Below are 57,671 nucleotides of genomic sequence, written 5' to 3'. Positions count from 1 at the left end.
GCGGCTGTATTGCCTTCTTCGATCCAGACCCGATTCGTGTCCGGGTCTTGCCGAAAGGGTATGCCGCTCAGTTCAATGTTCGCCAAATCGTCGTTGAGCGCCAGGTGCGTCGTATCGATCACATCACGTTCAACTGGCACACTGTCGACATCCACCCTGAATTGCGACTTGGATAGCTGCTGATCAACCTGGGCCGGAATGCGCGGAATTGTGATGCCAAGATCCGCCGACACCAGCGTTGAAACGCGCGCGATGCACCGTTCCAACTCGTCTTTGTCGATCGCAAGCGTCAGGTTTGGCGAAAGAAATAACGCGATCGGAAGTGCTTCCGCATGCACGGCTTGCTTCTGAGCCTGTGCTGGAATCGAAGCCGAGGCGGTGACACTTGCGCCTGTCTTAGCGGCAGCCTTGCCTGCTTTCGTACCAACATTGACGTAGCTTGTTGCAGCGAAGAGCACAGCCAGGATTACAAACGGCGGCAAAGGGAAGCCAGGAACGAGTCCCATCAGCAGCAAGACGCATGCAGCCAACCGTAGTGCTTGTGTGCTCGCCGTAAGTTGGTTGACGATATCGGTACCGAGTTTGAGCTTGGAAGGGCCGTTGACACGCGTGACGATGGTCGCGGCCGTAATCGACAGCAGCAGCGCCGGAATCTGTGAAATGAGCGCATCACCTATCGTCAGCAGCGTATATTTATGCAGCGCCTCATCGAGCGACATACCCTTGGAGAGTAGGCCGATGCTTATCCCGCCCAGCATATTAATGCAGATGACGATGAGACCGGCGATCGCGTCCCCCTTCACGAACTTCATGGCGCCGTCCATCGCAGCATGAAATTGGCTCTCTTGTTCCAGTTCGGCGCGCCGCCGACGCGCTTCGTGTTGATCGATATGGCTGTTGCGCAGCTCCGCGTCGATCGCCATCTGCTTGCCCGGCAACGCGTCGAGTGTGAAGCGCGCCGACACCTCTGCGACACGTTCGGCGCCTTTGGCAAGAACCATGAACTGCACCATGGTAACGATCAGGAATATGACGATTCCGACAGCGATATTCCCTGAAATGACGAAGTCGCCAAAGGCGTGGATGATGCTGCCGGCGTCGCCCTCCGCAAGAATCAGCCGCGTTGTTGCGATGGTCAGCGCGAGACGAAATACCGTCGAGATCAGGATGACGCCCGGCAAGGACGAAAAATCAAGCGGCGTGCTGAGATTGAGGGCAACCATCAGCAGCAATATGGCAAAGCCAACGTTGAAGCCGATCAGCATGTCAATCACAATGATCGGGATCGGCATGATCATCATAGCGATCGCCAGAAGTAGCATCAACGCGACCATATAATCCGGGTGGGCCGGCGTTCGCACGATGAAGTTACGCAAGACGTTGGCCATCAAGATCCCTATTGCTGATTGATGAGAGCTGCGCTCCCGCGCAATGACACATAGCGTTGAAATACGTCGCGGGCCTCGGTCATGCGGCCTGCCTGTCGGAGGGCGTGACTGCGCAAGAGCGTCAAAGGCACGCGGGAAGACGGTTGAGCATCAAGTACGTCCAGCCGATCCAGTACATCAAGTGCTTCATCACCAAGGCCCTCGGAGATGAGAGTGTAGGCTAGAATGCGGAGCAGATCGACGTCTTGGGAGTGTTCGCGAGCGGCGATGCGCAGCAGAGCCAGACTCTGTGCGCTCTGCCCGCACGCGAGATGGACATAGGAGAGGGCGCAGAGCAGGTCACGCTCCGGCCCGGAGATCAGCTCGCCGGATTTGGAAACGTCTGGGGCAGACGTAGGGGGGGCATGCTCCACTCGATCCGGTTCGATCATAGCTAGCCCTTGATCAAGCTGTTCTGATTATGCCGGAGCAGAAGTAGCCGCCGCAGTTCCTGCTGTAGGATTGCCAAACATTCACAGGCCGTGTTGTCGTCTGGCGTTGCCTCCAATGTTTGGGTTAAGCGCTCCAGAAGAGCGCAATGCCTGTCTGCGCGCAGCACGTCTGGATGACGTAGGCGTGGAATGACGAAGGAGAGCAGTCCGTGTGAGAGATTGTGGCCATAAAGCGCGGCCAATACCGCGCGTGGGTCGAACTCGTTTGCCCCGTCACCCCTCTCGAAGCGAGTGACGCGCGAGACTGCATCGATGGAGTTGACCTCGAGCGCGGCCTCCCGCGCAGGATCAATTGGCAGATTCTGCGCGGGCTCATCCCGCCACGACGCCTGTTTCGTGGCGCCGTCTGCATGAACACCCCTGGGTCCCATGTTTTTGGCTTTCGGGGTGTTCGGGCCGATGACTGGCGAATGCTCGCCCACATCGAGTCCCTGCGATGAGGTGCCGAGCCCTACAGGGTGCTGGGGCAGTCTAGTCATCCATTCTCCTTCTTTGCAGGGTGGAAAATCTAGTAGGGGAGAGCAGCAAATCGGCCGTAGCGAGTAAGCAGCACCCGCTCGTCCTCAATCCGATCGACGGTCCATCCATTACTCAACAGCGCTCCCACGAAATACTTCTGGCCGCCGATAAGCAGATAAGGTTCGCTTCCGCGCCAAACTGCTTGGACAGCAATCGAGGACGGCGTTTTCTCCTCCTTGACTGTCACCGCATTCACAAGGGCAGGAGTGCCGTTGGTTTGATGATCGAACCATTGCTGGATTTCTTGCCATTTTGCGACCAGGGGAGGCGTAACATCGCCCTCCGCGGTCACAACACCGGGCCCCGCACTGACCTTGATATTCAGAAGGCCCCGTCGTTCAACCTGCTGCCGCAGCAACTCGGCGGTTGCATCAGCAGCCCTCGCATCAACTCGGTGAATGGTTGGTTTGGGAGCAACGTCGAACGCAGGCGGCGAATCAGTGCTCAGCATCATCCCACTATCGGCAGGGACGAAGATGGTTGAGAGGGGGCCGATCGCGACAGAGCTGAGCAAGACCAGACTTAGTGCCACGATCAAGCCACGAAACCGGTGGCTCGAACGAGCTTGCGGAAAATCTTGCGTCGACCAGCGAATGGACATGGCGCCGATATGAACGACTGCAGGAAGAGGCACACTGCGGCGCTCCCCTGGGGCAATATTCCCGTGGCCGTCTACGCTGATATCGGAAGCAAGGGGTTCAATCTCGATCGAATTGCAATGTGGGATGATGCGAAGGTGGTGGGGTTCGAGCCCTTGTTCAACGAAGATCATGTCGGCATCAAGGCCGCTGCCGATCAGGCCAGCCCCGACAGCTGCTTTACCCGTCAGCCCAGCATAGAGCCCTGACAGAACTTCGAACTCGAGAGAAATCGATTCGTTCACGGATAATCTCCTGGAAACGAGAGAAGCCGTACGGCAGTTGCCGTACGGCTCATCCAGAGTTCGTCATTCACAGCTGGCCACGGTAGCAACGCGGTGAATCAGCTGTCTTCGAGAGTTATTGGACGCGCTCGTCCGCGATCTTCTTCTCGGACGAGAGCTCGGTCGTAATTCTGCGCATTGCCACGGCCTGGGCCTGGACCTTCTGGCTAACACGCTCGAATTCAGCCATCTGGTTCTGGAAACCTGCATCCCCGGTCTGCTGGGCGCCAGCAAAGGCGCCGGTACCGCCAACAGTATCAACCGCCATGTCTATTCACCTTTCTTTGTCGTATGTCGTTACTTGGGACTGTCACGTCGGACGGACCGGCGAAACGATGGCGGGAATCGAAAGAAAGACGTGCCCGCCTCCGAGGCTGCTCAGGTAAAGCTCTGCCTCCTTGCCGAGATCATCGGGCTTGCACTGTACGTCGCGTGTTTCGCCGCCATTCTTGCTGTCGGCGGTTTTATTCACGTCACTCTTCTCAGCCTCCAATTTGTGGAGCACACTTACAAAGCTATGGTCGACGGCCCCGCCCACTGCGGAACCAATCGCAGCTCCGAAAGGTCCGCCAAGCCATCCGCCGGCGGCGCTTCCGATCATTTCTCCGATCATGGTTTCTCCTATGCTCGTCTTCTTACGCTCAATCGACGACTTCTCGCCTATAGATACGTGACCTCATGATAGGGGCGCTACCTTTCGAGAAGCTGACGAGTCTCGCGTTCGAGGTGACTGGGTTGATGCTTTGCAGCAGCCCATCAGTTGCTGGCGGCTGCAAGCTCAAATAGGCTTCTTTAGTCGCGCGTTATGATCCGCTCGGTGCCGGACCGACACGGAACGCCCTCTACACCGGGCGATCGCAGCCTCGAGGCCAGCTCGCCATCGACGATGAGGAACTTGGGGCGCCGCAGCCCACGCTGGATGAGATTATCGTCGAGCACGGCCTGCCAGGCTTCGGTGCCTTGCCGCCGATGCTCCTGATCGCGACCAACACTTTTCTAACCGTCCGCACGCACGCCGATGATGACCAGCAGGGAGATCAAGGTCGCCTTGCGATCGTATCCACACCACAGTGCCCTCGAGAGTCACCCGCACGATCGTCTCCTCGGCCAGTGAGCGGGCATCGAGGCGAACCAGTCACTCTTCACGTCGGGGCCATCCGGCTCGAGGTGCCCTTGTCGATCGCGCCGGCGAGCGAAGCGCGGGGCGCGCATGGCGCGTGTTGCTGCTGGCGAGGTAGACGCCGGCGATCAGTGCATCGGCGGCCAACGTGCGGCGCTAGTAGTCCCGCAGCGCCCGGCTCTTCCACTCGGTGGTCTCGCCGCCGGGTGTGTACAACCGGGCGCGCGGCACCGCGGTCTCAATTGGTCCGAAGCTGCTGGTCAGCGACAGTGTCCGCTGCCGTGTCGATGGCCCGTGGTGCGGGCACTCCCTCACCGCCAGCCTTCTTGCTGCGTCTCGTAACCGGGTGCGCGAGGCCGCATCGAGTTCGCCGCGGATCAATTCTCCGATGAACTCCCGCGCGCGTTCGGGCACCGCGCTTTCGATCGGATCGAACCAATCGTCCGAAAAGCTAGGGGAGCCGTCCTCTCTGTCAAGTCGTAGGAAAGGCGTCTTCGTGATATTGCTTGTCGCGCCGTGAATTCCTATCCGGCGCTCCTGCGCCCGATGAGTCGAGGTTGACATCTCGGAGAATCCGCCACCTTCAATTCCAACCAATCCCGCGACGGGAACCTCAAATGCTGACAAGGGCTGAGATGCTCAGTCGCGTGGTTGTTGTCGTCAGCTTTTCGACAGGTACTGTGGGGTAGAGTTCCTGCGAATAGCATACGCGCGATATGCTCGTGCCCGAGCCGCTGTGACGTTGAGATGAGAGAGGGAAGGGCATCATTGATGCTGCCGTCGCTGCCAGCGAGAAGCATCCATTCGCTCGGCTAATGGTGAGTTCTGAAACTGTTCCTGGTTGATTGTGTGCGTAACGCTCGCAGTTTTACCGCTTTCTTCGATGCAACAGGAGTGAAGTAAATGCCGTATCTCCCAGTGGCCGGTCTTCCCGTAGTCGGCGCGCTCGATTCGACGATGAACGGAGTGGTGCCGGAAAGCGCGGTTGCCGCTCCCGCTTTCAACGCCCTATTGGGGCAGTATGCCTCGGCGGGTACCTACCAGTACCTGCCGGTAGATCCACCCGAGTTTGCTTCGGCGGTCGTTCCTGCGGGCGTTGTCCCTGTTGTGGTCACTCCGGCATCCGTCACTCCAGCCGTTGTCGCTCCCGCGTACATGACGGCGCCGCCTCCTCCTCCCATGCTGCCGAACCAGCTAAACCAGAGCTCGGAGCCTTCGGTCGATCCGGTGTGGACCCATGAGGTCAAGGATGGCCAGGCCACGATCAAGCTAGGCGACAAATATACGATTACAGCCGACGAGAAGGATGGCACCTGGACCGTTCGCAACAACCAGACCGGCCATGTCACGAAGATCCATGGCGATCCTCACGTCGATGCTAACGGGGACGGCAAGGACGACTTCGATTTCAAGAAGGATATGACGTTTCAGCTCGAGGACGGCACAAAGATTACCGTCAACAATGTCGATTATGGTAATGGCAAGAGCATATCCTCGAAGCTTACCATTACGAACGGCCACAACGCGATGGTCGTGGAGGGGCTCGGCGACGACAAGGATGGCAAAAGCAATCTGAGGGTGATGCAGTCGAATGCTGGCATGTCCCTTGATGAGCTGACAGCCGATGGTTCCCAGACAATCCATGAGAGCGGCGAAAGCTGGGTCGATGGCGCCGGACGCGCGGTGAATCAGGCGAGTATCGATGCCGGCGAACAGGGACGCGCGCCGGGCAATTACCGTTATGCAAGCGCGGTGCAGGCCTCTGCAACCCCCGTCTTCTTCGTTCCTCCTCCCCCGCCGCCTCTTGCGATGGTGCCGGTCACGGTCGCTCAGATGCCAGCACCGCCATCTCAGCCACGGCCTCAGCCGGACCCCGTGTGGTCGCATGAGGTCAAGGACGGCAAGGCGACTATCAACCTTGATGATAAGTATACGATCACAGCCGATGAGAAGGACGGCACCTGGACCGTTCGCAACAACCAGACCGGCCATGTCTCGAAGATCCACGGTGATCCTCATGTTGACGCGAATGGCGATGGCAAGGACGATTTCGACTTCAAGAAAGGCATGACTTTCCAGCTCGACGACGGCACGAAGATTACCGTGGACACGGTCGATTATGGTAAGGGCAAAACCATCTCCTCGAAACTTACCATCACCAACGGCGACAATGCCATGGTTGTCGAGGGGCTCGGCGACGACAAGGATGGAAAAAACAATCTAAAGGTGAGGCAGTCCAATGCTGGGAGGACCCTTCGTCAGCTGACGTCAGATGGAGCTCAGACAATCTATGAGCGAGACCAGCAGTGGGTGAACAAATCCGGACGCACAGTGACGCAATCGGCCATCGACCACAATGAGAACCCGAACGCGCCGCCGAATTTCAAGAGGATGATGCGAGAGGCTATGCTCCGGCGCATTTTCGGTCCTGATGCACCGCCGGCGTGAGGCCAGATCGAAGTCGTGTCGGTAGGTCGTGGAAGCGGGCCCTAGCGCCCGCTTTCATCTTCGCCAAGCGGCCACGAGAATGGCGGGTGCGGCGGCGTATCATTCAGGATCGGCGCTGCCAGCTAGATGATTTCGTAGTCACACCTTTGGACGCCAACTCACCAATAGACGGGCGGTGGCCTCAGGCCTTGGGTACCCGACCAGAATTGCTGCGGCGCGCATCTTCGATGCTGGCCGGCCTATCGCCCCCGGCGGAGGCGCTGCATAGGAACGAGTAGCCCTCACGGCTCTCTGCACGCCAACGCTCCTGTCGATGCGGGCGCTCGGGCAAGGGCTGGTTCGCGGGATTGGTGCGGATCGTATGAGGACGGCCTAGGCCGCGCGATCTATCCTCAGCTCAAAAGAGCAAGCGATCACCTGTCTCGCGTTGAGCCCCCTTGTTGAAGCCTGGGGGAGAGAGTTGTGCGCGAATCCTTGCGTCGTAGGACATCCAGCAGGTTTCAGGAAACCGACGGCGGTGCGCTATGACCTCGAAAATCGGGCATCGCTGTCCAAGTTGCTACTGTGGAAGGTCAAAATGCGTGTTTCGGCAATTCTCGGACAGCCATTTCGGTAATTCGCGGACAGCGATTTCAGTAATTCCGGGACAGGGATTCCGCTAAATCGCGGACAGTTATGGGGTTGGTTTTCGGGAGCGCCGTTCAGGCAATGTTCCCTCTCAGACTGAGTTTGAGAGGGGCGATGACGAGACGGAAGCAAGCGAAACGAACGACTGTGAAGGACCTACGATCGATCCTAAGGCTGACGTACGAGCAAGGCCTGTCGGTTCGGGCGATCTCGGAACGGCTGCAGATCAGCAAGACCTCGGTTGCCACCTACCTGCTGCGGGCGCGTGAAGCGGGTTTGAGCTGGCCGCTGCCGGCGATTTACGAGAGCGAGGCGGCGTTGCAGCGGGCTCTGTTCCGGCGGGTTGGGCGGCCTCCGCAGGACTTGAGCGAGCCCGAGTGGCCGCGGGTGGCGCAGGAGCTCAAGCGCAAGGGCGTGACGCTGACGCTGCTTTGGCAGGAATACCGGACGGCCCATCCCGACGGTTACGGTTACACCTGGTTCTGCGAGAAGTTTGACGCCTATCGGCGCCGGGCGAACCCGACGTTCCGCCACCGCCACGCGGCAGGCGCAGTGATGCAGACCGACTATGCCGGCCCGACGGTGGAGGTGATCGATCCGCAAACCGGCGAGATCCGTCAAGCGCAGATATTTGTCGCGGTGCTCGGGGCTTCGTCGCTGACCTTCGCTATGGGGAGCTTCGGTCAGCGACTACCAGATTGGATCGAAGGCCAGACGAGGGCCTTGTCGTACTTCGGCGGAGTTCCCAAAGCGATCGTCTGCGACAATCTGAAGGCCGGGGTCGTCAAGGCGTTGTGGTTCGAGCCGACGCTCAATCAAACCTTTGCCGCCATGGCCGAGCACTACGACACGACGATTTTGCCCACCCGCAGCCGCAAGCCGCGCGACAAGGCGATTGCTTCATACTGCACCTCATTCTGGTAGTTGCGCGGTGATAGGTGTTGTCTGGGGCGGACTGGAGCGGCGGCCGCCGCGGCCCTTGAGGATCGTTGTGTCAGATGCGATCTGCCAGAGACCACGATTTAGGCTGTCTGAGTAGCATTTTCTTATGAGCCCCTGACGGCCCCATTCGTACACGGTGGTTTTGGCGATGCCGAACCTCGTAGCAACCTCGTGAGTCGTAAGCATGCCGCGGCGGCGCAAGCGATCGTATCGGCTCGCCAGCTTGTAGGCACCGCGAATGAAGGCGACCTTCTTCAGGCTGAGGGGCTTGCCTTCCCAGGTGCGCCATCCGTCGCGGTTCAAAATGTCGGCGATCTCGCGGTCGCAATGTTGATCGAGCAACCGGTCGACCGTCGCGACAAGCTCGGGCTTGAACTTGCGCAGCTGGGCGATGGGCAGCGGTCGTTCAAGCTTCAATGTGCGCGTAGCCCCACCGGACAGACGCACGTGGGCGGTGATGTTCTGCGCCTTGATCAACGTCACGTCATCAAGAAGCAAGCGCACGATGCGTTTGCGCTCACGGAAGTCGACGCGCGCGTCGTTCCAGATTTGTGGCAATTGCTCAGCCAGACCGATAATACGTTGCCTGGCGGCGGCGCTGAGCGCCGTAGCCTGCTGCTTGCTGCGGCGTTCGTAGTCCTGGGCAGCTTCGGCATGACGGCGCAGCTTGTCGTTCCATTCGGCCTCGAGCGAATCGGCGACGAGACGGTTGTCAGGGTCGACCTTCATGTAGCGCCGGCGGGCAAGCTCGGCATCGTAGCGCAATCGCTCGACATGCTGCCGACGCGCAGTATCCGTCTCGTGGGCACGCATCTCAAGTTCGCGCTGGACTTCCAGACTGACGGCCAGCGTCATCGGGGTCATCATCTCGATCATCAGCGCTGCGACCGCCGCATCGACGATCTTGCCAGGCACCGTTTGACAGATCTTTCCGGCACGGCGCACGGCACTCTCCTGGCAGACATAGATCGGGACCGTGCTGCTGTGCTCGCGGCTGTAACGCACACCCATGCGTTCGCCGCACAAGCCACATAGGACGCGCCCCTGGAGCAACGCCGGTCCCTCGCGCGCCGGCCCAGAGAGCCGTTCGCCACCGAAGGCGCCGGCATTGTCGGCGAGACGCCGCTGATTGGCCTCAAACCGTTCCCAATCGATGTAGCCCTGGTGCATGCCCGGCATGACAAACTGCCAGTCCACCCTCGCGACCTTGACGACGCTGACGCCGCCGTCGGGGCGATAGCGGGTGCGCGTGCGACCATAGACGAACGCACCAGCATAGCGTGGATTGTGCAGCACCTGGAGGATGCGTGAATGCTGCGGTGGCGCCCAGAGGAGGTCGCCTTTGTTGGCACCTGTCCGCAGCCGGCGTGGGAACTGCAAGCCTTGCTCCCGGAAAAAGCGGACGGTCTGAACGGCGCTTCCGGTCCGCTCGAACGTCTCGAAGACCAGCCGAATGGCGCTCTGCACCTGGGCGTCGGGATCGAGGCCGATTGTACCGTCAGTTCGATATACCAGTCCGACCGGTGGACCCATCTCTAGCTCGCCGCGCCGGGCCTTGTTGAGCTGACCACCACGCATGCGCGCTTTGAGAATATGCAGTTCGGCCTCGCTCATGGTACCTTTGAGGCCGAGCAAGAGGCGATCATTGAAGCCGCCCGGATCATAGATACCGTCTTCGTCGAGAATGAGCGTCGCAGTCAACGCGCACAGTTCGACGAGACGATGCCAGTCCGCGGAGTTGCGCGCCAGTCGCGAGACCTCCAGGCCCATGACGATGCCGGCTTTGCCAAGCGCTACCTCGCTTACGAGTTGCTGGAAGCCATCGCGTGCGGTGCTGCTGGAACCAGACTTGCCGAGATCGCGATCGATCACATGAATGCGCTCGATCGGCCAGCCCGCTACAATTGCGCGCTCGCGCAGCGCATATTGACGCTGCGTGCTCTCGCCATGTTCAGCGACCTGCCGCAACGTGGATTGGCGAACATACAGGTACGCATCACGCTTGAGATGGTCGGCCGTGATCTTGAGCTCAGGCATGCATCGGCTCCGTAGCGAGGGAGACAAGAATGCCGGCGATGAGGCGGGTGACGTCGCTCGCCGGCGGCGACAGATCGGGCTTGACGAAAGGCGCGGGCTCGGGCGCGCGGCAAGCGACCGCGGCAAAAGGTTCGTGCCCCAGCGCCCGCATCCATGCAGCCAAACCTTGGCGGCGCAGAATACCGAGGCCGGAACTCGTGGTGACTTCGTCTGACAGAACCGCGCCGCGCAGCTTCTCGTAGACAATCGCTACGTCCGCCGGCGCGACAATCAGGTTGGTGGATGGATTCGTTTTTTTTTGCGCACCAGCGCCCGCTCCAGGCTGCGTCTGTGCACCTTGACGCCGAACCGTGCCTCGATTGCGTCGAGACACTGCGAGGTTGTCATCTCCGGCTTTGCCGCTCTGAGATCGGTCACGAAGGCAATGACCTCGGCGGAGACCTTGTGGCCGGCTTTGGGACCGCGCCGGCCTGGCAGTAGACCGGCAAGCCCTGCAGCCTGCAATGCGTTTTGGGCTTTGTAGAAGGTCGGTCGGGTGACGCCGAATCCCGCGGCGGCTTCGCTGATGGCAATGCCGTCGATCTGATGGCGCCGCACCATCTCGTAGCGCACCTGGACCAGGTCCTTGGCGTCGAAGAATGGATGGCTTTTGAACAGAACGTCGCGAACGGCTTCGGGATTGGGATTGAGGACACCGTCTCGCGCCAGCGCCTCGCTCTTCGAGTCTCGTTGTTTTGGCTTTGCCATGGATAGCCTCGATGATTCGTAAATATAAATACGCCTCTACATCTTGGATGTAAACCATGAAGTTAGCGCTATATCCAGCATTTGTAGCCGCATCAGCTTGAGCAAATGCGGCGATTCGATTGAGAAGCGGCATTGTTTGCTTTAGAGGCGTAATTTGCTTTACGCATCGCTGGCGCCCAATCGCCCAGCAAGCCCGTCCAGCGCATCGCACAGAGCCAGCAAATCGGCGGTGCGAAAGGCAGCTCTTCCCGCCGCCATCAGGCGGAAATCGTCCGGGAGGTCGATATTGGTGAATGCGCTTGCGATCGTGCAAAGCCGCCCATCTGCACCCGCATAGACCACCCGGTCTTCGCCCCAATGACGGCGCCGGCAGATCAGCTCAAAGGCGTGGCCGTTCAGCGGATGAAACGGATGCGTGATCCGCACCTTGAGGCAGGTCGTGCCAACACGGCCCGCAGTTGACGGCTCTTGACAAGGGCAAGGTTGAAGGCGCGGTGCTGATTGTCGAGCGCTGGATTCTGGCACGGCTACGCCATCGGCGGTTCTTCACCCTGACCGATCTCAATACCGCGATCGGCGGATTGCTGGAGGAGCTGAACAATCGGCCGATGCGCCATATCGGCAAATCCCGCCGGCAGCTGTTCGAGGAGATCGAGCGCGACGCGCTGTCGCCGCTGCCGAGCGAGCCATTCGAATACGCCGAGTGGAAAACGGCCAAGGTACATCCCGATTATCACGTCGAAGTCGACAAGACTTTTTACTCGGTGCCGCACCGGCTGATCGGTCGTCGGGTGGAAGTCCGGCTCACCTATCGGGCTGTTGAGATCTTCCAGGATCACACGCGTGTCGCCAGCCATGTGCGCCGCTCTCAGCGCAGTGGCCACGTCACCGTGAACGAGCACATGCCCAAGGCCCATCAGCGTTGCGCCAATATGACGCCAGCGAGCTTGATCAAGATGGCGGGGCGGATCGGCGTCAACGCCGCCATCCTGGTCGAGCGGATGATGCGTGAGCGCCCGCATCCCGAGCAGGGTTATCGCTCCGCCATGGGGATCATCGCCCTGGCGCGGCGCTACGAGCGCAGTCGGCTGGAAACAGCCTGCGAGAGGGCGCTCGCCATCAACGCTATCAGCTACTCCTCGGTGAGCGCCATCCTCAAATCCGGGCTCGACCGCGCGAGTCCTGCCGCTGAACCCGTCAAAGCCGCGCCCTCGCACGCCAACATCCGTGGCGGAGCCTATTATCAATGAAGGAAAGGACCATCATGATGCTGACCCATCCGACCCTCGACCAGATGCAGGCCCTCGGCCTTCCCGGAATGGCGGCCGCTTACCGGCAATTGGCCGAACAGGACAATGCCGCCGATCTCAGCCGCGACGAGTGGCTCGGCCTGATGCTGGATCGCGAAGCCGCCATACGTGCCGACCGGCGCCTGACCAATCGCCTCGCCGCAGCCAAGCTCCGCTTCGTTGATGCCTGTATCGAAGATATTGACTTCTCGCGTCCCGCCGCGGCCTTGACCGGCGCAACACCCTGCAGCTGGCGCAAGGTGCCTGGCTGAAAACCTACGAGAACCTCATCCTCACCGGTCAAACCGGTACCGGCAAAACCTGGTTGGCCTGTGCCTTCGGGCGCCAAGCGGCCAGGCTCGATCATTCCGTCCTCTATTTGCGTGTGCCGCGCCTGTTCGAGGACCTCGCCATGGCCCGTCTCGACGGTCGTTTCCCGCGCCTCATCGACAAGCTGGCACGTGTTCAGTTGCTCATTCTCGACGACTGGGGAACCCACACCCTCAACGATCAGCAACGCCTCGATCTCCTGGAAATCTTCGAAGAACGCTACAGGCGAAAATCCACCCTGATCACCGCCCAGCTGCCCGTTGCCCAATGGCATGACATGATCGGCGAACCCACCATCGCCGATGCCATCCTCGACCGAATCATCCACAACGCCCACCGTGTCGCCCTTGAAGGCGACAGCATGCGAAGGAAAAAAGCAGCGCGCCCCTTGACCGACGTCGAAAACAGCGAAACGAATACCAATTGACTTCAACAACCAGGCAACCAAAAGCCAGCGCCGCCATGCTGTCCGCGAATTAGCGAAACTGCTGTCCGTCAGTTAGCGAAACCGCTGTCCCGTTTTTGCAAAATACGCAGTCAAAAGAAAGTCGCAGCAGTTGCTGCCGAAAAGATCGAGCAGGCTGTAAGAACTCAGCCGCCTTCGCAAACGAGCCTGAATAGTCGCCATTGTGTATGTAGAAGTGGTCGGAGAGGTATCTGCAGTGGCGATCATAACCCATTCGCGACCGCAGGCGGGGGCATTCTCGTCGCGGCTTTCCCATGAGAACTCCGCGCGAGGGCGAACCGTCTCGCGCGCCGTAGCGGACGTCGAGAAAGCCCCGAAGGCAATTTTTACCGTCGGACTTGCCGCCAAAAGTGAGATGGGCGGCCTTTTCAACAAGATCGAGGAAGTCAATTCGACGATACGCCAGCGGCCGGCAAACGCTTCGCAAAGGCCGGCACCCCGTCCATCAGCCGACTCCGCTATCAGCTTGGGGAGCCGCACCAGATTTAACCGGCTGTAGCGAAGGTAAAACCCATTCGAGGCGATCACGCGCCAAGGAATCGGGTCGTGCCCGGCACCTTTTTGATCAAGCCGAATGCTTCGTTAAAGCGCTTACGGATGCCCTGGCTGACGGCATTCTGCGCAAATGCGGCGTCACGTTCATCGAGCGCGGCTCATTACGAAGTCTTCTGCAATTATCGGCCGACGGGATTCGCAGTGCCGCCTTAACGGCACGTTCCAAATTCGTTGCGACTGTCCGAAGAAGATTAAGCTGCTCTAATCTTCACACTATCTCATTGCCCTTGTCGTATCAGAGCAATCTCGAATCAAAGTAGCACGCAATTTATTGAGCAGTAAGTTAGCTAGGGGGCATTCGGATTCGCGGACCCGCTTGCAGCACGGACCTGGAAGATCGTTGAAGGCGCGGTCTAGCTGCTGGTATGTGCGAAGTCTCGCTTGCTGCGTCCAATCGCGTTCGATTTGATCACGCCCGAAATCTCCTGATGTGGGGCCGAGCATCCGGGCTCACCCATCATCGAGCTCGCTCATGGCCTCATCCATATCCGACTGGGAATCACTTATGACTTGCGTGGCGACGGAAACGAGGGCCTTTTCGAACGCTCGGCGCAGTAGCTCTGCAGGCGTTCCATCGCTGCCGCTCTCGGCGGTGTCGAGGGTTACGCCAGCCTGTGGCCCTGTTGCTCCGAGATCGGCTGCACCTGCGTTCATGTCGTAACACTCAGATAGCGGCGTCGCCGCGAGATGCCCTACTCTCCTAATGCTAGCAAGGTCAGCTTGCGAAAAGCTGACGAAGATCGAGCCTCCTTGGCGACTTCCCCTATGAGGACCCCGTGCAGCTATCCTTCCTTGACCAGATCTCTGCATTTATCAAGTCGGCTTTAAAAAGCGAGCTTGGCCGGTGTTAGCGGCCGTCACCAAAGTGCTCAGCCCTTGGGAGGGTCAATCAATCAGCCCTCGGACATGGCAGTGCTGCGGCCCGCGCGATGGTCGCTAGTGGCTGGGCGGATCTTCTTCCGAGTTGTCAGGCGAAAGGGTCGAGCCCAGCAACGGCGTGAGACGAATGAAGCCCTCTTGTCTCTGTTCAGCTGTGTGTGAGGCACACCGAGGGTGAAAAATTTTATCGAGTGGTCCTTGCTCGGCTTCGCTCCGCTGCGCTCCAGCATGTCGATCTGAGCGTCTGTGGCTGTTTGGCCCATGAGAACCCAGTAGTCCTTGGCGCGAGGTCCGTCCAGCATACGGAACTCGGAAAATTCGGCGGTGTAGCTTCGGAGGGCCCAGCTTGAGACGGGCCGGCTGCAATGGCTTGGTGTCGGAGGGTCCGCCATGCGATGGCCGGCCGTGGGAAGGCCCAGCCTGCAATGGCCCGGCGTGCAACGGGCCGGCATCGATATTTTGCCATATCAGATCCTGATCGAAACCAGGATGTGCCTCGATCGCCTCAGCAATTGTCTGCTGCGAGAGGTACTGCGGAGAGCTTTCCGCTGCCGGTTCGGCGTGGACCGCACTCGGTGTATACGGATCATCCTGCCAACCCAAGGCCGACGAATAGAGGGGCTCAGTATCAAAGTATGGCGAGTAGGGATGGGCTGCGTCCAAATATGGCGAGTAGGCGTCCCTCTGCAGCACACTGGCGAGGCGACACGATGCGGCGCAGCACCACCTTGCGCGCCATTGAGCTGCCGCTCAAAGCCGGTTGCGTCTGTCGGCGGTCGCGGTGAGTCGGGCTCTGGGCTCGTATTCGATGCGACATTGCATTGAAGTCCATCTTCTCCTTTCAAATGATGGAGCGGCTTGAGCGATGCGGAGGCTGCCGCCCAGCGAACTCCGAAGCAGTTGTTTCTGAGCTCACGTCGATCTATTAGGCTCCGAGCAAGCGTCACAAGATGGCGCTAACCACCTTCCGCTCGAGCATCCGATGCCACGTCCATTGCGGATGCGGCACCGCCGTCCAGACATCCGCACGCTCATACTGCGAGGTTTAGCTTTCGAAAGCTGACGATCAGATGGATTTAAGCCAAGGCAGACCGGATCGACTTCGGCCGGAGCTGTCTCGCATCATCAAGTCACTTCTGGGCTGTACCAGGTTCGCGTACGATGCCTTCTTGATGCGGCGCTTCAGAAGAATATTGGCTTTCAGGTCGTCCGCCACGAATGACCATGCTCGAGGAGCCACGAAACAACATCAAAACAGACTCCCGTGGCGGCTTTTCGCCGGCGGCGGGACTGCGCCGCGCCTGCGCATCCGCCATAAGACCCTTGATCGTCTGGTCCACGAGCGCGATGAAGCGTGGCGGTCCAGAGGCCAGGACAACGCCATCTCCCGGCGCCGGTTTCAGAATATACCGCTCATCGGAGATGTTGAGCGCATCGAGTGCAGTCTTGAATGCATCGAAGCTGATCGGATTCAATACAACGAGCCGGGTCTGCGCCTCGTGGGCAGCGGATATGTACAGCACCAGCCCGTCGTAATACCATTGAAGATTGTAGAGATTGGTCAAACGCTCAAGGAACTCTCGCGGTGGTAGGTCAGGCATTCGCCCACGAATCCGGCCCCTTACCTCGGCGCTGACATTGATCCTGATGTTGAGATTGTTGCCGAACTCCTGCAGCGCGGCGGAAAGGTCCTGATCGAGAACCGTATAGCTATAAGAGGTCGACGGTAGCGAGAGGGATGCGCCAAGCGCCCTCACCATTCCGAGGCAGACGAAAACTCCAACGTAGAGAACTCTCTTCAAAATCGGCAGCATCGTGGATCGGACGAGCATTCCAAAAGACCTTCCGCCGGAGAATTAATCTGGAATTCTCTACCACTTGGAAATCAAACGTGATCTTTCGATGACGCAATCAGCGGCATCTTCGTCAGGTTTTCGTCAGCTTGCCCATCTACGATCTTGATCCGTTCATCGGTCAATAACGCCAGGTCTCGTTACACTAGCACAATGACTCCTTCTATGATGTTAGGCGCAACGCCGATCTCTCCCAATTCAGTCGACTGTCTTTCCAATGCCTGCTCGCCGGCAGCTCCTTGCGAGCAGACCCAGTTTGAGCAGTCGCTTGCGCAAGCGGGCTCCAATCAGGCTGCTTCTGCTGCCTCCTTTCTCGCAGATAGAGCCGCAGTCGTTGCGCCGATATCGGAGATTCAACGCGCGAACACTCTAGCAAGTCCGCCGGGCGATCGCGTCCTTCAAACCCTTTCCGCCATGTACCGGAACCGTGCCGTTCCTCCGGCGGTCGAAAGCGCTCCGGCTGCTCCGAACAGCACTCAACCTGGACCGGTTGCGCAGCCGGTCTTGCAGCCGGACGACATCGGCGCACATGCGGCGGTTAAACCGGAGGGGGCGGATTTTGATTCGATGGTGGTGAATCTGCGGGATGTCTACAGAGATGTCATTCAAGTTTCACTCGTTTCCAAGAGCACTGGCGCCGTCAGCTCCTCGTTGAACAAGCTGCTATCGGCGGGCTGAGTGAGGCTGATGACTGGTGTAATGCAGAGTGGCGTCAGTGGCGGCCGTCAATCATGGCGGCGGCGTGGCATTTGTCTTGCTCTACCGCTTCTTCTTCCGTTGATCGGATGCAAGGCTGATCTCTACACCAAGATTCAGGAGCGCGAGGCCAATGAGATGCTTGCGCTTCTCCTTAGCAAGGGTGTCGATGCCGTTCGTGTTGTGGCCAAGGACGGAACTAGCACAATCCAGGTCGAGGAAAGGCAGCTCGCGTACTCGATTGACCTGCTGAATGTCAAGGGGCTGCCGCGCCAATCTTTCAAGAATCTTGGCGAGGTGTTCAAAGGATCGGGCCTGGTTGCCTCGCCAATCGAGGAGCGCGCCCGTTACATTTATGCGCTTAGCGAAGAGTTGTCGCGCACGATTGGGGACATCGATGGCGTCCTTTCAGCGCGTGTCCACGTTGTTCTGCCGAAGAACGATCTCTTGCGACAAGATGCGACGCCTTCTTCGGCATCGGTTTTCATCCGGCATGCCTCCAACGCGGAGCTCTCAGCGCTGTTGCCCCAAATCAAGATGCTCGTTGCCAACAGCATCGAAGGGCTTTCCTACGACAAAGTGGCGGTCGTCTTTGTGCCGGTTGAGCGGGCTCCACTTGCGCAACCAGGGGCGCAGCCAGCCAGTTCGGCCCTACCAACAAAGTCTACTTCAACGCCGTTGCTTGCATTCGGGGTGGGGGGCGCCGGCGCCGCATTCGGCATCGTATCTTACGTCTTGCTGGGCGCGCTCATTCGTCAGTTCGGACAATTATCGCGCAAACTGACCACGTTCGCCAGCCGTTCGAAGGTGCCCGCTGTCCAGCCTGCTGGCAAAAAGATTATTTCTGATGCGACATAATCAGGACGCTCATGTCGGATTTGATGTCATTCACCGAGCTCAATCGTTCGTTCACGCTAGCTTTTGACCGGCGGCGCGAGCTTGTTGCCTCGATTCATGCGAGCCGTTTTGCTGCGCGTCTTGATCCACTGCTGTCGCCCCCCACATTGCTGCGCCTGCAGCAGAGTTCCAGGCTGCAGCCAAGACTGGCCGAACTGCTGATCGGCAGCGAAGCGGATCTGAGCGAAGCTGGCTGGAATGACGACCTGGTGCTCGCGCATAATCCGCGTCGGGCCGCCCTGCTCGCGGGCAGTATCTGGCATGCGCGCTCGATGCTGAAGCTGGTTTCAAAGCACGACCTTTCGCTTCTGGTCGAAATAATCGGGGCTGAAGCCCATGCTTTTGGTATCCGCCACCTGTCCAGTGCGGTCGCGACGACGTCGATTGTCGATCCGGAGCAACTGTCGCGAGAGATCGAACACGATGGACATGCCTGTCTCGGCGCCTGGCTAAACGAGGCATCAGCGCTTGATCGTATCCGCGTGCTTCTACGCTTGCCCGTCGGGACCGCTGCGGACAATCCCGCGGCCGAACACCGTAGGACCGCAGGCCCACTGCTTTCCTTGGTAATGGCTCATTTGGGAACGGAGGCCGCCAGGGTATGACCGCCGATGTCCCACCATTGCTTGTGGCCCCGCAGAGTCGCCCGCTCGGGCCCCTCATACCAGCAGCCGAGCTCAAGATCTGGCATGATGCCGCACACGCGCTGGCCGCTGCCGAGCGGCATCTGCAGCGCGCTCGCGGCTGGGCGCGCAAAGCCTATGAGCGGGAACGGGTGCGCGGCCATGCCGAGGGTATAAAGGCGGGCGCGGAGGAAATGGCGCGGCTGATTGCGCAGGCTGCTTGTGAACTGGCGCAGCGAAAGGCCGTCCTGGAGCAAGAATTGCCGCAGCTGGTCGTTGAGATCGTGAGCGATCTGCTAGGCGCCTTTGATCCGGGCGAGATGCTGGTCCGGGGCGTTCGTCACGCCATCGAGCAAAAGTATAAGAGCACCGAAGTTTGCCTGCACGTGTCCCCGCTGAAAGCCGATCTGCTGGCCAGCGAGTTCGCGGCCTGCGACGGGCGGGATGGTCGGCCCAATGTCAGGATTGAGCCGGATCCTGCGCTGACGGCGGACCAATGCGTCTTGTGGAGCGAGTTTGGCAACGTCGAGCTCGGACTTGCCGCGCAGCTCCGGGCGCTACGTCTGGGGCTTGGTTTGCCTTCGCAGGAACGTGAGTGGTGACGACGCAACGACCAACCCATGATGCGGCGGCAGGGCAAGGCGGAGCTGTGCATGCTGCACTCTCATCCTTAAGATCTTCGGCAAAACATGTCGACACTCGCGCCGTACGAGGTCGGATCACGCGGGCGATCGGCACGCTGATCCATGCCGTGTTGCCGGAGGCCCGCGTCGGGGAACTGTGCCTCTTGCAGGATCCCCGCAGCGGATGGTCGCGTGAGGCCGAGGTGATCGGTCTATTGCCGGACGGGGTGTTACTTACGCCGATCGGTGACATGGTCGGTTTGTCCAACCGTGCGGAGGTGGTCACGACCGGGCGAATGCAGGAAGTGCCAGTGGGCCCCGATTTGCTCGGCCGCGTGATCGACAGTTTCGGCCGTCCACTCGATAGTAAGGGCCCAATAAAAACGGGCGAAGCTCGCCCGCTGCGCGACAGGGCGCCCAATCCTATGAAACGGCGCGGTATCGAACAGCCTTTTCCGCTCGGCGTTCGTGTCCTGGATGGGCTTCTGACTTGTGGCGAAGGCCAGCGGATCGGAATCTATGGTGACGCCGGTTGCGGCAAGTCGACGCTGATGACACAGATTGTAAAAGGCGCGGCGGCCGATGTTACCATAGTCGCGCTGATCGGCGAACGTGGCCGAGAGGTGCGTGAGTTCATCGAGCGTCATCTTGGCGATGCGCTGCGCCGTTCGGTCGTCGTCGTTGAGACCTCCGACCGTTCGGCCATGGAGCGGGTGCAATGCGCTCATATGGCGACGACACTGGCCGAATATTTTCGTGATCAAGGATTGCGCGTCGTTCTGATGATGGATTCATTGACACGCTTTTGTCGCGCCATGCGTGAAATCGGCCTTGCCGCAGGAGAGCCTCCGACCCGGCGCGGCTTTCCGCCATCCGTCTTTGCGCTGCTGCCGGGCCTATTGGAGCGTGCCGGCATGGGTGAGCATGGCTCCATCACTGCCTTCTATACCGTGCTTGTCGAAGGTAGCGATACCGGCGATCCAATTGCCGAAGAATCTCGCGGCATTCTTGACGGTCATATCGTTCTCTCACGGGCGCTCGCCTCGCGAGAGCATTTTCCGGCTATCGATGTGCTGTCGAGCCGAAGCCGCGTCATGGATGCAATCGCATCTGTGCCACATCGCAAGGCGGCATACTTGTTCCGTGATCTGCTCTCGAGTTACGCTGAGGCCGAGTTCTTGATCAAGGTCGGCGAATATAAGCAAGGCTCCGACCCGCTGACGGACCGGGCGATCGCCTCGATCGAGGAGTTGCGAACGTTCCTGCGCCAGGGTCAGGACGAGGCATGCAGTTTTGAGGAGACGGTCGCATGGATGTCGCGTCTGACTGCCTGAATCCCATTGATGCTTCGAAATTGCGGCTCGTCATGGACATTAGGGAGCGGAGCGCGCTTCGTGAAATGTCCAACATGGAAGGCAAGCGCCGCGTCGCGGTTCAAGCCGTCCAACAAGCTTCCGAGCATCTTGCAAACGCCGAAAGACACCGCACAAGCGTCGAAGCCGAGCTTTATCGGGAAATGTTATCAGTCGATATGATATCCGTCGCCGAACTCGAGCGCCGCTGCCATCTCGTCATTGGGCGGCTCACGGCCGAGATCGGATTGGCGCAGAAAGCGCTTGACGAGGCACGTACCGCTCAACACCAGGCCGAGGCTGCGGTTCTTGCGGCTCGGACGCTCTGGGCCAAACGTTCGGCGGCGAGCCACAAATGGCAAGAGATCGAGCGCGATGTTCAGCGCATCACCAGCGCTCATTTTGAAGCCGCGGCCGAAATTGAAGCCGATGATGAGATCTTGCTTCGGTATCGGAGAGGCTCGCCGACCCAAATGGGAGGCGAGCCGACGTGATGGCCAATTCTCCTACGCTGGCCCAAGGGTGCAGTGATGTGGAAGCGCCGCCTGCGATTCATTCGCCCCATAGACCCGCGCCTTTCAGACCGACGCTGACCCTCTCTCATGCTGTGGCCTCGTGGCTCAATGAGATCGCAGTTTTCCGCGTGCCTCTGCAAAGCCGTCTCGGCGATAAGCCGCTATCGCTCCGTATGAACCGGCTTGTCTGGCACGCGGAGCCGGCTGCGACATCGATGCTCGACTGCGCGTTTGACACCGGCGGTGAAACGGTCGTTGTGTCCTTGCCCGGTCCGCTTGCGGAAGCGCTGATTGCGACCGTGCAGAATGGTTTGACCTTACCGTCCGAGCCGGCTCGTTCGCTGATCCTTGAACTCGCGCTTGAACCGTTACTCGCTCCGCTGGAGAGGCTGACGCAGCGGCATTTGCAGATAATCCGCACCGATGAAGCGGCGAGGTCAGGCCCCTATTTTGAATTCGACGTCGCCTATGGTCCACTCACCGGCAAGGCTCGCCTACTTCTATTCTCCCTTCTCGACGGTCCGGTTCCGCCAGCGTTCAGCGCCCTTGGCGAGCTGCTTGGCCGATTGCCGCGACACTCGCCCAAGCTTCGTTCTGAACTCCCTGTCTTCGTTGCAGGACAGATTGGCTCGCTCCGCCTTACAATCGGCCTAATTCGTCAAGCACAGCGAGGCGACGCGCTGCTGCCTGACGCAATTCCTCTTGCTCGCGGCCAGATCATTCTCACTGCGGACCGATTGTGGGCCCCTGCAGATATTGCCGGCGACAGGCTGGTCCTGCGGGGGCCATTCCGTCTGCGATCCCACCCCCTAAAATGTGGACATATGACGACACAAGCCGAAGCGCAGCAGCTCCCCTCTGAGGCAGACATCGACAGTCTCGAGATCACACTTGTATTCGAATGCGGCCGCTGGCCGATGCCGCTGGGAACTTTGCGAGGCATCAACGAAGGCCATGTGTTCGAACTTGGTCGCCCCCTTGATGGACCGATCGATATCCTTGCCAACGGCCAACGTATCGGTCGCGGCGACATCGTGCGGATTGGCGAGGAACTGGCCGTCAGGTTGCGCGGCAGGTTGGCGGTCAATGACTGAGATTCAACCCAGCATCCTCGCGCTTCTTGCGGTGACGGTCGGCCTTGGTTTGCTTGCATTCGCAGTAGTCACAACGACCGCCTTCATAAAGGTTTCCGTTGTTCTCTTCCTGGTGCGCAACGCGCTCGGGACCCAATCGATACCGCCGAACATCGTCCTGTACGGCGCTGCGCTGATCCTCACCGTCTTCGTCAGCGCGCCGGTCTTTGAGCAGACCTACAACCGCCTTAGCGATCCGCAACTTCGCTACCAAACCTTCGATGATTGGGTGACGGCCGCAAAGGAGGGGCAGGAGCCGCTGCGCGCCCATCTGAAGAAGTTCACCAATGAAGAGCAGCGCCGGTTTTTCCTGTCATCCACCGAACATGTCTGGTCTGAGGAGATGCGCGGCAGCGCCACGGCTGATGATTTTGTGATTCTTGTACCGTCTTTCCTAATCTCCGAGCTCAAGCGTGGCTTCGAAATCGGCTTTCTTCTTTATCTTCCCTTCATCACCATCGACTTGATCGTGACGACGATTTTGATGGCGATGGGCATGTCTATGGTGTCTCCAACGGTAATTTCTGTTCCCTTCAAGCTCTTTCTGTTTGTCACCATCGACGGTTGGTCACGTCTCATGCACGGCCTGGTATTAAGCTACACGACGCCGGGAGGTGGACAATGAACGAGGCCGGCATCCTCACTCACCTAAGTCAATCGCTCGTCCTTTTCATGATTTGGGTTCTGCCACCGCTCCTGGCAGCTCTGTTCTCCGGACTGATCATTGGTCTCATCCAAGCGGCAACGCAGCTCCAGGATCAAACCTTGCCCCTGACGGTGAAGCTTCTGGTCGTAGTCGCCGTGCTCGCTGGGTTTTCTCCGGTGCTCAGTGCCCCGCTCATCGAACAAGCCGAGCGCATCTTTAGTGAGTTTCCCGCACTCACCTCGAGGTACTAACAACCTTAGATGCTGGGCCTTTCACCTACAGATGTGCAATCTCTCGTCCAAGGCGCGATCGAGCTTGTCGCCGCAACCAGCCTGAGCGCAGCCCGGGCTCTAGGCATCATGCTTGTGCTTCCCGTCTTTACCCGCCCGCGTATCGGCGGCCTGATCCGTGGAAGCCTGACGATTGCGATCGGACTGCCGTGTCTGGTGCAGATCAAACTCAGCCTGCAGGCGCTGGATCTGAACACGCGTTTCGTCGTAGTCACCACGCTCGGTATAAAGGAAATATTCGTCGGTCTTCTGCTCGGCATCCTGCTCAGTATCCCATTATGGAGTATCCAGGCAGTCGGCGACATCATCGACACCCAACGAGGAATTTCGAGCCAGGTCGCGGCGGAAGATCCTGCGACTCACAGCCAAGCGTCGGGAACCGGGCTTTTTCTCGGTATCACGGCGGTCACGATCTTCGTTCTTGCGGGTGGCCTCCAGACCATGGTGAAGAGCCTTTATGCCAGCTATCTGATCTGGCCCGTGGATCAGTTCCTGCCCGCAGTGACGGCGCAAGGGGCAATGGAGTGTCTGACGCTTCTCGATCAGTTCATGCTGTCGACGCTGCTCGTCGCCGGGCCGGTGCTGACCCTGCTGCTGCTGGTCGACGTATCAGTCATGATGCTCAGCCGTTTTGCATCGCAGCTCAAGCTGAACGATCTCTCCCCGACGATCAAGAATGTCGCCTTCGCGGTCATCATGGTCAGCTACACCGTCTATCTCCTTGAATACACGGGAACTGAAACTCTCAGATCCGAGAACGTGCTGGAGTATCTGAAGAAGCTATTGAAATGAGCAGCACTAGCGAGGAGAAAAAGCTTCCTCCAACTCCCAAGAAGCTGCGCGAAGCGCGCAAGAAAGGACAAAGCGCGCGCAGCACCGATTTTGTGAGCGGGGTCAGCGCGTGCGCCGGTTTCGGCTGTCTGTGGTGGAGAGAGGGGGCGATCGAAGACAAGTGGCATGAAACGGTACGACTGATCGATAAGCTGCAGGAGCAGCGGTTCACGAACGCGGTTCCGCAAGCGCTCAGCGGATTGCTGGAACTATCGATTTCAGCCGTCGGGCCATTGCTTGCGGCTATCGTGGCAGCAGGCCTTCTGGCCAATGTCATGGTTAATGGCGGCTTCATGTTTGCTTCGGAGCCGCTCAAACCAAAGCTTGAGAAACTGGATCCGATCAAAGGCTTGAAGCGGATCGTATCGAAACGTTCGTTCATCGAGCTCGGCAAAACGCTGGTTAAGGTAGTGCTCCTGGGGGCTAGCTTTTTCCTCACCGTAATCGCAAGCTGGAAGGCGTTGGTGTACTTGCCGGTCTGCGGCCTGGGCTGTCTTGGCTTCGTTTTCACCGAGGTCAAACTGCTGACCGGGATCGCCGCTGGCGCTTTTCTGGTCGGTGGATTGGCTGACCTTTTGATCCAGCGCTGGCTGTTTCTGCAGGACATGCGCATGACGGAAACCGAGGCCAAGCGTGAGAAGAAGGAACAGGAAGGTAATCCGCAGGTGAAACGTGAGCACCGGCGTCTGCGGCAGGAGTCGGCGAACCAGGCTCCGCTCGGCGTCCATCGCGCCACATTGATATTGAGGGGGGCCGCAAGCTTGATTGGGCTGCGCTATGTTCGTGGCGAAACCGGAGTGCCGGTCTTGGTCTGCCGTGGCGAGGGCGAAGTTGCTTCACGGCTCCTTGCCGAGGCGCGCGCACTGCGCCTCCACATTATCGATGACGATGTCCTGGTGCGTCAGCTGCTCGGCAAGGCTAGGCTCGGCGACCCGGTCCCTTCGCAATATTTCGAGTCGGTAGCAAAAGCACTTTATGCCGCCGGACTGGTCTAGTACGCACCTTCTTAGATCGTGAGTCGGATTCAAGGTCGAAGATGATTAACCGAAGCAAGAGAAGACCACCTCTCGAGCAAGGTCGCAAGGTGCTCGAGGCGTGTTGTCGCTCACCGGTGACGTTGCAGCGCGATTTAAAGCGGGCGCAGATAATTCTGTTGGCAGCAGCCGGTCGATCAAAGGAAGTAGGGTCCAGCCGGGGATTGTCAGCCTTTGGCGGCACCGCTATGCCGAACATGACCTTGAAGGGCAGGAGACAAGCCGCGGCCTGGCAAGCAGCCGATCTATTCGGAGGCGGCGGATTGGCGGCTTCTGAGGCTATTGGATAAATCGCCTCCAGAAGGGTTCGCCCGCTGGACGGGGCCGTTGCTAGCCGGGGCGCAGGGCCACGTTGACGCGCAATATGTCTGGCGCTTCCTGCGCAACCACAAGATTGACGTCGGAGCTCGCACCTCATGGAGCGAGAGCAACGATCCGGACTTTAGTCGTCCGTTCTTTAATCGCGGGCACGGTGTCAACCCCGATAGACAAAAATGATCCGCTGCCGGGTTCATGGTTCTTTCCGCGGTCGTCTCTATGCAGGAGCGCCGCATGGTGGCGTTCAAGAGGCGCGGCATCTCGATGTGAAGAGCGCGGTGCGCGTAACGCCCGCGGGGACGACTTCGAGATTGCCAACGCCTTCGTCCCGGCAGGGACGCATGTTCCGCCGAGGGCAGATCTGGAGTTGTTTAAGACTGGTTCATGCGGTGCGCATCTCTGCCTGGAACTCGGTGCCATCGGTCCAGATGGCATGGAGCATGACAGCCATTTTGCGTGCGACGGCAACCTTCGCCTTTTTGGCGCCGATGCGTTTGGCCAGCTTGCTGCCCCAGCGCTTGAGCGCAGAACCTCGTCTGACAACGGTCAGCAGGACGTTCGCGGCTTCGAACAAATAAGTTCGAACCTGATGGTCGCCGCGTTTGGAGATGCGGCCCGTGCGATCGATCTCACCGGATAGATGACGTCTTGGTGTTAGGCCGAGATAGGCGCCAACGTCGGCGGAATGTCTAAAGCGAGTGGGATCATCGATGGTAACGACGAAGGAGAGGGCAGTCAGGGGACCGATACCAGGAACGGTCATCATTCGCCGAACAGTTTGGTCGCCCTTTGCCACTGCCAGGAGTTGTCGATCATATTTTTCGATTTGCTCGGTCAAACAGGACTGGGCAAGGAGCAGCGGCGCGAAAATATCTTGCAAATCCGGTGCTTCAGCGAGCACGGCGTCGACTTTGCGAGCCAGGTTGGTCGAACCGGCCTTGCCGAGCACTATTCCGAGCCCCTTACACAGACCGCGCATCTGGTTGTCGAGGTCTCGCCGCAAATTCACCAACTTGGTTCGAGCCGCCAACATCGAACGGGTTTTCCAGCTCTCCGCCCCCTTCACGGCAGCTTCCCGGTACCATCCCATGCGCGCCATTTCGGCCAATCCCTTGGCATCGTTCTGGTCCGATTTGTTGATGCGCATCGATAACGCTGCGTTGGCATGACGCGCATCAAGGCAGATGACGGGAAAGCCTAGCGCCCTGAGCTGGTGCCAAAGCCAATTGGATAGCGAGCCCGTTTCAAAAACGATCCGCTCAGCATTGCCGGCATGCCGCCGCAAGAGTTTAGCGATGGCCTCCGGATCGGTAGGGGCGCTACCTTCGAATGTCACGCCGCCGTTCTCGTCCAAGACGCAAATGCTGGTCTCTTCCATAGAGATGTCCAAACCAACGTACTGCTTCATAGAGCTGCTCCCTTTCGCTATTCCGCGGAGGCAGATCCTATCCAACATCGTGTCTTCGAGAAGCCGTCAGCCGCGATTACGCCATGTTAAGAAGGCGATTGCAGCGGTGAGCGGTCGCTGATGGCTGCGATGAGGGTGGCCATGAAGAGGTACCAAAGAACCCTCATCCAGGCGAGGATGCGGCGGAAGTTGTGACCGACGGCAGAGAGGATGACGTTGGCCGCATCGCCGGCGCGGCCTTTGAGGTAGCAGCGGCCGAGGTGACCATCGGCCTTCAGGTGTCCGATGACCGGTTCGATGGCGGAGCGGCGGCGCAGCTCGTGCTTGATGACACCGAAGACGCCGCGCTTCTGGCCGGAGATGAAGACACGGCGCGGGTTCTGCGCGTCATGGCCGCGATATCCCTTGTCGACATAGGCCCGCTCGATCGGACAGCCGGTGAGTGTCTCGGTGCGGTCGATGACGTGCCGCAGGGTGTGACCGTCGTACGGGTTATTGGGTAGCGCCCTGGCGTGCAGCACGAACAAGCCGCCGGGAGCACGGCGGTTGTTGGTGACGATGGAGGCTTTGACACCGATCTGTGGACCACGCCCGCGTTGCAAGAGGATTCGACAAAGGGACGAAGCGGTCTGCGCCAATCTATCCGGCTTCGATTTGAGGCTCTCGCCTCGAGCCACCATAGATATCCGCCCACTTCCGTCCTCAATAACTCGCCGGCCTCAAGAAGGGTCATGGCGTCGAACCAGGCCTCAGAAGTGTCGGTGCAACCGTTCCTCCATTCGTCCTTTCCGTCTCGCAAACCTCGGCAGGTTATTATGCCTTCCGATCAGATCGCGGTCTGTTGCTCCCTTTACGGCCGTGTTTTACGCGGACTGACCCAAGAAATTGGCGTCGTAGTCATGGCCCCTTGCGAGTAGGCTCCAGGCTATGCGCGCGAGCTTTGCGGCTAGGGCGACAACCAACACGTTCGAGTGGAGCCGCTTGGACGCTTCTTCCAGCCAGGCTCCGAAGCCGTACTTGGGCCAATTTGGGCGCCTCAGGAGTACGGCTCTAGCCCCCTGGATGAACATTCGGACGCCAAGCGGCCAGGCTCGATCATTCCGTCCTCTATCTGCGTGTGCCGCGCCTGTTCGAAGACCTCGCCATGGCCCGTCTCGACGGTCGCTTCCCGCGCCTCATCGATAAGCTCGCGCGTGTCCAGTTGCTCATTCTCGACGACTGGGGAACCCACACCCTCAACGATCAGCAACGCCTCGATCTCCTCGAAATCTTCGAAGAGCGCTACAGGAGCAAATCCACCGTGATCACCGCCCAGCTGCCCGTTGCCCAATGGCACGACATTGCCATCCTCGACCGGATCATCCACAACGCCCACCGTGTCGCCCTTGAAGGCGACAGCATGCGAAGGAAAAAAGCCGCGCGCCCCTTGACGACGTCGAAAACAGCGAAACCAATACCAACTGACATCATCAACCAGGCAACCAGAGCACGCCGCCACGCTGTAGGCGAATTAGCGAAACTGCTGTCCTTCAATTAGCGAAACCGCTGTCCCGTTTTTGCGAAATACGCAGCTTGAGGTTTTGGCCGCGTAACGCGCCGGCCTCGTGCGGCACCCGCAGGCTCTCGGCCAGCAGCAGCTGCAGCTTGTCGCCGAGCCGCTTGCGCCAGTGGCTCAGGTCCGAGCGCTCGTGTGGGAAGGCGTGCTGGAAGAACTCTTCGCCGGTGAAGTACTGGAAATATGGGTCGTGGACCCAGCGCTCGCAGACCCCCTCATCGGACAGGCCGTAAATGTGCTTGAGCAGCAGCAGCCCGATCATGAAGCGGGTTGCGATGCCGGGCCGGCCGTTCTCGCTGTAGAGCGGCGCGATCTCGCCGATCCAGTCCCAATCGACCTTGCCAGCGAGCTGAACCAGCGCGTGCTTCATGTTGATGATCTGGTCCAGCATGGCCCGGAACAGATCGCCCGATCCCGTCGTCCTGTGCTTCTTCGGTCGCATCGCCACCTCCGATGCGACCACGGAATCATCTGGCGATTCGACGGAATCGTGAAAATGAAATTGCAAGGTTCCGATGCCCGAGGCATCAAAACCCTGCAATCCTAAAACACTCCCCAACGACAAATGCGATTCTAGCTCAATCGCTTAGCCGCTCTTCTCGGACAACACTTTACGGCCAAAGCCGCCGATATTGTTGGGCTCTATGTCGCCCCGCCGAAGGCCATTGTGCTATGCGTGGACGAGAAGCCCTCGATTCAGCGAGCGCGGGGCTATTCTGAAGTTGCCCAATTGCCGCGCCTTGACCGGCCAGAGCCACGACTACAAGCGGCATGGCACGACCACGCTCTTGCGGCGCTTGAAGTCGCCAGGAAAATCATCGCGGCGCATTCAAAACGCCGGTGTCGCGTCGAGTTTCTCGAGTTCATGAACGGCGTTACCGAGACCTTTCCGGGCCAAAAGCTTCACGTCATACTCGACAACCTCAAATCAGAAGAAAAACATGGCTCACGGCCTACCCCGACGCGCAATTTCATTTCACGCCGACACGCGCGTCCTGGCTCAATCAGGTCGAAGTATGGTTCTCGATCTTGCAGGGGCAGTAGGTTAGCGGCGCCTCCTTCACAAGCCTGAAGCAAGCTTCAGGAAGAAATCGATGCCTACGCCAACGCGTTCAACTACAAAGCCGGGCCCTTCGTCTGGACCAAGAAAAGGTCCGTCAACGCCGTTTCAACGCCGCCGTATCACTCAGCTCTGATTCCGGGTATTAGATCATCTTGGCCGCAGCACTGTATTGCAAGCGCTCATCACTGAGGCTGCTGTACGTTCCTCGTTGCCCCCGCTGGAGCTTCGGGCGCCGCTCTGTTATGCGTTTCATCTCCGCCGTTGCTCTTGTTACGCGAGGCAAAGGTCCCATAGCTGGCAACAGGAATTGCCGCCCGATCGCCCTTACTTGTCACGACAGATCGATTGTCTAGCAAGTCGAGCGGATCATTGACCATGACCGCCAGATTGTTTCTGGTCGAGCAGCCAAGCGTCGGGTCGAACGAGTTATCGTTAACTGCAGGACCCACGATGAAAAGCGACGGACAGACAGGAGGATGGGCTTCGTAGGTGATTGCCTCGATCCTCACCCCGAAATGGGCGGGCGGAGAGGCGGACAGGCGGATATTATCTGGGGAAATGCCGATCGCGCGGGCCTCGTGGGCCACCTGTACAATGAGCCGGGGTGAGCCAGTGACACTGACATGGAGTGCATCCCGCCGGCCGCGACTTGCATCCGCAATGAAACTGCGCAGCCGGTGCCTTTCCGAGCCACGAAGGCTCTGAAGGAACAAGACGCTGTTCTTCTGCTCCACTTGAGTCGCTTGTTCAGCCGGCCCAAAATGAATCGAAGCACTGTGTGCGCATCCGCCTAATGTTGCCGCAATAGCAATCAATTGGCACAATTGTCGCAACATCATTTGACGATCCTCATTCGATGATAAAGCCGGCGCTGCCCGTCGATCCTGGTGCGCTGGTGCCGGGAGCATCGCGGTCTCGGGCAGGCCGTGCCAGCGTGTTCGTCAAAATACGCCCGGCGTCTGAGGGCGGTGCAATGCGGTTGGTCGGCGTACTCATCTGGGCCGGGTTTGATACGGGCCGCACGATGTAAGGAGTGACAACAATGACCAGCTCGCTTTCGCGTTTTTGAAAAGATGAGGAGCGGAAAAGCGCACCGAGGATCGGCACGTCACCCAGCCAAGGAAACTCACCGACGTCAGTGTCGAAGTTGCGCCTGATGAGCCCGCCAATTGCAAAGCTCTGACCGCTGGCCAGCTCGACAACCGTGTTGGCACGCCGCGTCGAGAGGGCTGGGACGGCCATTCCGTTGATTTTGACTTCACCTTCGGTCGATAGTTCGCTAACTTCGGGCTTCACACGGATATTGATCTGATTGTTGTTGAGAACCGTCGGGACGAATTCCAGACTCACTCCGAACTGGCGGAATTGGACCGAAACCTGCCGATTGTCTTGCATGACCGGAATGGGAAATTCGCCGCCGGCCAGGAAGCTTGCGGGCTCGCCGGACATTGCCGTCAGATTGGGCTCAGCCAGGATCGAGGCGAGGTGCTCGCTGGCGAGCGCATCGAGAGCAGCGTTCACGTTGATATTGCCGGCGCTGAACGCGATACCGATCGTGCCACCGCCGCCCGCCGCGCCGGAACCGGCAGCTTTGCCAGTAGCAATGAAAGTGCCGCCTTGGCTCGAAGCGGAGAGAGTGATGCCGAGCTTCTTGACGGCACTGCGGGAGACTTCTGCCACGCGCACGCTGAGATTCACCTGCAATGAGCCGGCCACCTGGATCTTGTTGACGACCAGCGCACCCGCCCCGAGAAACTGCTCGGTGATCTTCTTGGCGGTCTCGACAACATCGGCATTGGGCGCGGTACCGCTAAGGATCGCGCCGCGCGGGGTATAACTGACCTGGATCGGATAGTCGCCGACCTCGGCTTTCAGCGTGGCACGCAGATCCTCGATGGGTTGCGTGACGATCACGCGCAGCTCGGCCAAAGCCTTCCCGTTTTCGTTCAAGGCGAACAGGCTGGTCCGTCCGGACTTTTTGCCAAACACGAAAATCGTCGTGTTCGACGGCGCCTGGTAATCGGCAATGGTAGGATCGGCAACAAAGATGCTCGCCGCTGGCGCGCTCAGATGAACCGTCTTGCCCTGTGAGGACGTAAGGTTCAGCGTGCCGGTGATGCTGCCAGGCGCCGCATGCGGCGGCTCTGAGTTGCCATCCCGCTTGGTCTGAGCTGCGGCAGCAAGTGGAAGCAGCAGAGCGAGTGCGCACAGGGCGTAGCAGAGACGAGACAGAGCGGCAGAACGGAGTCCGCTGACGACCATCGACGGCTCATCAGCCCGGGCAGCATTGTTAACGACCTTCAATGGATTGTTGCTTTCAAGTTCGATCGGCTAGGCGGCCGATGCTGCGCCAACGAGTTCAAGCGTGTAACCGACACCCCGCTTGGTCTTGATCCTTAGCGTTGCACCCGCCTGGCTCAAATGCGTGCGTAAGCGATAGATCCCGACTTCCAGCGCATTGGTCGAGACCTCGTCGTCGAACGCATACAGGCTGCCCTCCAGTGATGTGCGCGGCACGGTGCGGCCGGCGCGGTTGAGCAGATGTTCAAGAATGCACACTTCCCGCCGTGCAATTCTCAGTATTCGACCTCCGACTGAGACTTGCCTCGCGATCGGATCGAAATGCAAATTGCCGAATGTCACGACTGGCGCCGTCATTTGCGTTGACCGCCGCAGAATGGCTCGCATGCGAGCAATGAGTTCGTCGGTAGACACTGGCTTGGGCAAAAAATCATCTGCACCGGCATTGAAACTCGCAATCCGTCGGCTGCGATTGTTGAGACTGCTCATCATCATGGCCGGTATTGAACGTCCCTCGCGCCGCAACTGCTTCAGCCAGTCCAAGCCGTCTCCATCCGGCAAAACCGATTCGAGCAGGAGAATGTGGTAGTTCGCACAATTCAGGGCGTCCACCGCCTCATCTAGGGTGCGCGTCACATCAACAGCGAACCCGCAGTACAAGAGCGCTTCCTTCACAATGCGGGCGAAGTCCGCATGATGATCAATCAGGAGAATTCGCATTTCATCAGCTCTCGTCCATCAACGCCAAGACCTGAGCGCGTCACGGTTGACCATGAGGTTCGACGAAACCCTCTTTGACCTGAACGCCAAGGGCTGGGAGCGACGAAGCAGAGCATGCTGGACGGCGATCAATCCCGATGAACCCTTCGTCATGGAATGGACAAGTGGGGCGATCTGCCAGGGTCTGCACCCGTGGTCGGGGACGCTCAACATGCCCTTTGTGCCATGAGGAGCGCCGATATCACTCACCGAGCCGAACGCATTAGCAGCAGGCTGATGCATCTGTACGCCGATCGCGGCCAGGCCTGCACGCGCTGAGCCTGCGCGTTCGATATCGATGGCGCGAGATTGCGCAATTGAAGCCAAAGCGCAGGAGAGAGCGGCTGGATTTGTGGCTGAGTAAACTCGCGAGACAGGCATCTGGAAACTCCCCAACTTACCTCAATCCGCGGTCAATCTTGCTAGGCTATCCATCCTGTGGCGCCGCCAAGGCACGACAATGCAAGTTTTACCACGTTTGAAGACAGTTCACGTCGCGCACCTGGCCGATGACTCTAGAGGCTGCAATGCGCGACGAAGCGATCGACGCCTCCGACTAGAGGGAAATCCTCCCCTAGCCAGAATAGATTCTATGACGGCAACGATCCCGACCTTCGGTCGCGTTAGACGTCCCGGACACTGCAGTCGATAAGGGCTGGGCAGGGCCGCAGACCGGCGCCATGACGCATTTTTTTGAGGTGGGTACGTTTTTAAAGTGGTTACGCCAGTTGCATCCGGTCGCTTTGGATGAAGGGCGGAATGATCGAAGCTTAAACTTGGAGTTGCGCTGTGCGCGGCAAGGGCGAGGTAAAGACAGCTCGCGTTGTTCTCGATCGCTCCATCGTGCTTCGGCTGCAACGGGTCCGACGCGGCTTCCTCTGCTCTGCACAGCTGCGATGTCGGAGGTGCGCCTTCGAGAGAGTGGCCGAGCAGCGTGATGGCGTGGAGCGGCGGGGCCTTGAGCTTTAGAGACGTTCGCAATTCTTGCTACCCGTTAAAGTGTTCGCGCGAGCGAGGTTCTGTGTCGCGAGGTTTGTCGGAAACCCTGTGCGAGGTCTGTCGGAAATTCTACAATCTGACGCGAGGTAAGATTCAAGTGCCTTTGCCGGCTGGTCAGGACTAGCCTCAAACTTGCAGGCGTGCTGAAGCAGCGACGACACAGTCTGGCCCGGCGCTCCACCTGCGGACGGCGATGCCTTCGAGAAGAGTGGCCGAGCAGCGTGATGGCGTGGAGCGGCGGGGCCTTGAGCTTTAGAGACGTTCGCAATTCTTGCTACCCGTTAAAGTGTTCGCGCGAGCGAGGTTCTGTGTCGCGAGGTTTGTCGGAAACGCTGCGCGAGGTCTGTCGGAAATTCTACAATCTGACGCTAGGTAAGATTCAAGTGCCTTTGCCGGCTGGTCAGGGCTAGCCTCAAACTTGCAGGCGTGCTGAAGCAGCGACGACAAAGTCTGGCCCGGCCCTCCACCTGCGACGGCGATCGGTCTAGCTCTTTCCAACGTCGCGAGCATTTCGTCTGTAGGACTTAACATGGATGCAGACACGCGATTGCCCACCTCGAACTGACCGGCAAGGGACTGAAGAGAGAATCGATTGTCACACCACATTCGGGAAGGCCGCCTCCAATGATCGCGATCGACTATGCGACATTTAGGCAAGGTCGGAAAAATCGATTGTTTTGATGGAGCACATCCAGGCGACGGATAGGCCTCGCGGGGTGCGGTCGCTTGGCGCTAGCCGACGCGAGCGTTTATCTGATCTGGCGACGCGATCACGCGCCATCGCGCGTCGAGCATCAGGCACCGAGCTAGAGCTTGAGTGTCATTCGGCCTGCAATATTGGCTCTGACTCACTTTGATGCAGTTTGGGGGATGTCTGGCGCTTTGGTTGGAGGAGAATCAGCGCCATGCAGCAGGCACTTCACCGCTCCAGTTTGGTGCCGCGTGGGTTTGTTGTAGAGAGTGCTTACTACGAGGATGATAAGGCGATTGTTGTGGTTCGGGCTTCCAGGAGCGTCGGCCTGTGCCCGTCGTGCGGAACGGTTTCCCGACGTGTCCATAGCCGCTACCGGCGCCGTGTTACTGATCTGCCGCTCTCGGGTCGGATCGTCCAGCTCCTGGTGATCGCTCGCCGTTTTCGCTGCGATGCGGTTCTGTGCGGGCGTCAGATCTTCACCGAGCGCTTCGGCGAAGGCGTCCTGGCACCATCGGCGCGCCGCACGGCAAGGCTGGATACTATCGTTCATCATCTCGGCTTGGCGCTTGGTGGTCGAGCGGCAGCAAGCTTCGCTAAACGGCTGACCTTGCCGATGAGCAAGGACACGCTCCTGCGTGTCGTTCGGCGCCGTACCCGTCCCCCGGGCTGGTCCCGTCAGGGTCATCGGCATTGTTGACTGGGCCTGGCGGCGCAATCACTGCTACGCCAGCATCATCTGCAACTTAGAAAGAGGACGGATCGTCATTTTGCTGCCGGATCGTGAGCCCGCGACAGCTCAAGCCTGGCTCGCCGCTCATCCCACGATCGCAATCGTCGCTCGTGACCGTGGCGGCGGATATGGCGAAGCCGCGGCCAAGGCCCTGCCGCACGCAGTACAGGTCGCCGACCGTTGGCATCTGATGGAGAATGCCAGTCGGTCCTTCCTGGACGCCGTCCGCAAATCGATGCGTCAGATACGCACCGTTATTGGCGCGACGACGATCGATCCCAAGCTGCTCACAGCTGCCGAGCGCCTGCAGTATGAGGGCTATCTGCGCCGCGAGGAGACCAACGCGGCCATCCTGGCTCTGTCGAAGAATGGCATATCTATCAAGCAGATCGTGCGTCAGACCGGCCACAGCAGGAAGCTGGTGCGACAGGTGGTCCGCGGCGAACGTCACGATGTGTTCCGAACCCGGCAAAGTTCGTTGGATCTGCACTTGCCCTGGCTGGACGATCAATGGGCGTCCGGCTGCCGCAATGGAGCTGAACTTTGGCGCCGCTTAAGAGGGCGTGGCTTCCGAGGCTCGCTTCGCGTCATCAGCGAGTGGGCGACCCGCAGACGACGAGCGGAAAGGACCGACGCACAAAATCTTCAGAGGATTCCGTCGGCCAGAACGATCGCTCGCCTCATGACAATGGGACGGGACTTGCTTACCAAAGCGGAGACCATCACGGTCGCGGCGATCGAAGCTGGTGTGCCGACCCTGGTCGAGGCTCGCGAGATCATCGCCGAATTCCACCTGCTGATCCGGCGCAAGACCGAGGCGGGCCTCACCCCTTGGATCGAGCGCGCTCGATCCAGTCTCGCCGGCTCGTTCGCCAGCGGCGTCGCGAGGGACGAAGCGGCGGTTCGAGCGGCAATCACGTCGCCCTGGTCGAACGGACAACCGAAGGACAGATCACGCGCCTCAAGCTCGTCAGGCGTCAAATGTATGGCCGCGGGAAGATCGATTCGCTCCAAGCCCGGCTAATCGGCGCAGAGTGAAAGAAGCTGCACCAAAATTGCGTCAGAGCCAAATTTGAACGCCGATTGACACTTCGAACCTTCTACCGGCATCCAGCGCTGGTCCGCGTTGAAAACTTGGGGTGTAAGGGTGGCCGAGCGACGCGGTCTTTGCCGCGCAGTCGTAGCGGTCGCACGAAAATTGGCGATCGGGATGCATCGGATCTGCGCAGCTGGAAGCGAATTCCGATGGATCCGCGAGGAGGCGATCGCATGATCAATTAGCAATTCAGCGGATCCCCGAAAAGCGGGGCGACATCCTGCGAGGACGAGGTCGCGATGACTGCGCCGCAACCCTGTAGCCTGCAGTACGCGCCTAATGGATAGCAGCTCCCGATCTTCGGACTACCATCCTGAGGCGGCTATCATCGACGTCATAGACGAGAGCGAGCCTGCAGGCTGTCGCAAACAAGCTGAAGCCTTTTACCAGCAACCGCAATCAGACAAGAGGTTGCACATGAATTGCGGCGTTACTGCTGATCCTTCGGAGTAGCTCCGCCAGCCGCGTCGGGGGCCGATGGACTAGACTCTTCGGGTGGCGTACCTGTTCTTAGTTCCGGCGCCGCAGTGCATTCACCCGCCCAGAGCTTCGTCCCCTTGACCGTTCCAACAAGCTTGCAACCAACGGACGCCCTCGGCTTCACCTGAACGAGCGGCTTGGTGCCGATGGTCGGCTGCTTTACCGGTGTTGCGCCTTGAGCGAGCGCAAGCGTGGGAATGAGCAATATAGCGAAACAGAGCGCCATCCTCATAACTGGTTCCACCTCTTCAAAAGGGCGCGTCCGCAAGAATCAACCTACCAACTTGTTGGCATGCGCCAGATCCTCCAATGCGTCGGACAGATCAAAATCGGCTCATCGGCCCAGGCATTGTACCAGATCCCCCGCCTTCGGCGGCATGGAAAGCCCAATGGAATAATCCCATTCTTATCGACTTCGCCAACTTCCAAAACGCAATCTTCCGGCGCGAGTTGGATCGGTAGCCACAGCACACCCCGACACGACATCATCCGACATCATCCCTAGGCCTAAAGGGTACGTGAAATTAAAGCCGCCACCTGCCTTTGGAAGCTACCGATCTGTCTGAACGCATCCTGCCGTTCTGATCCTTCGGGAAGCAGTTGCGCGGTTTCCCATAAACTAGCTAACAACCTCTTCATGTCTTTTAATTCATCGGCCTCGGGCATTCCAGCTGTGCGTCGGCTCAACGGTGAGTCCTCATCGTAGGAATGGATATTGGTGTGAGGGCCGCGGCGGGAAAGCGCCGCAAGTAAGGGAAGAGAGAAAGTACAAAATGGCGGTGTCTATGCAATTGCGGCGCGGAATCTTCTGGCGCAGCAAAGGGTGCTCTTCTCCACGCACGTGGCCTAACATCGATCCCCACGCTTTACTCATGTTGAATGCGCGGATCAGCCAGCGCTTGCGGCATCTCTGTGTCATACGATTGTCATACTAGCCGGGTGCGTTCTAGGACCCCGGCACCGACAATCATATCAAGAACTTGACCTGAAGCCGTCGCTAAGATTGTACTGCTCGTCGTACGCTCGTCACGAGCGCGCCTATGAAAACAACGACTCGATCCACATATCGAGCTGGACCAGCCCTCACCGAGTAAGACGAGAAGCACGTGGTCCCGTATATGCGTGTGCTTGATGCTGATCATCAAGGCGCCGACTGGCGTGACGTCTGTCGGATCGTGCTGCGCATCGATCCTGACCGCGCGCGGCTCGCATTCGAAAGCCACCTCTCTCGTGCGAGATGGATGACAGAAGCGAGGTTATCACCATTTGTTGCGATGCGGCTCGTGATCATCCCCAAGCCGGACTCTAACACGCGCGATCTAGACACGGGCCTACGAGTTGTTCCGGCTCTCGTTCCATCGACCATTCATTAACTGAAAACCATACAAAATGATCAGAAGATTTTAGCGAAACAAACTCGCCTCCGCCGCGTCATTTAGTTAGAGACAGACCATGATAACCGAGCGCCAGTTCAAAGAGCAAGAGGTCCAAAATCGCTCGTTATCGGCTTCTGGAACGGGAGGTCACCGATCCACTTGCCGCAAGTCTCCTACACATCATCATCCTAGAACTTGAGGCTGAACTTCAGAAGGATTGGGAACAGTACCGGTTGGCGGGCGCTGCGAGCGCGCATAGAAGCCTTCCCGCATAGCCGCACCGCTTATCTCGTCACTAACGATGCGCACCGCTCGCTTCTTTCTCCAGCCGCGCTCTAATTGTGCAGGCACTGGCGCTTATCGTAGGATCACGAGAAGCTGGCTCTTTCCTCGAACGTATACGTCGAACATGCCGATCACCCCCAACCCAAGTGGACTATAGGCGCGACATATGCAGATTTAGGTGTCAAAAGCGCAACATCTTGGTTGAAAACTGGGATTGGAAATCCCGCTGCGTGATCTCGCTCGAAATTTGATGCCATGGCACCTGGCTCCGACAAGCCGCTCGATTTCGGCCTTCGCCTTCGCGTGCTCTTGCCGAATTCGCCCGTTGCTTGCTGGGCGTGCGACGAGGGGACTGGTCGAGATCTTCAGATGAGGTACATCGACGATTTGCCACTCAGACGCGGGATTCACGCGAGAAGGAGTTTGCCGGTCGATGGATTTTCACCAATCGAACGCAGTTCCAAATCTGTCTTCCCGAATAAAGCGGGTTACGCAAGATACCATGGCCGCGTTTTGCCGTTGCCGTCGAATGGGTTTTCAGCACGATCTATGAATACAACGCGCTTGTGATGTGAGTTTTCATTTGTGATTGTCCTTGGCTGTTGAATTCTGATCGCACGATGTTAGAAGTCAACGCAACAAGACTCGGAGAGACGATGCCTGCCAAGAAGAAAACTGTTCGCCGCCCCTGGACCAAAGATGATGTGCGACAATTGAAGGCCATGGCGAAGACAAAATCAGGGGTTAACAAGATTGCGAAGGCACTCAAACGGACCGTCGGCGCAACGTCAGTCAAGGCCGCAAAGCTTGGTGTATCGCTCGCGACGCACTGAGATTAATGGCTGGCCGCCCCTTTTTGCCAAGGATTCACTTCTCCCACGGTCATGAGCGCGGCGCCCGTTGTTAGAGCGCACAATTGAGGCATGCAACGTTTGGTGAAAGCTACGGCGTAACGACCAAGCCGGTGACCTCACGAAAGATGGAGAAGTCCCGCGCCCGTACTGCTCGTAGCGCTCCTTCGGATATTCAATGCTTTCTTTGTGCGTCAATTAGATTGAGAGCTTGCCCGCGTTCTCCCCATTCTGTTCTGAATTGCCGCCTTAATCCGCGGGATTGGTCCTTCAAGGTGTTGCCCACGCTGATGACGGTCGCGGCACGAACACCCCTTTGCGGCTGTTCTTCATGGAAACCTCGGCGTTTCTTGCCCTCGGCCAATGCCGGAGCAGTCACAACAACCCCAAGGCTGGCGAGCAATTCAGTAAAGACGCGACGATGAATCTCCGTTGGACGTTCCTTGCGACTATTCCGGCTAGACCTGGTTGATCAGGAGGTCTGACACCGCTCCTGCCTTGAAGCCAACGGATCGGAGTCATCCACTGGCCGTAACGGAGCACGATGTCGGTACTAGCCTCGAAATCCGCTATGAACTTTGGGCCATCCGCGATGAAGGCTGCGCCTGCGAAGGACTCTAGCTTTTCCAGACCGGGGAGCAGCTGGTCTACTAGCGCCCAGACCGGTCGGAAATACTCATGCGGAAACTGCAACGCAGGCAGGTGGGATCGCGTTTGGGCACTGACGCCGTGTCATCCTCGGAGCGGATTCAACAAATGTGAACCAGCTCGCCTTCTGCTCGATGTCAGTTCCGCGGCGCGCTAGGCGAGATGTTTCTCGATTCGCTTTGCTTGTGGCCAGCTACCACCAAGTGAAAACCGGTCCGTCGCCGTGAACACACCCGGTTTGGCGGGCGGCACGATGGGGAGACCGTCGCAGGAAGCCTGGCAGGATTGACCTGCGCCGACGTCAAAGCCGGGGGCCGTCGGATCGGCGCCCAAACGGATTCCGGTCGAGGCGCAAAGCGCAGCGAGGGCCAACCCGGTAGCAATACTGCGTTTAATTCTTCCCTGCTTTGTTCGTTTCGTGGAGCCTAGAACAAGAAGCCGAGCGACACTGCGTACACGATGGCGGTCGCGACGACAGCACCAATTACAAATCGCCAGAGGGGCGCGCCCTTCATTCCGTTCCGGCAGCATCGCCAACGCCCGCATCAACTGTGCGTTTGCCGTGGATCGCGGAGCCAACGAGACGCTGGCGCTTGTAGATGACATCAAAGATCAGGGCCGCCAGCAGCGCGATCACCCATAGGAGGATATTGAACTGATGGTAGTGGAGATGCGCGAAATGGCGGCCCTGCTTGAAGGGACGTAGCTCCGCCATTGGAGCGAAACTTGGAGTTTGTTCAGCCAAGCCTGCATGATCTTGATCTCGGAGACCCCGAAATCATCGCTAGACGTTTTGGTGAATATAGAATCTGATTCGTGATTGTTCGCAAAAGGTACATATTGGCTATGTGCGGCACGCAAACCGGAAATCAGTGGCGACTAATACACGGCTTGAAATGAGACGATGCGCGTTTCGCCTGCCTAGAATCCTCGCGCGACTAATTAATGTAGGCTTGGTGCTCCGTACGAGATAACGGTAGGCACGCTCGCTCAGCCACATGGCACGGGCAAGATGACTTTCATAAGCCTTTCCTGCTCGATCAGGCTCGCCGTCGGAATCGATGTGTAGGACAATTTGCGCGATTTCCCGCCAATCAGCACCGTCTGCACCAACAGGTAGTGAGGTGTTAGGTGTCGTAAGGCGTCAGCACCGGACTTTTGGGGGCCGTTTCGGCGACATTTGGATCGAGTGACAGGTCTTCTCTCGGCATCCTAGCGCCTAACGGGTATGACCGCTCACCCGTGCTGTAGCTGACACTATTAACCTGGCCCGGGCCGTCAAGCGCTTGGTCGGCATCGCTCGATGCACTTGCTGCAAAGCCGCCGTTGCCCCTTCGGAATGAAATTAGAGAAGTTCATCCGAGCGGTAAATTGTGTTGGTACGGATCGGATCGCACGCCGGCCGTACGGCAGTTGAGTCTTTTCATGGGATTGAACTAGCAATCATATTGCCGTTCGCCAGCGTATTTGCGTCGAATGTTCGTAGTCGACGCGGATTTTCTGCGTCGTTTTGCGTTCACGCGATGATCAGCGCGAGCCGAGGGGCTCTTTAGAACGCAGCAGAGCGCAGCGGCGCCAATTTCCGCAATGATGCACGTAGCGTGAGAGGGTTCTCGTAAGGCGGCTGAGCTCGTTGGCTTTCAGAAATAAAGCGCAAAAGAGCCGCGGGCGCACAATTTCTTCGTGCATCTGTAACACGTGCCTAACCATCTGCCCATTGAAAACTGTCGCAATTCCTGTTCGCCGTCTGGTAGCACGATTGGGCCGCGACGAATTTGCGGTCATGCTGGCCGCTGACATTTCGCCCACGGAGGCGAGCGATTTCGCCGCCCGACTGATACTGACCTTGAGTGCGCCTTAGGAGATCGACGGCAATCAGGTTGTGATCGGCGCTTCCATTGGGATCGCGCTTTCACCGGGCCATAGCACGAGCAGCGAGTAGCTGATGCGCAACGCCGAGTCGGTATTCCTGGCGGAGACAGAAGCCAATATCGCGATCTTGCATCAATTGCACGAACTCAGCGTCTCCATATCGTTGGATGATTTCGGCACCGGCTATTCGAGTCTTAGCTACTTGCGCAGCTTCCATTCGACAAGATCAAGATCGACCGCTCATTTGTGAAGGATCTCGCGAAACGTTCCGATTGCCTCGCCATCGTGCGCGCGATCTCGGGCCTCGGGCGTAGCTTTAATATGACCACGACCGCCGAAGGCGGTGGAGACCACCGAGCAACTTGATTGGCTGCGCGTAGAGGGCTGCAACGAAGTACAAGGAATCCCGTTCAGCGGCGCCAAGCCGGCCGCCGAGGTGAGCAGCTCTTGCTTCGATTTGGCGCGAGGGCTTCCAAGGTCGCGTAAATTTCGACAGTCGAAGAATGTGGGCCCGGACCCGTCCGCGTCGCGTGATCGTGAATTCGACAAGTTATTTCAGGAACAGACTGCGAACGGATCGAGACTCTCGTTATGCGGGAGATCAAATCGTAAGCCTATCGTGAGCGCTAAGGGCCTCGCACCATTTTGCCGTCTCGTCCGCCTTCGGAAAGCGCTCTGTGTAGGGACCGCTCCGCGCCGGGCCGTTCTGAATGGGCGCCGGCGTCGCTCAGACAGGTGGGCCGAACGCGATGTACAGCAGGAGAACCACCAGCGAAATGGTGGTAATTGTCGTCAAAACGATGTCGCGGAAAGATCGAGTCATTGACGACCTTTAGTTGTCCTTCATGGCAGTCGCGTACCGGGCCCGATAGTGACCCGGTTCTCGGACGGCCTCAGCGGCGTGGGTCTGCAGCTAAGGTCGTCTTCGCTGGTTTTACCGGCGCAGTGCAAACTGCTGCCGGGGAAGGTTCCAAAGGCTGGAAACCTGCGCGCTAATCTATCTATCTTTGGTCAGGTGCGTCAGCACGGCCTGACAGGCCTCCTGGCTTCGGCAAACCTCGTGAAGGGTGGTCCACGTACCCTGATGGCCCGCATGCTAAATTAGATGGGCGCCAAGAAGCTATAAAGCCGGGCCGTCCATGAAGTCCAGGGGCACTGGTACTCTTGTTGTTGATTGCAAATGAGGAGCCGCGCTCGCTCCAGTTCCTTTTTCAGGTAGCAACGCGGCTGCAGTAAAGGGCCATTGCCACGATACAGCGGATCCCAAAAGTGTTTCCGGCCCGCGCCGCCGATCAGAGAATCCCTGCCGTCACCGGCAAAGAGGGCATCATCGCCGGGACCGCCGCAGAGCTTGTCATTGTCTGCAGCGGTGATGCACGGTTGGTCGCGGCCATTGCCGCCATAGTCGCCGCCGTAGAGGTAGTCGTTGCCCTCTTCGCCGAAGATCTGGTCATTGCCCGCGCTACCGAAGACTCGGTCATTGCCCCCGCCGGCCGAGATGGAGTCGTTGACAGGACCACCGCCGATCCAGTCATTGCCATGAGGATCCCTGATCATATCATCACCATTGGTACCGAAGTCTCTACTGTTTACCCCAGCGACCCCAGATCGTTTTTTCCATCGCAAATGCTCCTTCTAATCAGCCCAACGACGCTGGATGACACCTTCATATTCCTCGTTCGGATAGCTAGAGAAATCTATTGTTTTGATGCCACCATTTACATGGCCGATGCATCCATGTGCACTTCGTCTCTCTGCTTCGATTACACTGTGTTCTCAGTCATGCTCGACCGCAGTTCACTAGCGAGCTCATGATTGCATCTGCTGGCAACCAAAGGCTCGCGCCCGAGGGGCGCATCGTGCCTCGCGCTGAGGAGACGCTCCCGACGAGCAAGCTTCCACATCCCCCTATGCTCGTATGTTGAACCTCTCGAGCGATCGGTGACCTTATTAGCAAACGTCGACAGCGCGCAGAGGTATTTACAACGTGCGCGCAACCGTGCCAGTTTCTCATCGATCATCGTCATCATTCTTTCACGGTCGTTATTGCTTTTCCTGCGTAGAGGGACTTTGCCCCCGAAAAGAATTAGGCAAGTCCGCCTGTCTATCAAGATCGCAGACATCGGCCGGCGGACGCTTCGGGCTGAGCGCGCCAGCACCGCGAACCCAGTGAAGTTTCTCCCGGATGGGGCATCCTGAGGAGGACCTACTGGCATTCGAATCTCGGTCGCGTCGAAGGTTCCTATGATAGGCTCAGCACCATCAACCACAGGGTAGGGCGATGCCGCGGCCAGGCACTTCCCTCCCGCGCGTCGGGATGCAAGGTTAGAACGTTGGTGTGGGCATCCCGATTACTTAGGACAGGGCTGCGGGTAAGCGAGTCCAACAACTGTCAACGCGGGACCACGCTGGTCAACGCAACCATTGAAAGCCCCACCCCGGGTTGAGAAGGGCTGCGCTGAGCGTTGTTTCACTACCAACGGCCGCTGGTTGAAAGTGACTCGCGCCGAACGCGAAACTCGGCCGATTGCAGGGTTTGCACTCAATGGCAACAAGTGGATCTACCTCGATAGCCGCAAGGGTAACGACTTGATCTAAGCTGGGAAGGTCGATGTCTTCACGCCCGAAGATGAAGCCGAATTAAGAAACGCCTAGAGCCGCTCGCTCGCAAATCTCGGTTGTACACAAAGGGGGTTGCTCATCGCGGCATTTGGGTTGAGCCGCTTGGCCAGGAATCCCATAAGCACGCAGAAAAACGACGAGGCCAGAAAAGTAACGCGAGCAATGCCGTCGCGGTTTCGCGTCGGCAATCACTTCGAAGGCTTCGGCTTGGCCCATTTTGTTCGATATGTTGTCGGGCATTCGCCAATGTTACACGCTGACCGTCATTGCTGGACGCGCCGGGCTGAAAATCCCCAGGAAGCGCCTAAATAACCTTGTCCCGTGTCGATCATCGACGAAGGCGTTCTGGCCAGAGCCGCCGCTTATCCGTTTGTTCGCGCAGCCGTCCCGCATAGGCGCGGACGCTTCGCCAGCGAAGCGATAGCGGCGTCCAGGATTGCTTGCTGGCGAACGTTTTCTTAAAATGCCAATAGGCGCTCGTCTTTGTCTGGGAAAAATTCATGGCTAAACTCGAGAGCACCTTAAACAGAAAGATAGACATTTAAGTCGCGTTTCGGAGCTTTGCCAAGGTTGTTTTTTTTAACCGCCGGTGCGCTGGAAGTGCGCAGCGCGCATCGGCACTGAAATCAGGAATATCAAATTGTCCGAGGATCTGCCGGACCAGGCGATCGCTGCGATCAACCGGTTGCTGCTCAAGCACAAGGTCATCTTCTTTCGGGACCAGGGTCATCTCGACGACGCCGAGCACGAGCGCTTTGCTCTTCGTTTCGGAAAGCTTGTGCCGCATCCGACGCTCGGTGCAATCAAGGGAACGGCGTCGGTCATAGAGCTTGATTCCGCCCGCGCTGCTAGCCGGGCCAACCTGTGGCACAGCGATGGGACCTTTGTCGATGCCTATCCCAAAGTGGCGGTACTACGAGGCGTTGTGATACCGCTCTTTGATGGCGATACGGTCTGGGCAAACACCGCGGCCACTTATCTCGACCTGCCGCGGCCGCTGCAACGGCTTGCCCACGAGCTCTGGGCCGTTCACACCAACGCCTTCGATTACGCCGTGATGGCCCGCGCCAACGAGGCCGACAAGAAGCATTTTGAAGAGGTCTTCACCAGAACGATCTATGAGACCGAGCATCCCGTCGTGCGTGTCCACCCCGAAACCGGCGAACGCGCGCTGGTGCTCGGCGATGTGGTGCAGCGTTTCGTCGGTATCCGAAAATATGACGCCCAGAAGCTGTTCACTCTGTTTCAGTCTCATATCACCGCGTCCGAAAACACCGTGCGCTGGAATTGGACGGAGGGCGATGTAGTAATTTGGGACAACCGCGCCACGCAACATGCGGTCAATGATTACGGCGACCAGCATCGCGTCGTGCGTCGTGCCACCATCGATGGCGAGGTGCCCGTCAGCATCGACGGTCGGTGCAGCGTAAGCAGCCGCCCGCGAAAGTCGCCTAGCGGTTCGCAATTTCACCGGGATCCGGCCGATGCAACTCTTTTTACTCGTTAGCTGCTTGCAGTATGCGCCAGCTTAGTTCGCCTCGGCTACAACGATGTAGTGCCAGCTCTCAATCGGAAGAGGCATCGATTTACTAAGCGCGCCCTTGTATCGAAAACTGCGCAGAATTGAAATGCCCAAGAAATGAAGAAGCCGCTTTAACAGAGTCCTGTATCACTTGGTGCGAGCTGATAATCCCGACACGAAAGCAAGCGCTAACACAGCCTCGTCACCTCTAGGTAGGATCCGATCAAACTGAGTGAGACTGCCCATTGCTGCCTCAGGTCGCGGCCGGGCAACCTGCAAAATCGGACGATCCGCTAGCCAAGGCAGCTTGGGACATTCTTGCTCAGAAGCCTCTCGGGCCAGCGTTTTCACTTGCTCAAAAACTCAACCGGATGTTCTCAATCGATGGACAATCAACTAGCGTAGACCACGGGCTGTTCCATCCAATGGAGCGAGCGCCTGGAGACTCTATGGGGAGCACCGTGATCTCGCCGTCGAACGTCTCGCCCAGCTTCGGTGCCGTTTACGTTCTGAGGCTTGGGACCATTGCTGACGGGCCGTAGGATGATTTGCGCGGAGTCGAAAATCTGCTCGGTGCAGAGCACCCCTTACATGTGCTGATCCAAAAGTTGCGAGGCATTGAGATGAGAGCAGCAAGTGCCGTACTAGTCCTGGCTTTCGAGCCAAGGGCTTGAGAGGATTGCAGTACCGACGTGTTGAGCGCATTGATGAAACTGCGACATACGCTGGAGATGTGACAGCGCTGTTTGGAGAAGCGGCGGGACATTCGTCGATACAAATTCAACGGCGTCGCGGTCCAACTTAGTGTTCGGAAAGACGTGGGCACGGAACAACGCTGAAGCGACTGCAGCGATCACCAGCGGCTGATATTCTAGCCCGAATTGCACCGTGCGATTCCAGCATCGCCAGAGTTCGTCTAGATGTCCGGACGTCTCGCAAGAGCGCGTAACAAGCGCGATCCCTGCATCGACGGGCAGCGTCTTGCGCCCAGTCAACTACTAACCTTAGCAATTGATCGAGACGGCCGACAATGGCAATTGATCGATGAACCACACGGTCACGGAAGTCGGGATGCAATACAGATCTGGCCGCACCAACGGAGCTGATTGGATGTGCGGACTCGTCGCTTGCAGCTATTAAATCTACTCCAATCTCGATCCCTCCTTTTTCATGGAAGCCTATGATGGACCTTCAGGCGTGAGCGCCGAGCGCGCAGGTTTCAAAGATCGCTGGGCTTCGGGCCCGTCAACTGCCCCGTCACACGGCCATCGCGATGCCAACGAAGCTTCATGGAGCCAGCCCGTCGTGGCTGGCGCGCGACGGCCTGCTTTCCAGCAGCGACTGCTATCTTCTCGAAGAAGACATTTTCTTTGATCGGGATGCTTTGCATGAGCGAAATTCTGGAAGCGTTCCCGCGCATGGAGCAGACACTTCAATCGCCAGCTATTTCTATGGAGGCGACCGCATGCTCAGTCTAGAATCCTATAAGGCTACTCCAAGCTCACATAGATATTGTGTGATGCAGTATTGCAAACAAATGCTACGTAAGCATTCGCGAAGGCGGCGCGTCCGTGCAGACCGCATCGTCCATGAGTCGCAGGGGGAATTTGGATGGTCGCGCTAATTCGCCGCAAATGGTGTCCCTCAGAATTGTTCAGTGATCTGACGCCGGCCATGTTCGCCGCTGAGCCATCAACTCTGCGCGAGCGTTGGAATAAATTATGGGTAGATTTGTATACGGAATATGACGCAAGGCATTTGGAGAAGGAGTTATCCATCCGTAACTTGATCTCTACCGAAGAAGGTGCAGCATTCTTCAATGCTTGGGCCGCGGACGAGGAGCGTCACACCGATGGTTTCATCCAAATCATGGAGCTCGTTGCTGATGGATCCGAAAAGGATCTTCGGGAGAGATTGAACCGTCGGTTACATGATTTTAGCGCGGTCAATGAATACCTGAGAGACGAATTCTCGCTGATCGTTGTGATCGCATTTGATGAAATGTGTACTTGCCACGCCTATGCTGCGGACAAGGAGTTTTATAGTGGACTTGGGAACAATGGATTCCATCGTTGGCTGAGGGAATTGATTGCCGACGAGGCGGCTCACTCGACGAACGCAATCAACGTTATCCGCGCCCGCTACTCCGATCGCGTCGCCGAGGTCGGCGCAATTCTCGATGGCCTAACCAGCGGCGTCGCCGATGAGTCGGGCTATGGCGGCACCTTTATTTTGGATCACTTTGGCGAGACGTACACGAAGGAGATGCTCGCTAACTGCCGCGACAAGATCCTGAGAAATGTCGCCAAGCCACTCAAGATCGCAGACAGCGAGAACTATGGCCAAGTTGACGTCAACGCCACGGGATGAGCCAAGGGCCGAGCTGTTCACCTCGCGCGAGAATGCCGGGTCTCTGGAAAGCTATCGATCCAGGTCCGGCCCGCTTGGACTGTTGGCATCGAGCGCTTCGCTTGGCAAAGGGCTCCCGAACCTGATACCTACGCTCCGTCGCGCCCTTGCGACCCCGCGATTCCATTCAGATGGAGCCGGCTTGCGCTTTGAGCGCAGCGGGATCGCGCTATGGCCGCTCTAGATGACAAACGTCCCACCGCGATCCGCGTGGTGATCCCATTCGTATTCCGCCACTGGCTGCAGCAGCCTTTCCGCGTCGCCATCGTGATCGTCGGCTTTCTTGGCGCAACGCTGGCCGACCTGTTCATGCCAGTGTACTCCGGCCATCTGGTCGACGCACTGAGCTCGGGCCCTTCCGACCAGGCAGCGCGATATGCGGCGCTGATTGCCTTCGGCGGCACTGTCGCGCTCGGCGTGGTGTCGATCATCCTGCGCCTTGTTGGTCTGCACGCAATCGTGCCGTTCAACCTCAAGATGATGTCGGATTTGGCGCGCGAGGCGTTCATGCGGGTCCAGCGGTTCTCAACCGACTGGCATGCAAACAGTTTTGCCGGCTCGACCGTGCGCAAGATTACTCGAGCCATGTGGGCGCTCGACCTCCTCAACGACACCATACTGATGGCGCTGGTGCCGTCCTTGGCGGTGCTCGTCGGCTCGATGATCCTGCTCGGGCTGCATTGGCCTGCGCTGGGTGGCATGATCGGGTCTGGCGCGGTGATCTATGTGGCGCTGACGATGGCATTGTCGATCCGCTATATTGCGCCCGCCGCACAAATCTCCAACGCTTGGGATACCAAAGTTGGCGGCACGCTGGCGGACGCGCTCACCTGCAACGCGGTGGTGAAATCGTTCGGCGCCGAGGCGCGCGAGGACGCGGCACTTGACAGTGTCATCAGCAGCTGGCGGACGCGAGTGCGGCGCACATGGCTGCGCTACAACGCCGCCAGCATAGCGCAGTCCGTGATGCTCCTGTGCTTCCGTGGATCGGTCATCGGCGGCGCGATTCTGTTGTGGATCGCCGGGCGCGCCACGCCGGGGGACGTCACTTATGTGCTGACCAGCTACTACGTCATACACGCCTATTTGCTTGACATTGGCATGCACATCAACAACCTGCAGCGTTCGGTCAACGACATGGAGGAACTGGTTACCATCCATGGCGAGCCGATCGGCATTGTCGACGCACCTGATGCGAAGCCGATCGATATCGGAGGCGGCCGTATCACCTTCGAGGAGGTGACGTTCCTCTACGGCGGCCATCGCATGCCGCTCTATGACGGGCTGTCGATCGATATTCGCGCCGGCGAACGCGTCGGCCTGGTCGGCCGTTCCGGCTCAGGCAAGACGACGTTCGTCAAGCTGGTGCAGCGGCTCTACGATATCTCAGGCGGTCGGATCTTGATCGACGGCCAGGATATTGCGAAAGCAACGCAGCAATCGCTACGCAGCCAGATCGCGATCGTGCAGCAGGAGCCGATCCTGTTCCACCGCTCGCTCGCCGAGAACATCGCCTACGGCAGGCCCGGCGCCAGCATGGCGGCGATCGAGCAGGCGGCGCGGCATGCCAATGCGCACGACTTCGTCCTGCGACTACCGAACGGCTACAGCACGCTGGTTGGCGAGCGTGGCGTCAAGCTGTCAGGCGGCGAACGGCAGCGCGTGGCGCTGGCGCGCGCGTTCCTCGCAGATGCTCCGGTGCTGATCCTGGACGAGGCGACCTCGAGCCTCGATACAGAATCGGAAGCGCTGATCCAGCAGGCGATGGAGCGGCTGATGAAGGGGCGCACGTCTATCGTGATCGCGCACCGGCTGTCGACCGTGCGGACTCTCGATCGTATCCTCGTATTCGATCGCGGCGAGATCGTGGAGCAGGGCACACATGCTGCACTGACCAAGCGGCCTGGCGGCATCTATCGCGCCCTGTTCGAGCGGCAGGCCACCGAGTTCGGCCAGATCTCGGCGACAGGCTAGCAGTCTTTCAGGGCGCGGGTCCGCGCGAACTTAAGATACGCAGTTGCGCATCGAGGGTCCCTGGGTTCAAGGTTCGACACTCCGAGTCGTCTGACATCTGCGACACCAGCGCAATGTCGCCCTTCGCCATCCCGGCGAGCCAGCCGACGAAGCCGATCCTCGGCGAGAACAGCGCCACGTAGAGCACCCTAGCCACGGTTTCAGCGCGAACTGCAGTGGATCAGCCGGTATCGCAAGCGCCGCCGCCGGCGAGCGAAGGGCAAAGCGGTCACCAGTCCCCAGCTGATGACTTACCAGCCTGGCATCTTCGAAGTAGGCCGCCTCCGGCGATGGCAACGGCGAACAGGAAGAGGTCGCCGGTCGAGAGCATGCCGCCGCCGTGGCGCAGCCGTCCCGACAGGATCAGCATGCGGACGTACTTGTCGATGCTTCCGATGGACGGTGGTATCGATGGAGGGGTAGCCGAGGGAGCACGATCTGACGTCGTGCCGGGTGGCGAGGACGAAAATATCGCCAAAAAATTTGCCGTCATCTCGTCATGGCATCAGAGGCTTTCGCTGACTTCAACGCACGTGCCTTGCAGCCGCTCGTGAATCTATGCCATCGCCAGTGCCAATTTGGTGGTATTCACAGCGCGTCAAGCGTCGATCGCCCTCGGCAATACCCCGAAGCGTCCAGCGCTGTGGTCGCACTTAGCAACGTATTCGGCGCGGTGGCAATCGAGCTCACATAGACGATTGCGACGGTGACAGTGAAGGTTGCGATTCTTGATGTCTGTCCCGATGCCGCTTAGATCACCTGCGCATGAGCCGGCTTCAAGTTTCACACGAAACGGAGACCTTGGCCGGCTCTGGAATGAGGCAAAGACGTGAGCGCCTGCTGGATTGATCATCTCGTCAATGTGTACGACGCGCATAGCTGCAAGCGGCCGACCTCCATCCTCTCCTCGTTATGCGGGTCAGCCGCGAATGCCGCCCGGCTCTCAGAGCGGTGGCGCGCGATCAGTGCCTGGCCGCGCGCTCTGCGGCACGCGCTGAACCAAAGCGACCGCTTTCGAGACTGTCGAAGATGCGCTCGGATGAGAAAAAACGAAACCCGCGCTCGTCGCCCACGACGATGCCGGCGGTCCGATCGAAAATTTCTATGACATAGGCTTTGGACATGCTCTCTCATTCGCGGAGAATTCGGCGCTACTCTCTGATTTACAATTGAGATCGATAGCTAGCGCGGAATCAGCAACAGGCTCCGGTCGCCGCCCAGACGCAGCGACGGGGCACGCGCTTGCGCATATCGACCCCCAATTCTCCGTGGTTTTCTCTCATGCGGCGACCCCGAGCAGGTACATGTCTGTCGTATCGATTATCCGGCGGAAGCCTGCGTTGGTCAATGAAATGGGTATCCAAAGTTGGCGATTGGGCGCGCCGGCACTTCTATGTCCGTCGTCACAAATGGGCGGAACGATCTTGCGTGCCTGTCTTCTCGCTGAACACGTGCGCCGTGCGGTCTGATCCCGAAGCGCTGAGCATCCGGCTAATCGAGCCGCCTCGGTCCGTGGATAACATAACACGAAAGCAATTTATTGCGGGCGCCAACCGCCCGAACCCGCCTAAAAGCGGTGGCGACGAAATGCGAGATGAACGTGCAACCAATTCAGGTCGAGTTACGCGAAAATAAGACGGCGCTGGCGTTAACGTGGCTAGATTGCGGAACCCGGCTGCTAGAGGCAGCAACGCTGCGCCGTGCAAGTCGCGCGGCCAGCGAAATTCGCTGGCAGATCGAGGGGATCGAACTCGCGATCCCGCCGGGGCTGGATGTGTCCGCCATCGAGACGATCGGGAATTACGCCCTGCGTCTGTCGTTCTTGGACGGGCACGATCGCGGCATCTATCCCTGGTCCTATTTGCGCGAGCTCCCCGGATAGCATTAGGGGTCGCGACATGGATGAAATCAAGACTGGCGAGACCAAGATATGCTGCAAAGTGCTCGTGATCGGAGGCGGGACCGCCGGGCCGATGGCGGCCTATAAGGCCAAGCGGCGCAATCCCACCGCACCTGTGGGTCACTTGGAGAAAGCCAACGTCAAGCGTTCGGGTGCGATCGCGATGGGGATGGATGGGCTCAACAACGCCGTCGTTCCCGGTTACGCCACGCCCGAGCAATACACCAAGGAAATCACCATCGCCAATGACCGCACCTGTCGATCAGGCGCCGGTCTATAAATATGCGTCGCGCTGCTTCGATATTATCCAGGAGCTCGACCGTTTCGGCATCAAGTTTCAGAAGAACGAGAACGGCGATTTCAACGTTAAGAAAGTTCACCATCTCGGCTCTTATGTGCTGCCGATGCCGAATGGCGATACCGTAAAGAAGGCGCTGTACCGCCAGCTTTGCCGCGAGAAGGTGCTGATCTCCAACCGTTACATGGCTACGCCTACGCGCTTGTTGACGGGGCGGGAGGCAGATCGCGGGCGCGATTGCCGTCAATACGCGCAGCGCTGAGTTCGTTGTGCTACGGGCGAAAACCGTGATTCCGTGCGCCGGCGCGGCGGGCCGGCTCGGCTTGCCGCAATCAGGCTATCTCTGGGGTACCTACGAGAACGCCACCAATTCCGGTGACGGCTACGCGATGGCCTATCACGCCGGGGCGGGGCTTGCGAATCTCGAATGCTTTCAGATCAATCCTTTGATCAAGGACTACAACGGCCCCGCATGCGGCTATGTAGCCGGTCCATTTGGCGCCTACACCGCCAATAGCGAAGGCAATCGCTTTATCGAATGCGACTATTGGTCGGGCCAGATGATGCAGGAGTTTTATAACGAGCTGCAATCCGGGAAGGGCCCAGTGTTCCTGAAGCTTAACCATTTGCATAGCGACACCGTCTCCGAGATCGAGGCTGTACTGCACAATGTCGAGCGGCCGTTGCGCGGCCGGTTCCAAGAAAATCGCGGAACGAACTACCGCGAGCGCATGATCGAGATGCACATTTCCGAGACTGGATTATGCTCCGGCCACAGTGCCTCCGGCGTCCATGTCGACGAGTTCGCGCGAACTACGGTGCCTGGTCTGTATGCCGCCGGCGACGTGGCCAACGTTCCGCATAACTACATGCTCGGCTCATTCACCAACGGCGCGGTGGCGGGAGAGCACGCAGCGGAGTTCGCCGAAAGCATCGATTTTTCCGACTACGATCCTGGTGACGTCGTGCGCGAGCAGGCGCGTATCCTGGCGCCGGGCGCGCCGAGAGGACGGGATTCCGCCCAACCAGCTCGAGTACAAGACGCGACGTTTCGTGAACGACTATCTTCAGTCGCCGAAGGTCACCGCAAAGATGAAGATCGGGCAGGCGCGGTTCGCGCAGATCCGCGATGACGTGGAAAACGCCATGGTGGTACGCGATGCGCACGAACTGATGCGGTCCCTGGAGATTGCTTCCATTCTGGACTGTGCCGAGATGGCGGCATTCGCCTCGCTGTCCCGCACTGAGAGCCGATGGGGTCTCTATCATCATCGTGTCGAATATCCAGAAAAGAACGATGACGAGTGGTACTTCACACCATCCTGCGCAAGCGGAACGGGCAGATGATGGCGGAGAGGCGGCCGATCGAGCCCTATGTCGTCCCGATCGAAGAATCAGAGCGCTCCGCCTACGATCGCCAGCGCATCCGCCAGCACGCCTGAGAGACACGGGACTACCACATGCCGATTGCCCACACGCCCACAAGCGTTCCGATCGTTGTCGACGAGGCCAAATGCATCGCCGACAAGGGATGCACGGTCTGCGTCGATGTCTGCCCGCTCGACGTGCTCCGGATCAGCGATCTCACGGGCAAGGCCTACATGAAATATGACGAGTGCTGGTATTGCATGCCGTGCGAGGTGCCTGACCGGCGCGGTGACCGTCAACATTCCCTATTTGCTGCGCTAAGATGATAGCGTTCGAGCCATTTGAGGCGTTTGGCGACCTCGACGAGATCTCAGAACGGCTGGAAAGCGCGGATCGGGCGGTGCGGCGTCTTGCGGTCATCGACCTCGTGGAGACGTCGAGCGTCGAAGCCATTCCGGTGCTGGTGTGGGCGGCGGGCGATCCAGATGCTGACGTCAGACTGCAAACGGCGATGGCGCTGGGGCAGTTCGACGGCGTTGACGTGGCCGAGGCGCTGGTCGGAGGCGGCCGCAGATAGTCTCGCCGAACTTCGCGATTCCGCAGCTAGCGTCGTATTGCTTCCTCTGGTGACGCATTCATCGCGCTTTGTGCGCACGGCGATCTTTCGCTCGAAGGCGCTGCAGGTCAGCGCATCGCTCGCGCCGGCGATTGCCGCACTCGGCGATCATGAGCCCGCAGTACGGGTGCAGGCGGTGGGCGTGATCGGGTATCTGAAGAAGACCGAGACGCTGCCTTCGTTGATCCATGCGACTACGGGCGAGAGCACCGAGGTCAGGCTTGCCGCCATCAATGCGCTGTCCTTTGCACGCAATGACGCCGCGGCACAGGCGGCCGCGGACGCGCTCTTGGACCGGGAATGGCAGGTGAGAGCGCTGGCAGCACGATCGGGCGGATAGGCCAGGTATCGGCCGCGGCGGCCCTCATCACGTCGCTCAGTGACAACTGTTGGCAGGTACGCCAGAAGGCACTGCAGAGCCTGGCCAAGCTCCGCGCTCGCCTCGTAGTTGACGCCATCATTCCATTCCTGGGTGATGGACTTCCTTGGTTGCGCAAGGATGCTGCCGCGGCGCTCGGCGAAATCGCCGATCCGAAAGCCCGGGACGCGCTTCTCACGCCGCGCAGGACGAAGATCCCGATTTGCGGAAAACCGTGGTGTGGGCGCTCCGACAGATTGAGGACAGCAGCTAGTCCTTGAACAGGATCGTCTCGAGCAGATCGACGCGCTTAATGCGAACGACGCTGCCCTCGACGGCGATGATGCGCGTGGCTTGAAAACGCTTCAGCATCATCGTGACCCACTTGCGGGTCGAGCCCACCATTGCCGCGATCTGGTCATGGGTGACCTTGATTTGAGAACATCGATTGCAGCGTTCGAGCGTCGGCATCGAAGAGCGTCCTGATAGCTGAAACCGAAAGAGCGCCCCGCAGTCCACCATGCATGTCCATCAACGAACGGCCGCGGCGGTTACCTCTGGATCTCGCGCGCCAATCGAAACATAGAACCCGAAGCTTCTTTCCTTCCGCGCTCGCTGGCTCGCTTGCCCTTGATTCACGATGGTAGTCTCGCAAAAGTCGGCAGGTTCAGTGCGTTCTCCGGGACCAATGCTACCGACGGGCTGACGATGGATGAAGGACGATTGTTTAATCAGACAGCTCCGCTATAGCCCCCGACCCCCTTCGCCAAATGCGCATCGAACGTCGAGGCCACGCTCCGGGTCAGGAATCGGGAATCCTCAGCTACAAGCAGCCGGTTCGCCTCGACCGTTATCACGCCGTCGGCCAGCAATCGTTCGAACCGTTCGCGATCGATGATTGCCTCTTCAACAGTCCTGCCATGATCATGAGAGACCCGCGATAGATCGACGGCGAGATCGCACATGATGCGTTCGATAATCTCTGCGCGAAAGCGGTCGTCGGCGGAAAATGCGTAGCCTTTGATCGTTGCGAAATGTCCTGTGGCGACGCAGTGAAGATAGTCGCTGGTCGCCACGGCGTTCTGAACAAAACCTTGCGGCAGCCGTCCGATCGCGCTTGCGCCAAGGCCGATCGTCACCTTCTCCTGGTGATCAGTATATCCTTGGAAATTCCGATGCAATCGTCCTTCGCGCTGCGCGACAGCGAGGGGGTCGCTGCGAAGCGCGAAATGGTCCAGGCCGATCCGAACGTAGCCCGCGCACTGCAGCGCATCCGAGACTGCTTCCGACTGCGATTGACGTTCGAGGCTGTCGGGCAGCGTGTTCTCGGCGATCCTGCGCTGATGCTTTTTGAAGGTCGGCACGTGAGCATAACCGAAGACCGCGAGGCGATCAGGCCGGAGTTCAACGCACTTCTCCACCGTCTCGATACACGAGTCGATGTTCTGGTGCGGCAGGCCATAGATCAGATCAAAATTGATGCCGCTGATGCCTGCCTGCCGCAGGCGACACACCGCAACTGCGGTCTGTTCAAATGTCTGAATTCGATTGATCGAGCGTTGTACCAACGCATCGAAGCTCTGGACACCCAGGCTGGCGCGCGTGACTCCGCATTGAGCCATCGTCTTTGTCATCGGCTCCGTCAAAGTACGCGGGTCGACCTCAACGGCGATCTCGACATCCGGAAGCACGAGAAAGGAGCTACGCATCGCGCCGACGAGATCGGCAAAGACCTCGGGCATCATGATTGTCGGCGTCCCGCCACCGAAGTGGATGTGCGCCAAGGGCAGGCGATGCTCAAGCGTGTTGGTCAAAAGCTGCATCTCGCAGCGAACCGCCGCTGCATAGATGGACTCGTTACGTTTCGACACCGAGGTATGACAGCCGCAATACCAGCACATCGACCGGCAGAACGGAACGTGCAGATAAAGGGACGCCGCACAGGAGGCGGGGATGGCACGCAGCCAATCGACATAGGTCTTGCCATCGACGGCAGGAGAAAAGTGTGGCGCGCTCGGATAGCTCGTGTAGCGCGGTAGGCGCTCCTGTCCATAATGGTTCGCAAGCTCAATTCGCATGTCGTTCTCGTTCGTTTCAACGTATAAGGATACGATATGGAAGCAGAGCAAATCGCGGCTCAACTATGCAGCTGACGACCCTCCGGGACGTCAGGTCGCTCATTGGATGCCATAGTTCGCTGAACATCCTGGCGATGCATTCGACCGTGCGCCACAGCTGACGGGAGCAGGAGTCGGGCCAATTGCGACTGTTCAGCCCATACGTGCAGCACGCGCTTTCTGTCCGAAAGCAAACACGCTGCTTGTCTCAAATCCGCCAACCTGTTGCGAACGAAACGTTGCGCAGGAAAATCCGAGGAAAATCCCCGTCGCTTGCGTGGCCCAAATCCTGCAGTCCGATAGCTGCGTGGAAAGCGCGCGACGCAAATGGATCAGGGGTGTTGTTGAATCTTGACCTGCCAACTTATGATGAAGCCTCCGGCCCGGCCTCGATGGCTGGCTTTGCCGCTTGCCCGTTCCATACCGATCGATCCCGCCATCCGTACGGAGAGCGGAAGACATTGGTCTTGACCGAGGCATTGCGCGTGATCGGGTACGCCACCGGAAAGCTGTTCTCGGAAGTGAGCTGGCGCATCGTCACCTGCGCGCGTCAGCCTTTTGAGGGGGCACGTTGCCCATGGAATTCCGGCAGGAATAAGCATGTTCGGGTCGATTTGAGCGATCATCGCGCGCTTCGATGCGCCATAGCTGAGGTCAAGGAGCGGCTCAACGGCGAGCCGCTGCATGCGCTGATCTACAGCGCCGAATTACACTCTAGGCGACTGGCCTCCAGGAAGGTGATTGGCGTTCAGCCGGAGAG

Annotated in this window: 40 protein-coding genes and 16 pseudogenes (2 of these 56 only partly in view); 34 read left to right on the top strand and 22 right to left on the bottom strand. The window is 58.8% G+C overall.

What is annotated here, in order from left to right; all coding sequences use genetic code 11:
- The 4 genes in view from sctV to RX331_RS27810 are tightly spaced (at most 29 nt apart) and all read right to left on the bottom strand, a layout consistent with a single transcriptional unit that may run on beyond the window.
- On the bottom strand, window positions 1–1,388 hold the 5' portion of the coding sequence (gene sctV, locus RX331_RS27825) for a type III secretion system export apparatus subunit SctV (RefSeq protein ID WP_317252802.1). The gene continues 730 nt to the left of window position 1, outside the view; the window shows 1,388 of its 2,118 coding nt (coding positions 1–1,388); its start codon is at window positions 1,386–1,388; the stop codon falls past the left edge of the window.
- An 8-nt stretch (window positions 1,389–1,396) separates the two neighbouring features.
- Window positions 1,397–1,819 carry a tetratricopeptide repeat protein gene (locus RX331_RS27820; RefSeq protein WP_317252801.1) on the bottom strand — a complete coding sequence of 141 codons (423 nt, stop codon included), beginning with the start codon at window positions 1,817–1,819 and terminating at the stop codon, window positions 1,397–1,399.
- A 2-nt stretch (window positions 1,820–1,821) separates the two neighbouring features.
- Window positions 1,822–2,358, bottom strand: a complete 537-nt coding sequence (locus RX331_RS27815) for a hypothetical protein (RefSeq protein ID WP_317252800.1) — start codon at window positions 2,356–2,358, stop codon at window positions 1,822–1,824.
- A gap of 29 nt (window positions 2,359–2,387) precedes the next feature.
- Entirely contained in the window at window positions 2,388–3,281 is an 894-nt protein-coding gene (locus RX331_RS27810; protein ID WP_317252799.1) for a hypothetical protein, read from the bottom strand.
- 118 nt (window positions 3,282–3,399) lie between these two features.
- Here RX331_RS27810 and RX331_RS27805 point away from each other — a divergent pair, with 118 nt between their 5' ends.
- A complete protein-coding gene (locus tag RX331_RS27805) occupies window positions 3,400–4,002 on the top strand; it encodes a hypothetical protein (protein WP_317252798.1) in 603 nt (200 codons plus the stop codon).
- Window positions 4,003–4,196: 194 nt separating this feature from the next.
- Here RX331_RS27805 and RX331_RS39070 read toward each other — a convergent pair.
- A pseudogene (locus RX331_RS39070) lies at window positions 4,197–4,884 on the bottom strand (transposase); the annotation flags it as partial.
- Between the two features lie 459 nt (window positions 4,885–5,343).
- On the opposite strand from RX331_RS39070, the gene RX331_RS27795 reads away from it, so the two are divergent.
- Both RX331_RS27795 and istA read left to right on the top strand, forming a co-directional pair.
- Window positions 5,344–6,888 carry a DUF1521 domain-containing protein gene (locus tag RX331_RS27795; protein ID WP_317252796.1) on the top strand — a complete coding sequence of 515 codons (1,545 nt, stop codon included), beginning with the start codon at window positions 5,344–5,346 and terminating at the stop codon, window positions 6,886–6,888.
- Window positions 6,889–7,629: 741 nt separating this feature from the next.
- Window positions 7,630–8,406, top strand: a pseudogene (gene istA, locus RX331_RS27790) (IS21 family transposase); the annotation flags it as partial.
- 21 nt (window positions 8,407–8,427) lie between these two features.
- Here istA and RX331_RS27785 read toward each other — a convergent pair.
- The 3 genes from RX331_RS27785 to RX331_RS27775 form a co-directional block, all read right to left on the bottom strand.
- Entirely contained in the window at window positions 8,428–10,494 is a 2,067-nt protein-coding gene (locus tag RX331_RS27785) for a recombinase family protein (protein ID WP_317252795.1), read from the bottom strand.
- 270 nt (window positions 10,495–10,764) lie between these two features.
- Complete coding sequence (locus RX331_RS27780; RefSeq protein WP_317252794.1) at window positions 10,765–11,241, bottom strand: helix-turn-helix domain-containing protein; 477 nt, start codon at window positions 11,239–11,241, stop codon at window positions 10,765–10,767.
- A gap of 159 nt (window positions 11,242–11,400) precedes the next feature.
- Window positions 11,401–11,667: a DUF5372 family protein gene (locus tag RX331_RS27775; protein ID WP_317252793.1), complete on the bottom strand. Its 267-nt coding sequence runs from the start codon at window positions 11,665–11,667 to the stop codon at window positions 11,401–11,403.
- A 44-nt stretch (window positions 11,668–11,711) separates the two neighbouring features.
- Here RX331_RS27775 and RX331_RS27770 point away from each other — a divergent pair.
- A pseudogene (locus tag RX331_RS27770) lies at window positions 11,712–12,491 on the top strand (Mu transposase domain-containing protein); the annotation flags it as partial.
- A gap of 17 nt (window positions 12,492–12,508) precedes the next feature.
- A pseudogene (gene istB / locus RX331_RS27765) lies at window positions 12,509–13,287 on the top strand (IS21-like element helper ATPase IstB).
- A 72-nt stretch (window positions 13,288–13,359) separates the two neighbouring features.
- Here the strand turns inward: istB and RX331_RS27760 are convergent.
- Together RX331_RS27760 and RX331_RS27755 are read right to left on the bottom strand one after the other, a co-directional pair.
- A complete protein-coding gene (locus RX331_RS27760; protein WP_317252792.1) occupies window positions 13,360–13,854 on the bottom strand; it encodes a hypothetical protein in 495 nt (164 codons plus the stop codon).
- A gap of 2,036 nt (window positions 13,855–15,890) precedes the next feature.
- On the bottom strand, window positions 15,891–16,592 hold the full coding sequence (locus RX331_RS27755; protein ID WP_317252791.1) for a secretin N-terminal domain-containing protein: 702 nt from the start codon (window positions 16,590–16,592) through the stop codon (window positions 15,891–15,893).
- Window positions 16,593–16,778: 186 nt separating this feature from the next.
- Here RX331_RS27755 and RX331_RS27750 point away from each other — a divergent pair, with 186 nt between their 5' ends.
- The 12 genes and pseudogenes from RX331_RS27750 to RX331_RS27695 form a co-directional block, all read left to right on the top strand.
- Window positions 16,779–17,291, top strand: coding sequence for a nodulation protein NolB (locus RX331_RS27750; protein WP_317252790.1), 513 nt, complete (start codon window positions 16,779–16,781; stop codon window positions 17,289–17,291).
- Window positions 17,292–17,300: 9 nt separating this feature from the next.
- Window positions 17,301–18,167 (top strand): type III secretion system inner membrane ring lipoprotein SctJ, encoded by an 867-nt coding sequence (gene sctJ, locus RX331_RS27745; RefSeq protein ID WP_317252789.1) that lies wholly within the window; start codon window positions 17,301–17,303, stop codon window positions 18,165–18,167.
- Window positions 18,168–18,178: 11 nt separating this feature from the next.
- The gene (locus tag RX331_RS27740; RefSeq protein WP_317252788.1) at window positions 18,179–18,811 is read left to right on the top strand and encodes a nodulation protein NolU; all 633 of its coding nucleotides are present in this window, start codon (window positions 18,179–18,181) and stop codon (window positions 18,809–18,811) included.
- Window positions 18,808–19,431 carry a type III secretion system stator protein SctL gene (gene sctL / locus RX331_RS27735; RefSeq protein WP_317252787.1) on the top strand — a complete coding sequence of 208 codons (624 nt, stop codon included), beginning with the start codon at window positions 18,808–18,810 and terminating at the stop codon, window positions 19,429–19,431. The genes RX331_RS27740 and sctL overlap by 4 nt, the downstream gene beginning before the upstream one ends.
- Window positions 19,428–20,786, top strand: coding sequence for a type III secretion system ATPase SctN (gene sctN, locus RX331_RS27730; RefSeq protein ID WP_317258257.1), 1,359 nt, complete (start codon window positions 19,428–19,430; stop codon window positions 20,784–20,786). The genes sctL and sctN overlap by 4 nt, the downstream gene beginning before the upstream one ends.
- A complete protein-coding gene (locus RX331_RS27725) occupies window positions 20,762–21,298 on the top strand; it encodes a hypothetical protein (RefSeq protein ID WP_317252786.1) in 537 nt (178 codons plus the stop codon). The genes sctN and RX331_RS27725 overlap by 25 nt, the downstream gene beginning before the upstream one ends.
- Window positions 21,298–22,413: a type III secretion system cytoplasmic ring protein SctQ gene (gene sctQ / locus RX331_RS27720; protein ID WP_317252785.1), complete on the top strand. Its 1,116-nt coding sequence runs from the start codon at window positions 21,298–21,300 to the stop codon at window positions 22,411–22,413. Before RX331_RS27725 ends, sctQ begins: the two co-directional genes overlap by 1 nt.
- Window positions 22,406–23,077, top strand: a complete 672-nt coding sequence (sctR, locus tag RX331_RS27715; RefSeq protein WP_317252784.1) for a type III secretion system export apparatus subunit SctR — start codon at window positions 22,406–22,408, stop codon at window positions 23,075–23,077. Before sctQ ends, sctR begins: the two co-directional genes overlap by 8 nt.
- A complete protein-coding gene (locus RX331_RS27710) occupies window positions 23,074–23,349 on the top strand; it encodes an EscS/YscS/HrcS family type III secretion system export apparatus protein (RefSeq protein WP_317252783.1) in 276 nt (91 codons plus the stop codon). Before sctR ends, RX331_RS27710 begins: the two co-directional genes overlap by 4 nt.
- A 9-nt stretch (window positions 23,350–23,358) precedes the next feature.
- Entirely contained in the window at window positions 23,359–24,180 is an 822-nt protein-coding gene (gene sctT, locus RX331_RS27705; RefSeq protein WP_317252782.1) for a type III secretion system export apparatus subunit SctT, read from the top strand.
- On the top strand, window positions 24,177–25,214 hold the full coding sequence (locus tag RX331_RS27700; RefSeq protein ID WP_317252781.1) for an EscU/YscU/HrcU family type III secretion system export apparatus switch protein: 1,038 nt from the start codon (window positions 24,177–24,179) through the stop codon (window positions 25,212–25,214). The genes sctT and RX331_RS27700 overlap by 4 nt, the downstream gene beginning before the upstream one ends.
- A 45-nt stretch (window positions 25,215–25,259) precedes the next feature.
- Window positions 25,260–25,700 (top strand): annotated as a pseudogene (locus RX331_RS27695) (helix-turn-helix domain-containing protein); the annotation flags it as partial.
- A gap of 253 nt (window positions 25,701–25,953) precedes the next feature.
- Here the strand turns inward: RX331_RS27695 and RX331_RS27690 are convergent.
- Together RX331_RS27690 and RX331_RS27685 are read right to left on the bottom strand one after the other, a co-directional pair.
- Complete coding sequence (locus RX331_RS27690; RefSeq protein WP_317252780.1) at window positions 25,954–26,979, bottom strand: IS110 family transposase; 1,026 nt, start codon at window positions 26,977–26,979, stop codon at window positions 25,954–25,956.
- An 86-nt stretch (window positions 26,980–27,065) separates the two neighbouring features.
- A pseudogene (locus tag RX331_RS27685) lies at window positions 27,066–27,560 on the bottom strand (IS5/IS1182 family transposase); the annotation flags it as partial.
- A gap of 491 nt (window positions 27,561–28,051) precedes the next feature.
- Between RX331_RS27685 and RX331_RS27680 the strand changes: the two are divergent.
- Window positions 28,052–28,387: pseudogene (locus RX331_RS27680) on the top strand (ATP-binding protein); the annotation flags it as partial.
- Between the two features lie 163 nt (window positions 28,388–28,550).
- Here RX331_RS27680 and RX331_RS27675 read toward each other — a convergent pair.
- Window positions 28,551–28,976, bottom strand: a pseudogene (locus RX331_RS27675) (transposase); the annotation flags it as partial.
- Between the two features lie 165 nt (window positions 28,977–29,141).
- Here RX331_RS27675 and RX331_RS27670 point away from each other — a divergent pair.
- A pseudogene (locus RX331_RS27670) lies at window positions 29,142–29,730 on the top strand (transposase); the annotation flags it as partial.
- Between the two features lie 49 nt (window positions 29,731–29,779).
- Here the strand turns inward: RX331_RS27670 and RX331_RS27665 are convergent.
- From RX331_RS27665 to RX331_RS27655, 3 genes are read right to left on the bottom strand one after another with little or no spacing between them, the layout of a single operon-like run.
- The gene (locus RX331_RS27665; RefSeq protein WP_317252779.1) at window positions 29,780–30,436 is read right to left on the bottom strand and encodes a CpaD family pilus assembly lipoprotein; all 657 of its coding nucleotides are present in this window, start codon (window positions 30,434–30,436) and stop codon (window positions 29,780–29,782) included.
- A 10-nt stretch (window positions 30,437–30,446) separates the two neighbouring features.
- The gene (locus RX331_RS27660) at window positions 30,447–31,901 is read right to left on the bottom strand and encodes a type II and III secretion system protein family protein (RefSeq protein ID WP_317252778.1); all 1,455 of its coding nucleotides are present in this window, start codon (window positions 31,899–31,901) and stop codon (window positions 30,447–30,449) included.
- Between the two features lie 27 nt (window positions 31,902–31,928).
- Window positions 31,929–32,618, bottom strand: a complete 690-nt coding sequence (locus RX331_RS27655; RefSeq protein ID WP_317252777.1) for a response regulator transcription factor — start codon at window positions 32,616–32,618, stop codon at window positions 31,929–31,931.
- 1,943 nt (window positions 32,619–34,561) lie between these two features.
- Between RX331_RS27655 and RX331_RS27650 the strand changes: the two are divergent.
- From RX331_RS27650 to RX331_RS27630, 4 genes and pseudogenes are all read left to right on the top strand, one after another.
- Window positions 34,562–36,118, top strand: a pseudogene (locus RX331_RS27650) (ISL3 family transposase).
- A 76-nt stretch (window positions 36,119–36,194) separates the two neighbouring features.
- Window positions 36,195–36,353 (top strand): annotated as a pseudogene (locus tag RX331_RS27645) (IS110 family transposase); the annotation flags it as partial.
- A 1,397-nt stretch (window positions 36,354–37,750) separates the two neighbouring features.
- Window positions 37,751–37,943, top strand: a pseudogene (locus RX331_RS27640) (DUF2285 domain-containing protein); the annotation flags it as partial.
- Window positions 37,944–38,973: 1,030 nt separating this feature from the next.
- Complete coding sequence (locus RX331_RS27630; RefSeq protein ID WP_198164386.1) at window positions 38,974–39,150, top strand: hypothetical protein; 177 nt, start codon at window positions 38,974–38,976, stop codon at window positions 39,148–39,150.
- Between the two features lie 1,177 nt (window positions 39,151–40,327).
- On the opposite strand, the gene RX331_RS27625 is transcribed toward RX331_RS27630, so the two are convergent.
- The gene (locus RX331_RS27625; protein WP_317252776.1) at window positions 40,328–40,561 is read right to left on the bottom strand and encodes a hypothetical protein; all 234 of its coding nucleotides are present in this window, start codon (window positions 40,559–40,561) and stop codon (window positions 40,328–40,330) included.
- 1,212 nt (window positions 40,562–41,773) lie between these two features.
- Between RX331_RS27625 and RX331_RS27615 the strand changes: the two are divergent.
- Window positions 41,774–42,174 (top strand): annotated as a pseudogene (locus tag RX331_RS27615) (EAL domain-containing protein); the annotation flags it as partial.
- Between the two features lie 615 nt (window positions 42,175–42,789).
- On the opposite strand, the gene RX331_RS27610 reads toward RX331_RS27615, so the two are convergent.
- The gene (locus tag RX331_RS27610; protein ID WP_317252775.1) at window positions 42,790–43,245 is read right to left on the bottom strand and encodes a calcium-binding protein; all 456 of its coding nucleotides are present in this window, start codon (window positions 43,243–43,245) and stop codon (window positions 42,790–42,792) included.
- A gap of 1,393 nt (window positions 43,246–44,638) precedes the next feature.
- Window positions 44,639–44,851: a hypothetical protein gene (locus tag RX331_RS27605; protein ID WP_317252774.1), complete on the bottom strand. Its 213-nt coding sequence runs from the start codon at window positions 44,849–44,851 to the stop codon at window positions 44,639–44,641.
- A 48-nt stretch (window positions 44,852–44,899) separates the two neighbouring features.
- Here RX331_RS27605 and RX331_RS27600 point away from each other — a divergent pair, with 48 nt between their 5' ends.
- The 3 genes from RX331_RS27600 (at window position 44,900) to RX331_RS27590 (ending at window position 50,215) form a co-directional block, all read left to right on the top strand.
- Window positions 44,900–45,817 carry a TauD/TfdA family dioxygenase gene (locus RX331_RS27600; protein ID WP_317252773.1) on the top strand — a complete coding sequence of 306 codons (918 nt, stop codon included), beginning with the start codon at window positions 44,900–44,902 and terminating at the stop codon, window positions 45,815–45,817.
- 1,626 nt (window positions 45,818–47,443) lie between these two features.
- The gene (locus RX331_RS27595; protein ID WP_317252772.1) at window positions 47,444–48,202 is read left to right on the top strand and encodes a hypothetical protein; all 759 of its coding nucleotides are present in this window, start codon (window positions 47,444–47,446) and stop codon (window positions 48,200–48,202) included.
- Window positions 48,203–48,412: 210 nt separating this feature from the next.
- Window positions 48,413–50,215, top strand: coding sequence for an ABC transporter ATP-binding protein (locus RX331_RS27590; protein ID WP_317252771.1), 1,803 nt, complete (start codon window positions 48,413–48,415; stop codon window positions 50,213–50,215).
- 1,001 nt (window positions 50,216–51,216) lie between these two features.
- On the opposite strand, the gene RX331_RS27585 is transcribed toward RX331_RS27590, so the two are convergent.
- Window positions 51,217–51,378, bottom strand: coding sequence for a hypothetical protein (locus RX331_RS27585; RefSeq protein WP_317252770.1), 162 nt, complete (start codon window positions 51,376–51,378; stop codon window positions 51,217–51,219).
- A 470-nt stretch (window positions 51,379–51,848) separates the two neighbouring features.
- On the opposite strand from RX331_RS27585, the gene RX331_RS27580 reads away from it, so the two are divergent.
- The 6 genes and pseudogenes from RX331_RS27580 (at window position 51,849) to RX331_RS27555 (ending at window position 55,075) form a co-directional block, all read left to right on the top strand.
- Window positions 51,849–52,136 (top strand): DUF971 domain-containing protein, encoded by a 288-nt coding sequence (locus tag RX331_RS27580; protein WP_317252769.1) that lies wholly within the window; start codon window positions 51,849–51,851, stop codon window positions 52,134–52,136.
- Window positions 52,137–52,152: 16 nt separating this feature from the next.
- Window positions 52,153–53,894: pseudogene (locus RX331_RS27575) on the top strand (fumarate reductase/succinate dehydrogenase flavoprotein subunit).
- 18 nt (window positions 53,895–53,912) lie between these two features.
- Window positions 53,913–54,141 (top strand): annotated as a pseudogene (locus tag RX331_RS27570) (ferredoxin family protein).
- Window position 54,142: 1 nt separating this feature from the next.
- The gene (locus RX331_RS27565) at window positions 54,143–54,397 is read left to right on the top strand and encodes a HEAT repeat domain-containing protein (protein WP_317252768.1); all 255 of its coding nucleotides are present in this window, start codon (window positions 54,143–54,145) and stop codon (window positions 54,395–54,397) included.
- Window positions 54,398–54,446: 49 nt separating this feature from the next.
- On the top strand, window positions 54,447–54,776 hold the full coding sequence (locus tag RX331_RS27560; RefSeq protein ID WP_317252767.1) for a HEAT repeat domain-containing protein: 330 nt from the start codon (window positions 54,447–54,449) through the stop codon (window positions 54,774–54,776).
- The gene (locus RX331_RS27555) at window positions 54,737–55,075 is read left to right on the top strand and encodes a HEAT repeat domain-containing protein (RefSeq protein WP_317252766.1); all 339 of its coding nucleotides are present in this window, start codon (window positions 54,737–54,739) and stop codon (window positions 55,073–55,075) included. Before RX331_RS27560 ends, RX331_RS27555 begins: the two co-directional genes overlap by 40 nt.
- Here RX331_RS27555 and RX331_RS27550 read toward each other — a convergent pair.
- Together RX331_RS27550 and hemN are read right to left on the bottom strand one after the other, a co-directional pair.
- Window positions 55,065–55,226, bottom strand: a pseudogene (locus tag RX331_RS27550) (helix-turn-helix domain-containing protein); the annotation flags it as partial. The gene RX331_RS27555 and the pseudogene RX331_RS27550 sit on opposite strands and share 11 nt — an antisense overlap.
- Window positions 55,227–55,525: 299 nt before the next feature.
- Window positions 55,526–56,872: an oxygen-independent coproporphyrinogen III oxidase gene (gene hemN, locus RX331_RS27545; RefSeq protein ID WP_317252764.1), complete on the bottom strand. Its 1,347-nt coding sequence runs from the start codon at window positions 56,870–56,872 to the stop codon at window positions 55,526–55,528.
- Window positions 56,873–57,255: 383 nt separating this feature from the next.
- Here hemN and RX331_RS27540 point away from each other — a divergent pair, with 383 nt between their 5' ends.
- Window positions 57,256–57,671, top strand: the 5' portion of a protein-coding gene (locus RX331_RS27540) for a hypothetical protein (RefSeq protein ID WP_317252763.1). 28 nt of this gene lie beyond the right edge of the window; 416 of the gene's 444 nt are visible here — the first part of the coding sequence; the start codon lies at window positions 57,256–57,258; its stop codon lies off the right edge, out of view.

Origin of the sequence: Bradyrhizobium sp. BWA-3-5 (assembly GCF_032917985.1) — a bacterium.
Lineage (GTDB): Bacteria > Pseudomonadota > Alphaproteobacteria > Rhizobiales > Xanthobacteraceae > Bradyrhizobium.
Note: the sequence above shows the minus strand (reverse complement) of the source record. Positions and strands in the feature narration are given on the sequence as shown.

Bases quoted from the DNA above. Each gene is read 5' to 3' on its own strand.
- RX331_RS27820 (WP_317252801.1), bottom strand. From the start codon at position 1,819: ATGATCGAACCGGATCGAGTGGAGCATGCCCCCCCTACGTCTGCCCCA.
- RX331_RS27815 (WP_317252800.1), bottom strand. From the start codon at position 2,358: ATGACTAGACTGCCCCAGCACCCTGTAGGGCTCGGCACCTCATCGCAG.
- RX331_RS27795 (WP_317252796.1), top strand. From the start codon at position 5,344: ATGCCGTATCTCCCAGTGGCCGGTCTTCCCGTAGTCGGCGCGCTCGAT.
- RX331_RS27785 (WP_317252795.1), bottom strand. From the start codon at position 10,494: ATGCCTGAGCTCAAGATCACGGCCGACCATCTCAAGCGTGATGCGTAC.
- RX331_RS27780 (WP_317252794.1), bottom strand. From the start codon at position 11,241: ATGGCAAAGCCAAAACAACGAGACTCGAAGAGCGAGGCGCTGGCGCGA.
- RX331_RS27755 (WP_317252791.1), bottom strand. From the start codon at position 16,592: ATGCTCGTCCGATCCACGATGCTGCCGATTTTGAAGAGAGTTCTCTAC.
- RX331_RS27750 (WP_317252790.1), top strand. From the start codon at position 16,779: ATGATGTTAGGCGCAACGCCGATCTCTCCCAATTCAGTCGACTGTCTT.
- sctJ (WP_317252789.1), top strand. From the start codon at position 17,301: ATGACTGGTGTAATGCAGAGTGGCGTCAGTGGCGGCCGTCAATCATGG.
- RX331_RS27740 (WP_317252788.1), top strand. From the start codon at position 18,179: ATGTCGGATTTGATGTCATTCACCGAGCTCAATCGTTCGTTCACGCTA.
- sctL (WP_317252787.1), top strand. From the start codon at position 18,808: ATGACCGCCGATGTCCCACCATTGCTTGTGGCCCCGCAGAGTCGCCCG.
- RX331_RS27725 (WP_317252786.1), top strand. From the start codon at position 20,762: ATGGATGTCGCGTCTGACTGCCTGAATCCCATTGATGCTTCGAAATTG.
- sctQ (WP_317252785.1), top strand. From the start codon at position 21,298: ATGGCCAATTCTCCTACGCTGGCCCAAGGGTGCAGTGATGTGGAAGCG.
- sctR (WP_317252784.1), top strand. From the start codon at position 22,406: ATGACTGAGATTCAACCCAGCATCCTCGCGCTTCTTGCGGTGACGGTC.
- RX331_RS27710 (WP_317252783.1), top strand. From the start codon at position 23,074: ATGAACGAGGCCGGCATCCTCACTCACCTAAGTCAATCGCTCGTCCTT.
- sctT (WP_317252782.1), top strand. From the start codon at position 23,359: ATGCTGGGCCTTTCACCTACAGATGTGCAATCTCTCGTCCAAGGCGCG.
- RX331_RS27700 (WP_317252781.1), top strand. From the start codon at position 24,177: ATGAGCAGCACTAGCGAGGAGAAAAAGCTTCCTCCAACTCCCAAGAAG.
- RX331_RS27690 (WP_317252780.1), bottom strand. From the start codon at position 26,979: ATGAAGCAGTACGTTGGTTTGGACATCTCTATGGAAGAGACCAGCATT.
- RX331_RS27665 (WP_317252779.1), bottom strand. From the start codon at position 30,436: ATGATGTTGCGACAATTGTGCCAATTGATTGCTATTGCGGCAACATTA.
- RX331_RS27655 (WP_317252777.1), bottom strand. From the start codon at position 32,618: ATGCGAATTCTCCTGATTGATCATCATGCGGACTTCGCCCGCATTGTG.
- RX331_RS27630 (WP_198164386.1), top strand. From the start codon at position 38,974: ATGCCTGCCAAGAAGAAAACTGTTCGCCGCCCCTGGACCAAAGATGAT.
- RX331_RS27610 (WP_317252775.1), bottom strand. From the start codon at position 43,245: ATGATCAGGGATCCTCATGGCAATGACTGGATCGGCGGTGGTCCTGTC.
- RX331_RS27605 (WP_317252774.1), bottom strand. From the start codon at position 44,851: ATGTCTATCTTTCTGTTTAAGGTGCTCTCGAGTTTAGCCATGAATTTT.
- RX331_RS27595 (WP_317252772.1), top strand. From the start codon at position 47,444: ATGGTCGCGCTAATTCGCCGCAAATGGTGTCCCTCAGAATTGTTCAGT.
- RX331_RS27590 (WP_317252771.1), top strand. From the start codon at position 48,413: ATGGCCGCTCTAGATGACAAACGTCCCACCGCGATCCGCGTGGTGATC.
- RX331_RS27585 (WP_317252770.1), bottom strand. From the start codon at position 51,378: ATGTCCAAAGCCTATGTCATAGAAATTTTCGATCGGACCGCCGGCATC.
- RX331_RS27580 (WP_317252769.1), top strand. From the start codon at position 51,849: ATGAACGTGCAACCAATTCAGGTCGAGTTACGCGAAAATAAGACGGCG.
- RX331_RS27565 (WP_317252768.1), top strand. From the start codon at position 54,143: ATGATAGCGTTCGAGCCATTTGAGGCGTTTGGCGACCTCGACGAGATC.
- RX331_RS27555 (WP_317252766.1), top strand. From the start codon at position 54,737: ATGGCAGGTGAGAGCGCTGGCAGCACGATCGGGCGGATAGGCCAGGTA.
- hemN (WP_317252764.1), bottom strand. From the start codon at position 56,872: ATGCGAATTGAGCTTGCGAACCATTATGGACAGGAGCGCCTACCGCGC.